This window comes from Capnocytophaga leadbetteri (assembly GCF_003054025.1).
Classification (GTDB): Bacteria; Bacteroidota; Bacteroidia; order Flavobacteriales; family Flavobacteriaceae; genus Capnocytophaga; species Capnocytophaga leadbetteri.
Map to the genome: position 1 here is coordinate 115344 of NZ_QBKG01000001.1, position 57671 is coordinate 173014.

Annotated in this window: 58 protein-coding genes and 2 pseudogenes (2 of these 60 cut by a window edge); 46 read left to right on the plus strand and 14 right to left on the minus strand. The window is 41.7% G+C overall.

Annotated features, from left to right (window positions below; translation table 11 throughout):
* Positions 1–198, minus strand: partial view of a leucine-rich repeat domain-containing protein gene (locus C8P65_RS00620; protein WP_107780460.1) — the 5' portion only. 624 nt of this gene lie to the left of the window's left edge; the window shows 198 of its 822 coding nt (coding positions 1–198); it begins with the start codon at positions 196–198; its stop codon lies off the left edge, out of view.
* A 176-nt stretch (positions 199–374) separates the two neighbouring features.
* A complete protein-coding gene (locus C8P65_RS00625; protein WP_107780462.1) occupies positions 375–2120 on the minus strand; it encodes a thiamine pyrophosphate-dependent enzyme in 1746 nt (581 codons plus the stop codon).
* A 430-nt stretch (positions 2121–2550) separates the two neighbouring features.
* Here C8P65_RS00625 and C8P65_RS00635 point away from each other — a divergent pair, with 430 nt between their 5' ends.
* The 5 genes from C8P65_RS00635 (at position 2551) to C8P65_RS00655 (ending at position 11893) form a co-directional block, all read left to right on the plus strand.
* Complete coding sequence (locus C8P65_RS00635; RefSeq protein ID WP_107780465.1) at positions 2551–4656, plus strand: glycoside hydrolase family 97 protein; 2106 nt, start codon at positions 2551–2553, stop codon at positions 4654–4656.
* A gap of 159 nt (positions 4657–4815) precedes the next feature.
* Entirely contained in the window at positions 4816–7743 is a 2928-nt protein-coding gene (locus tag C8P65_RS00640) for a SusC/RagA family TonB-linked outer membrane protein (protein WP_107780466.1), read from the plus strand.
* An 11-nt stretch (positions 7744–7754) separates the two neighbouring features.
* Positions 7755–9380 carry a RagB/SusD family nutrient uptake outer membrane protein gene (locus tag C8P65_RS00645; RefSeq protein ID WP_107780468.1) on the plus strand — a complete coding sequence of 542 codons (1626 nt, stop codon included), beginning with the start codon at positions 7755–7757 and terminating at the stop codon, positions 9378–9380.
* Positions 9381–9392: 12 nt separating this feature from the next.
* Positions 9393–10415, plus strand: coding sequence for a SusE domain-containing protein (locus C8P65_RS00650; protein WP_107780470.1), 1023 nt, complete (start codon positions 9393–9395; stop codon positions 10413–10415).
* Between the two features lie 65 nt (positions 10416–10480).
* Positions 10481–11893: an alpha-amylase gene (locus C8P65_RS00655; protein ID WP_107780472.1), complete on the plus strand. Its 1413-nt coding sequence runs from the start codon at positions 10481–10483 to the stop codon at positions 11891–11893.
* Here the strand turns inward: C8P65_RS00655 and C8P65_RS00660 are convergent.
* Both C8P65_RS00660 and dinD read right to left on the minus strand, forming a co-directional pair.
* Positions 11866–12231, minus strand: a complete 366-nt coding sequence (locus C8P65_RS00660) for a DUF488 domain-containing protein (RefSeq protein ID WP_107780474.1) — start codon at positions 12229–12231, stop codon at positions 11866–11868. The two genes, C8P65_RS00655 and C8P65_RS00660, sit on opposite strands and share 28 nt — an antisense overlap.
* 31 nt (positions 12232–12262) lie before the next feature.
* The gene (gene dinD / locus C8P65_RS00665; RefSeq protein WP_009390342.1) at positions 12263–13087 is read right to left on the minus strand and encodes a DNA damage-inducible protein D; all 825 of its coding nucleotides are present in this window, start codon (positions 13085–13087) and stop codon (positions 12263–12265) included.
* A 289-nt stretch (positions 13088–13376) separates the two neighbouring features.
* On the opposite strand from dinD, the gene C8P65_RS00670 reads away from it, so the two are divergent.
* The 6 genes from C8P65_RS00670 to C8P65_RS00695 all read left to right on the plus strand — a co-directional run bounded on the left by C8P65_RS00670 (position 13377) and on the right by C8P65_RS00695 (position 18313).
* Positions 13377–13940 (plus strand): hypothetical protein, encoded by a 564-nt coding sequence (locus tag C8P65_RS00670; protein WP_107781130.1) that lies wholly within the window; start codon positions 13377–13379, stop codon positions 13938–13940.
* Between the two features lie 107 nt (positions 13941–14047).
* On the plus strand, positions 14048–15136 hold the full coding sequence (locus tag C8P65_RS00675) for a WG repeat-containing protein (RefSeq protein ID WP_107780476.1): 1089 nt from the start codon (positions 14048–14050) through the stop codon (positions 15134–15136).
* An 11-nt stretch (positions 15137–15147) separates the two neighbouring features.
* Entirely contained in the window at positions 15148–15582 is a 435-nt protein-coding gene (dut, locus tag C8P65_RS00680; RefSeq protein WP_107780478.1) for a dUTP diphosphatase, read from the plus strand.
* 38 nt (positions 15583–15620) lie between these two features.
* Positions 15621–16247, plus strand: coding sequence for a putative polyvalent protein kinase domain-containing protein (locus C8P65_RS00685; RefSeq protein ID WP_107780480.1), 627 nt, complete (start codon positions 15621–15623; stop codon positions 16245–16247).
* Between the two features lie 12 nt (positions 16248–16259).
* Positions 16260–17039, plus strand: a complete 780-nt coding sequence (lolB1, locus tag C8P65_RS00690; RefSeq protein ID WP_107780482.1) for a lipoprotein insertase outer membrane protein LolB1 — start codon at positions 16260–16262, stop codon at positions 17037–17039.
* On the plus strand, positions 17039–18313 hold the full coding sequence (locus tag C8P65_RS00695) for a murein hydrolase activator EnvC family protein (RefSeq protein WP_107780484.1): 1275 nt from the start codon (positions 17039–17041) through the stop codon (positions 18311–18313). Before lolB1 ends, C8P65_RS00695 begins: the two co-directional genes overlap by 1 nt.
* A gap of 16 nt (positions 18314–18329) precedes the next feature.
* On the opposite strand, the gene C8P65_RS00700 is transcribed toward C8P65_RS00695, so the two are convergent.
* From C8P65_RS00700 to C8P65_RS00715, 4 genes are read right to left on the minus strand one after another with little or no spacing between them, the layout of a single operon-like run.
* The gene (locus C8P65_RS00700) at positions 18330–18926 is read right to left on the minus strand and encodes a ribonuclease HII (protein WP_107780486.1); all 597 of its coding nucleotides are present in this window, start codon (positions 18924–18926) and stop codon (positions 18330–18332) included.
* A gap of 21 nt (positions 18927–18947) precedes the next feature.
* Positions 18948–20156: a beta-ketoacyl-[acyl-carrier-protein] synthase family protein gene (locus C8P65_RS00705; RefSeq protein WP_107780488.1), complete on the minus strand. Its 1209-nt coding sequence runs from the start codon at positions 20154–20156 to the stop codon at positions 18948–18950.
* Positions 20156–20413: a phosphopantetheine-binding protein gene (locus tag C8P65_RS00710; protein WP_107780490.1), complete on the minus strand. Its 258-nt coding sequence runs from the start codon at positions 20411–20413 to the stop codon at positions 20156–20158. Before C8P65_RS00710 ends, C8P65_RS00705 begins: the two co-directional genes overlap by 1 nt.
* 57 nt (positions 20414–20470) lie before the next feature.
* Entirely contained in the window at positions 20471–21016 is a 546-nt protein-coding gene (locus tag C8P65_RS00715) for a 3-oxoacyl-ACP synthase (protein WP_107780492.1), read from the minus strand.
* A gap of 89 nt (positions 21017–21105) precedes the next feature.
* On the opposite strand from C8P65_RS00715, the gene C8P65_RS00720 reads away from it, so the two are divergent.
* The 6 genes from C8P65_RS00720 to C8P65_RS00745 all read left to right on the plus strand — a co-directional run bounded on the left by C8P65_RS00720 (position 21106) and on the right by C8P65_RS00745 (position 29748).
* Positions 21106–24108 carry a tetratricopeptide repeat protein gene (locus C8P65_RS00720; RefSeq protein WP_107780494.1) on the plus strand — a complete coding sequence of 1001 codons (3003 nt, stop codon included), beginning with the start codon at positions 21106–21108 and terminating at the stop codon, positions 24106–24108.
* Positions 24109–24116: 8 nt separating this feature from the next.
* Positions 24117–25850, plus strand: coding sequence for a TonB-dependent receptor (locus C8P65_RS00725; RefSeq protein WP_107780496.1), 1734 nt, complete (start codon positions 24117–24119; stop codon positions 25848–25850).
* Positions 25851–25917: 67 nt separating this feature from the next.
* Positions 25918–26829: a 1,4-dihydroxy-2-naphthoate octaprenyltransferase gene (menA, locus tag C8P65_RS00730; RefSeq protein ID WP_107780498.1), complete on the plus strand. Its 912-nt coding sequence runs from the start codon at positions 25918–25920 to the stop codon at positions 26827–26829.
* An 86-nt stretch (positions 26830–26915) separates the two neighbouring features.
* Positions 26916–27599 (plus strand): metal-dependent hydrolase, encoded by a 684-nt coding sequence (locus C8P65_RS00735; RefSeq protein ID WP_107780500.1) that lies wholly within the window; start codon positions 26916–26918, stop codon positions 27597–27599.
* A 188-nt stretch (positions 27600–27787) separates the two neighbouring features.
* A complete protein-coding gene (locus tag C8P65_RS00740) occupies positions 27788–28957 on the plus strand; it encodes a toxin-antitoxin system YwqK family antitoxin (protein ID WP_107780502.1) in 1170 nt (389 codons plus the stop codon).
* Between the two features lie 17 nt (positions 28958–28974).
* Positions 28975–29748, plus strand: coding sequence for a superoxide dismutase (locus tag C8P65_RS00745; protein ID WP_107780504.1), 774 nt, complete (start codon positions 28975–28977; stop codon positions 29746–29748).
* A gap of 153 nt (positions 29749–29901) precedes the next feature.
* Here C8P65_RS00745 and C8P65_RS00750 read toward each other — a convergent pair whose 3' ends face one another.
* The 6 genes and pseudogenes from C8P65_RS00750 to C8P65_RS00780 all read right to left on the minus strand — a co-directional run bounded on the left by C8P65_RS00750 (position 29902) and on the right by C8P65_RS00780 (position 35320).
* Complete coding sequence (locus tag C8P65_RS00750; RefSeq protein ID WP_107780506.1) at positions 29902–31689, minus strand: chloride channel protein; 1788 nt, start codon at positions 31687–31689, stop codon at positions 29902–29904.
* Positions 31690–32059: 370 nt separating this feature from the next.
* Entirely contained in the window at positions 32060–32668 is a 609-nt protein-coding gene (locus C8P65_RS00755) for a hypothetical protein (RefSeq protein ID WP_107780508.1), read from the minus strand.
* Positions 32669–33168: 500 nt separating this feature from the next.
* Entirely contained in the window at positions 33169–33408 is a 240-nt protein-coding gene (locus C8P65_RS00765; protein ID WP_107780512.1) for a hypothetical protein, read from the minus strand.
* Positions 33371–33841, minus strand: a pseudogene (locus C8P65_RS00770) (RHS repeat-associated core domain-containing protein); the annotation flags it as partial. The pseudogene C8P65_RS00770 and the gene C8P65_RS00765, both read right to left, overlap by 38 nt.
* 236 nt (positions 33842–34077) lie before the next feature.
* Entirely contained in the window at positions 34078–34461 is a 384-nt protein-coding gene (locus C8P65_RS00775; protein ID WP_107780513.1) for a hypothetical protein, read from the minus strand.
* Positions 34462–34603: 142 nt separating this feature from the next.
* Positions 34604–35320, minus strand: a complete 717-nt coding sequence (locus C8P65_RS00780) for a YjaG family protein (protein ID WP_245887261.1) — start codon at positions 35318–35320, stop codon at positions 34604–34606.
* Positions 35321–35595: 275 nt separating this feature from the next.
* Between C8P65_RS00780 and accD the strand changes: the two genes are divergently transcribed.
* The 29 genes and pseudogenes from accD to C8P65_RS00925 form a co-directional block, all read left to right on the plus strand.
* Positions 35596–36450: an acetyl-CoA carboxylase, carboxyltransferase subunit beta gene (gene accD / locus C8P65_RS00790; RefSeq protein WP_009391577.1), complete on the plus strand. Its 855-nt coding sequence runs from the start codon at positions 35596–35598 to the stop codon at positions 36448–36450.
* Between the two features lie 72 nt (positions 36451–36522).
* The gene (locus tag C8P65_RS00795; protein ID WP_107780519.1) at positions 36523–36972 is read left to right on the plus strand and encodes a DUF6934 family protein; all 450 of its coding nucleotides are present in this window, start codon (positions 36523–36525) and stop codon (positions 36970–36972) included.
* Positions 36973–36974: 2 nt separating this feature from the next.
* Complete coding sequence (locus C8P65_RS00800) at positions 36975–37169, plus strand: hypothetical protein (RefSeq protein WP_107780521.1); 195 nt, start codon at positions 36975–36977, stop codon at positions 37167–37169.
* Positions 37170–37233: 64 nt separating this feature from the next.
* Positions 37234–38259 (plus strand): diphosphomevalonate decarboxylase, encoded by a 1026-nt coding sequence (locus C8P65_RS00805; protein ID WP_107780523.1) that lies wholly within the window; start codon positions 37234–37236, stop codon positions 38257–38259.
* Between the two features lie 18 nt (positions 38260–38277).
* A complete protein-coding gene (locus tag C8P65_RS00810; RefSeq protein ID WP_107780525.1) occupies positions 38278–39087 on the plus strand; it encodes an SDR family oxidoreductase in 810 nt (269 codons plus the stop codon).
* Between the two features lie 13 nt (positions 39088–39100).
* Complete coding sequence (gene fsa / locus C8P65_RS00815) at positions 39101–39754, plus strand: fructose-6-phosphate aldolase (RefSeq protein ID WP_107780527.1); 654 nt, start codon at positions 39101–39103, stop codon at positions 39752–39754.
* 56 nt (positions 39755–39810) lie between these two features.
* Entirely contained in the window at positions 39811–40035 is a 225-nt protein-coding gene (locus C8P65_RS00820; RefSeq protein WP_107780529.1) for a hypothetical protein, read from the plus strand.
* A gap of 71 nt (positions 40036–40106) precedes the next feature.
* On the plus strand, positions 40107–40913 hold the full coding sequence (locus C8P65_RS00825) for a hypothetical protein (protein WP_107780531.1): 807 nt from the start codon (positions 40107–40109) through the stop codon (positions 40911–40913).
* Positions 40910–41752 carry a DNA adenine methylase gene (locus tag C8P65_RS00830; RefSeq protein ID WP_107780533.1) on the plus strand — a complete coding sequence of 281 codons (843 nt, stop codon included), beginning with the start codon at positions 40910–40912 and terminating at the stop codon, positions 41750–41752. Before C8P65_RS00825 ends, C8P65_RS00830 begins: the two co-directional genes overlap by 4 nt.
* Positions 41753–41767: 15 nt before the next feature.
* A pseudogene (locus tag C8P65_RS00835) lies at positions 41768–42505 on the plus strand (hypothetical protein).
* 58 nt (positions 42506–42563) lie between these two features.
* The gene (locus tag C8P65_RS00840; protein WP_107780535.1) at positions 42564–43235 is read left to right on the plus strand and encodes an SMI1/KNR4 family protein; all 672 of its coding nucleotides are present in this window, start codon (positions 42564–42566) and stop codon (positions 43233–43235) included.
* A 10-nt stretch (positions 43236–43245) separates the two neighbouring features.
* Positions 43246–43692: a hypothetical protein gene (locus tag C8P65_RS00845; RefSeq protein ID WP_107780537.1), complete on the plus strand. Its 447-nt coding sequence runs from the start codon at positions 43246–43248 to the stop codon at positions 43690–43692.
* Positions 43693–43762: 70 nt separating this feature from the next.
* The gene (locus C8P65_RS00850) at positions 43763–44341 is read left to right on the plus strand and encodes an ATPase (RefSeq protein WP_107780539.1); all 579 of its coding nucleotides are present in this window, start codon (positions 43763–43765) and stop codon (positions 44339–44341) included.
* Complete coding sequence (locus tag C8P65_RS12020) at positions 44331–44483, plus strand: hypothetical protein (RefSeq protein ID WP_009391589.1); 153 nt, start codon at positions 44331–44333, stop codon at positions 44481–44483. The genes C8P65_RS00850 and C8P65_RS12020 overlap by 11 nt, the downstream gene beginning before the upstream one ends.
* Positions 44484–44511: 28 nt before the next feature.
* A complete protein-coding gene (locus tag C8P65_RS00855) occupies positions 44512–44748 on the plus strand; it encodes a bacteriocin immunity protein (RefSeq protein WP_009391591.1) in 237 nt (78 codons plus the stop codon).
* Between the two features lie 172 nt (positions 44749–44920).
* Positions 44921–45751, plus strand: a complete 831-nt coding sequence (locus C8P65_RS00860) for a 1,4-dihydroxy-2-naphthoyl-CoA synthase (RefSeq protein ID WP_095913617.1) — start codon at positions 44921–44923, stop codon at positions 45749–45751.
* Positions 45739–46161, plus strand: a complete 423-nt coding sequence (locus C8P65_RS00865; RefSeq protein ID WP_107780541.1) for an LNS2 domain-containing protein — start codon at positions 45739–45741, stop codon at positions 46159–46161. Before C8P65_RS00860 ends, C8P65_RS00865 begins: the two co-directional genes overlap by 13 nt.
* Positions 46162–46241: 80 nt before the next feature.
* On the plus strand, positions 46242–47021 hold the full coding sequence (locus C8P65_RS00870) for a (Fe-S)-binding protein (RefSeq protein WP_107780543.1): 780 nt from the start codon (positions 46242–46244) through the stop codon (positions 47019–47021).
* 24 nt (positions 47022–47045) lie between these two features.
* Complete coding sequence (locus C8P65_RS00875) at positions 47046–49511, plus strand: zinc-dependent metalloprotease (protein WP_107780545.1); 2466 nt, start codon at positions 47046–47048, stop codon at positions 49509–49511.
* Positions 49511–50707 (plus strand): Bcr/CflA family multidrug efflux MFS transporter, encoded by a 1197-nt coding sequence (locus C8P65_RS00880; protein ID WP_107780547.1) that lies wholly within the window; start codon positions 49511–49513, stop codon positions 50705–50707. Before C8P65_RS00875 ends, C8P65_RS00880 begins: the two co-directional genes overlap by 1 nt.
* A 7-nt stretch (positions 50708–50714) precedes the next feature.
* Entirely contained in the window at positions 50715–51821 is a 1107-nt protein-coding gene (locus C8P65_RS00885) for a beta-ketoacyl synthase N-terminal-like domain-containing protein (protein ID WP_107780549.1), read from the plus strand.
* Between the two features lie 284 nt (positions 51822–52105).
* Positions 52106–53155, plus strand: coding sequence for a DUF2971 domain-containing protein (locus C8P65_RS00890; protein ID WP_107780550.1), 1050 nt, complete (start codon positions 52106–52108; stop codon positions 53153–53155).
* 339 nt (positions 53156–53494) lie between these two features.
* Positions 53495–54058 carry a hypothetical protein gene (locus C8P65_RS00895; RefSeq protein ID WP_107780552.1) on the plus strand — a complete coding sequence of 188 codons (564 nt, stop codon included), beginning with the start codon at positions 53495–53497 and terminating at the stop codon, positions 54056–54058.
* 67 nt (positions 54059–54125) lie between these two features.
* Complete coding sequence (locus C8P65_RS00900) at positions 54126–54398, plus strand: cell wall anchor protein (protein WP_095913601.1); 273 nt, start codon at positions 54126–54128, stop codon at positions 54396–54398.
* A gap of 7 nt (positions 54399–54405) precedes the next feature.
* The gene (locus C8P65_RS00905; RefSeq protein WP_095913599.1) at positions 54406–54924 is read left to right on the plus strand and encodes a glycoside hydrolase family 73 protein; all 519 of its coding nucleotides are present in this window, start codon (positions 54406–54408) and stop codon (positions 54922–54924) included.
* Between the two features lie 45 nt (positions 54925–54969).
* Positions 54970–55428, plus strand: a complete 459-nt coding sequence (locus tag C8P65_RS00910; RefSeq protein ID WP_146162904.1) for a hypothetical protein — start codon at positions 54970–54972, stop codon at positions 55426–55428.
* Positions 55429–55513: 85 nt separating this feature from the next.
* The gene (locus tag C8P65_RS00915; protein WP_107780554.1) at positions 55514–56443 is read left to right on the plus strand and encodes a cation diffusion facilitator family transporter; all 930 of its coding nucleotides are present in this window, start codon (positions 55514–55516) and stop codon (positions 56441–56443) included.
* Between the two features lie 12 nt (positions 56444–56455).
* Entirely contained in the window at positions 56456–57112 is a 657-nt protein-coding gene (locus C8P65_RS00920; protein ID WP_107780556.1) for a carbonic anhydrase, read from the plus strand.
* Between the two features lie 44 nt (positions 57113–57156).
* Positions 57157–57671, plus strand: the 5' portion of a protein-coding gene (locus C8P65_RS00925) for an SPFH domain-containing protein (protein ID WP_009391631.1). Its footprint extends 397 nt past the window's final position; only the first 515 of its 912 coding nucleotides appear in the window; it begins with the start codon at positions 57157–57159; its stop codon lies off the right edge, out of view.

Sequence of the window (57671 nt, forward strand, 5' to 3'; positions counted from 1 at the left end):
TCTTTGCAGCTTGCTGTCAGCTTGCATATCAAGAGTAGTAGTGCTGCTGTTTGTCCATTTCACTAAAGTAAGTCCATCACTATTCAACTGATAATCGCTGGCAGGCACATCGTTTTTATGGTCATTGTCATCGCTTTTACTACAACTTGCAAAAGCCAAAACAGCTAAAGAAGCTGCTAAAAAAATGCTTTTTTTCATATTGATTTATTTTTTTGAATTAATATTTGCGACAAAAATACAGCTTATTTCTTATTCAATAAGTTAAACAAAAGTTAAATTTGTATCTCAATTCAATGTACAAAGGTGCGGGCTATTCATAAAAAAATCGAACAGCTATAAACTGTTCGATTTTTTTATGTTTTAATCAGCTGGGATTAAAAAATGTCTTTGATGTGCTTCATACTATTAGCAATACTGTCTTTAGCTTCAGCAAAATCACCTTGACCTATTTTCTTGATGATGTTGGTGGCAAAGCCTTTCATCTGTTCAAAAGTGATGTGCGGAGGCATCGCTAAGGTATCGCGATTGGTATAAATATTCACCAAAGTAGGACCATCGTGCTCAAAAGCCGCTTTTACAGTAGCCTCGAGGTCTTCAGTTTTGGTCACTTCATAGCCTTTGATGTTCATCAGCTCGGCAAGTTTATCGAAAGGAGGGTTTACCATATTGGTTTGCCAATCGAGGTAGCCCGATACTTCCATCTCTAACTTCACCATTGCAAGCGAACGGTTGTTAAACACGAATATTTTCACCGGATACTGATACTGCATTAGGGTAGCCAAGTCGCCTAAGAGCATAGAAAGACCACCGTCACCACACATTGCTACCACTTGTCTGCCTTTAGCCGAGGCAGCAGCCCCGATAGCCATCGGTAAGGCGTTTGCCATAGAACCGTGGTTGAACGAACCGGTTAGGTAGCGCTTGCCTGTCCCTTTGATAAAGCGTGCCGCCCATACCACATTCATACCCGTATCAACGGTGAAAATAGCATCGTTGGCAGCGTATTTATCCAAAAGCTTAGCAGCGTATTCAGGGTCTATTTGTTTCTCTTCGGTTTTCTTTTGGGTGTAATCGTCTAATGATTTTTCAAGATCTAAATATTCTTTGTGAATATCTTTTAAGAATCCGTCATCGGTGCGTGTGCTTAGCTTAGGCAAAATGGCAGTGATGCTGTCTTTTATATCGCCTGCGAAGCCGTAATCTACTTTGGCACGGCGACCGATAATATCGGGGCGTTCGTCTATTTGTATGATAGTGCTTTTCTTAGGCAGGAACTCAGCGTAAGGGAAGTCGGTGCCCAACATTACTAGCACATCGGCTTTAGCACAAGCGTCATAGCCTGAACTGTGTCCAAGTAGGCCGTTCATACCTGCAATATAAGGACTGTCGGTGCGGTCGAAGAATATTTTGCCGCGGAAAGAGGCTACTATAGGAGCTTTAAGGGTTTCGGCAAGCTGCTCTACTTCTTTCACCGCGTGCTGACAACCGTGTCCGCAATAAAGGGCAATCTTCTTGTTTTTGCTATCGTTAAGCACAGCCGCAAGTTTGTCGAGCTCTTCGTCAGAGGGGCGAACTACCGGTTTAGCCAAGAACGTTTGGGTAGCCGTAGGCACCTCTTCAAGGTCAGCCCCTGCTACATCACCAGGGAGCCCCAATACCGCCACGCCTTTCTCGTTAATAGCGGTTTGAATGGCGCGTTGCATCATCGTAGTGAACTGCTTAGGGGTGTTGGCTACGTATACGTATTTGCTACAGTCTTGAAAAAGCAAGAAAGGATTGGTTTCTTGAAACCAGTGGGTACCGAATTTATGGGTAGCGCAGGTGCTGGCGATAGCAATCACAGGGTTGCCAGCGCGGTTAGCGTCGTAGAGGCCGTTGATAAGATGTACGTGTCCGGGACCTGAACTACCCATACAGCAACCGATGCCGTTGAGTTCGGCGTCCATAGAAGCCGCGTAAGCTGCTGATTCTTCGTGGCGTACGTGTATCCATTCTAAACGCCCATCGCGGCGAATAGCGTCATTTACGGGGTTTAGGCTGTCGCCTGTTATGGCGTATACGCGTTTTACGCCTGCTTGTACTAACATTTCGACCAATTGGTCAGATACATTTTTGCTCATATTTTTTATTTTGTTTGTCTTCAGTTCTGAAGAAATTCTATGCAAAAGTAGTAAATAAATATCAATTGACAAGAGATAATACTATCTTTCTATAGAAAATTTTTCTGCCTATACTTACCCTATACAAACGATATACAAACAATATAGGAAGAGCGAACGAAAGTCGGCGAGCTGGCGCAGCCGAGTATGTGACGAAGAATTACCCAAGTATAAACGTCTAATGGCAAGTCTGAAAATAGAATGCTTTTCTGTTTTCTCCCCTACTAACCACTAGCGCCTAATGTCTAAATCCTTGATAATCTGAATTGTTAATAACTTTGTCTTAAAAAAAAACTTAAGAAAAATTTGCAGGTTACGAGAATATTCGTAACTTTGAGCCCTTTTGCAATCATTTTGCGACTTTTTTGAAACGAATAAATAATTAAAAGAAATGAGAAAGATAATTTTGTTAATGAGCATTTTGGCTATGCATTGGGCAGCGGCACAACAGCAAACGTCTCCCGATGGCAATGTAGTACTCTCATTTTCATTGAAAGCTGACGGTACGCCTACCTATAAGATGACGTACAAAGGCAAACCAGTGATTAATGAAAGTACCTTAGGGTTTACTCTTAAAAAAGAGGAACCGCTAACGAACCACTTCAAAGTAGTAAGCGATAGCAAATCTACTTTTAAAGAAACTTGGAAACCTGTATGGGGCGAAGAAAAAGAAATCCTCAACCATTACAATGAGTTGCTCGTACAACTAAAACAAGATAAGACTAACCGCCTGATGAATATCCGCTTCCGCGTGTATAATGAGGGGGTAGGTTTCCGCTATGAGTTCCCTACTCAGAAAGAACTCACTTATTTTGTGATAGCTGAAGAGAATACCCAATTCGCAATGACAGGCGACCATACCGCTTGGTGGATACCTGGCGACTACGACACCCAAGAGTATGACTATAACGAGAGCAAACTCTCTGAAATTCGCGGACTTATGAAGCAGTCGATGACCGATAATGTGTCGCAATACGTTTTCTCGCCTACTGGCGTACAGACTGCCCTAATGATGAAAACCAAAGACGGCTTGTACATCAATCTTCACGAAGCTGCTTTGGTAGATTATGCGCTGATGAACCTCAATTTAGACGACAAAAACTTCATCTTCCAATCGTGGCTAACTCCCGATGCTAAAGGCGATAAGGGTTACCTCTATACCCCTACTAAAACCCCTTGGCGTACCGTAATGGTGAGCGATGATGCGCGCAATATATTAGCTTCACGCCTTATCCTCAACCTCAATGACCCTTGCGCTCTTGCTGATACTTCGTGGATTAAACCTGTAAAATACATAGGCGTTTGGTGGGAGATGATTACCGGCAAAAGTTCTTGGGCATATACTGACGACCTGCCCACTATCAAACTCGATGAGGTAGATTATACTAAGGTGAAACCTAACGGCACTCACGCTGCTAATAACGATAAGGTGCGCCACTATATAGACTTTGCAGCGAAACACGGCTTCGACCAAGTGCTTGTAGAAGGCTGGAACGTAGGTTGGGAAGACTGGTTCGGTCATCGCAAGGATTATGTGTTCGACTTCGTAACCCCTTATCCTGACTTCGATATTAAAGCGCTTAATGATTACGCTCACGCTAAAGGTGTAAAACTGATGATGCACCACGAAACTTCAGGTTCTACACGCAACTATGAGCGCCATATGAAAGCCGCTTACGAGTTGATGAACAAATACGGCTATAACTCTGTGAAGAGTGGTTATGTGGGCGACATACTTCCTATAGGCGAGCACCACTACAGCCAAGCTACTATCAACCACTACCTATATGCTATAAAAGAAGCTGCTAAGCACAAAATAATGGTTAATGCGCACGAAGCAGTACGCCCTACCGGTCTGTGCCGTACTTATCCTAACCTAATAGGCAATGAGTCAGCGCGCGGTACTGAGTACGAGGCTTTTGGTGGCAACAAACCTTTCCACACTACTATTTTGCCTTTCACCCGCCTACAAGGAGGGCCTATGGACTATACCCCTGGTATCTTCGAAACCGAGGTGAAGAACGTAAATCCTAATAACACCAGTCAGGTGCGCAGTACGTTGGCTAAACAATTAGCGTTGTATGTTACTATGTACAGTCCGCTACAAATGGCAGCTGACCTACCAGAGAACTATGAAAGATTTGCTGATGCTTTCCAATTCATCAAAGATGTACCCGTAGATTGGCAAGAGAGCGTATATCTTGAGGCAGAACCAGGACGTTATATCACCGTAGCGCGCAAAGACAAACACAGCGACAATTGGTACGTAGGTAATACTTCTAACGAAAACGGACATACCTCAGAGCTCTTGCTTAACTTCTTAGACAAGAACAAGAAGTATGAAGCGACCATCTATGCCGATGCTAAGAATGCAGATTGGCAAACCAACCCTAAAGCTTACACTATTACCAAACAAAAAGTAAATGCTAAAACCAAGCTGAAACTTACAGCAGCTAAAGGTGGTGGCTACGCTATCAGCATTAAAGAAATTAAATAATCCCCTCCCTAGCCCTCCCCCAAGGGGAGGGAAAGGTTCGGGAAGTATATAATTAAATTCCTCCGTTTTTTTGAAAAGGGAAAATCTTTTTGGATTGACCCCTCTCCTTGGGAGAGGGGAACAGGGAGAGGAATTTTCAAATTTTCAAATTTTATTTGTATGAAAGTAAAAATGAACAAACTACTTTATGCAGTAGTATTTTTCTTGTGTGTGAGCTTTGGCTACGCACAGCAAATCACTGTGAAAGGAACAGTGAAAGACAACACAGGCTTACCTATACCAGGGGCTAGTGTGCTTGTGAAAGGTACCTCGCACGGGGCAGCTGCCGATTTTGACGGTAATTTTGAACTTACTGCCAATAAAGGCGCTGTACTTGTAGTCTCTACCGTTGGGTACAAAACACAAGAAGTAACCGTAAAAGGCGCTACCCTCAATGTAGTACTTCAAGAAGATGTACAACAATTGGGCGATGTGGTAGTTATCGGTTATGGGGTAGTGAAGAAAAAAGACCTCACCGGTTCGGTAAACTTAGTAACCGATAAAGAGTTTAACAAAGCACCTGCTGTCAATGCCGACCAACTTATTCAGGGTAAAATAGCAGGGGTACAAATGACCTCATCAGGTGGTGCACCAGGCGAAGGACAAACTATCCGCGTGCGTGGTAACGGCTCTTTGTCATTGACATCAAACCCTCTTATAGTAGTAGATGGCGTGCCAATGAACGATGGAGGCGTAGGCGGTTCTCGTAGTATCTTCAACTCTATCAACCCAGAAGATATTGAGAGTATGAGCGTGCTTAAAGACGCTTCTTCAACTGCTATCTACGGTTCGCGCGCTGCCAATGGGGTAATTATGATTACTACCAAAAAAGGAAAAGCTAACCAAGATATGAAGATTAGCTTCAACACTAGTATCGCTATTCAAGATACTAATAAGTATGTAGATGTAATGAGTGCAGAGCAATTCCGCCAAACCGTAAAAGGGCTTAATAACCCTGCTGCCGAAGCACTCTTAGGCAATGCCGATACTAACTGGCAAAAAGAAATTTACCAAGTAGCCCCAATGAGCAACAGTACTTTGGTGCTTTCAGGAGCTTATAAAACGCTTCCTTATCGTGTGTCTGTAGGGCACTCTTATGCTGATGGTATCTTGCGTACTGATAACTTCAAACGTACTAATGCTAAAATTAGTTTAAACCCTACTTTCTTTGATAGAGCTTTGAAGTTAGAATTAAACGCTAATGGTACTTATATGCAAAACCGTTTTGCTGATAAGGGGGCTATAGGTACAGCAGTAGGCTACGACCCTACCCAATCAGTATTCGGAGGGCCTGCTAAGTATGGCAACTATCACACTTGGGTAGACCCTAATAACGGCAACCGTTATAACTTAGCCCCTACTAACCCTAAAGCATTGCTTGACCTTACTGAAGATACTTCAAAAGTATACCGCTTTATAGGAAACGTAAAAGCCGACTATACTTTGCCTTTCTTTAAAGATATTACTGCCAGTGTGAACTTTGGTTTAGACTATAGCAAAGGTGAAGGCGATAAGATAACCGACCGCCATATGCCTACTGCTACTTCAGGCTTTGACGGAGCTAAAACTTCGTATACTAATAAGGCTATTAACAAACTCTTTGATGCCTACGTAAACTATATGAAAGAGATTAAAGAAACTCATAGTATAGGGCTAATGTTAGGGCATTCTTATCAATCATTCGAGTTTGACGATAATTCTACTGATTACTCTTACTTTATCAACCCAGGAGATAACAAAGAGGTGCCTAACATCAACAAGAGTAGAAACGTATTGATGTCTTTCTTTGGTCGTGCTAACTATAGCTACAAAGAGCGTTACCTCCTTACCGCTACCCTTCGTGCTGATGCTTCATCTAAGCTAAACCCAGACGACCGTTGGGGCTACTTCCCTTCAGTAGCGTTGGCTTGGAATGTTAGCAATGAAAAATTCTTAAAAGAAAACAAAACCCTTAACGAATTAAAATTGCGTTTGGGTTATGGTGAAGTAGGTAACGTAAATGGTTTGGGCGACTATCTTTTCCTTACTAACTACACTCGTAGCCAAGATGGAGCCTCTTACCAATTTGGCGATGCTTTCTATCAAACTTACCGCCCAGGGGTAACTAACAAAAAGCTACGTTGGGAAATTGGTAATACCCTTAACGCTGGTATCGACTTTGGTTTGTGGAACAACCTTATCACCGGTACCCTCGATGTATATCGCAAACAGACTAAAGACCTGATAGCCGAAACTACTATCGACCCTTTCACTAACTTCAAAAACCGTGTGAATGCTAACGTGGGCGATATGGAAAACAAAGGGGTAGAATTTGGTGTAACCGTTACTCCTATACGCGATACTGAAAAGAATATCCGTTGGAGCTTCAACTATAACATCGCTTATAACGATAACAAAATCACTCGTATGCCAGACGACCAGCCTACTGGTGGTATAGAAGGAGGTACTAACAACCGTGTACAACTACACCGTCAGGGCGAGACCCCTTATGCATTCTTCGTATACCAACAAGTATATGATGCACAAGGCAAACCAGTAGAAAATACTTTTGTTGATAGAAACGGCAATGGCAAAATAGATGAAGGCGACCGCTACTTGTACAAATCGCCATTTGCCCCTGTAACTATGGGCTTTGGTACAGACCTTAGCTATAAAAATTGGGATTTAAACATCACTACCCGTGCTAACATAGGCAACTATGTGTACAACAATACCCAATCGCGCTTAGACCAACGCTCTGAAATTACTTCTAATAGTGGTTTCTTGCGCAACATCAAAGCTAATAGTATTTTCCAACGCCATAATGACCAAGCGTGGAATAGTGATTACTATCTAGAAAACGCTTCGTTCTTCAAGTTAGACAACATCACTTTAGGTTATACTTTCCCTAAAACTGATAAAAGGTATATTCGCCTTTATGGTACTGTACAAAACGTTTGGACAATTACTAAATACAGTGGTTTAGACCCAGAAGTATTCGGCGGTATCGACAATAACTTTTATCCACGCCCACAAACCTATTTGGTAGGGTTGAATATTAACTTTTAATCGATAGAAATATGAACAAATATATCAAACATAGTATTTTAGGGCTTACAATGGCACTTTCGCTTAGTGCTTGTATGAAGGACTTAGACCAAGAGCCTATTGACCCTGATAGCTTTACTGAAAAAGACGTATTTAAAAACGCTACTGAAGCCAAAAGCGCTTTAGCTAAAATTTATGCCTCATTATCCCTTACTGGGCAAAAAGGTCCAGCAGGCGATGGCGATATAGCGGGTGCCGATGAGGGATCTACCGGATATACCCGCGTGCAGTTCTACCTACAGGTAGCTAGCACCGATGAGGCTATTATCCGTTGGAGTGATGCTGGTGTGCCTGATTTCCATAATATGAGTTGGACACCCTCTAACACTTTTACCAATGCTTATTACAACCGTTTAGGGCAACAGATAGCTTTTGCTAACTCGTTTATCGACAATGCACAAGCGTTGGCTTCAGACCCCGAAGTAGCTTATTACATAGCCGAAGCGCGCTTCATTCGTGCTTATGCCTATTATAACGTAATAGACGCTTATGGCAAGGCTCCTTTGATAACCTCATCAAAGGCTGATTTGAAGCCTACCCAAAACTCTCGTGCCGAACTCTTTAACTTCGTAGAAAGCGAACTAAAAGATTTAGAAACCAAGCTAAAAGCAGCTCGTGCTAATGAGTACGGACGTGTAGATGCAGTAGCGGCACAAGCACTACTTGCCCGCTTGTACCTCAATGCTAAAGTGTATATAGGAGTAGACAAATATACTGACTGTATCACTTATGCTAAAAAGGTAATCGCTTCTTCTTACCGTTTAAACACTACCGATGCTAATGGCAATGGTACTGCTTATGACGAGTTGTTCCTTGCGGATAACAACAAAAACGGAGCGCAAAACGAGTTTATATTCTTAGCCAGTTTTGATGGGCTTAACACTAAAACCTACGGAGGTACCGCTTTCATTATGCACGCCGCTACTGGTGGTAATATGAATGCTACTGCTTTAGGGCTTAATGGTGGTTGGGGTGGTATCACTGTTACCAAAGAATTTGTTAATAAGTTTGAAGCCTCTACTCGCAATGGTAATAATGAACCTACTGCTTGGAATGACAAACGCGCTATGTTCCACACTGACGGACAAACCTTTGAAAGTACTGATTACGTAAAAGACTTTACTAAAGGAGGTTATGCTGTTACTAAGTTTAAAAACATCACCTCTACGGGAGCAGCTGGTAAAGACCCTGCTAAAGATTTTCCTGATACAGACTTACCGCTTATCCGTTTAGCTGAAGTGTATCTTACTTATGCCGAAGCGGTACTACGTGGGGGTGCAGGAGGCGACAGAGCAACCGCTTTAGGTTATGTTAACGAATTGCGTACTCGTGGCTATGGTAGCACAGCGGGCAACATAGCCGATGCCGATCTTACCTTAGATTTCATCTTAGACGAGCGTGCTCGCGAACTCTATTGGGAAGGCTTGCGCCGTACCGACCTTATCCGTTATGGCAAGTTTACTAACGCTTCTTACCTTTGGTCTTTCAAAGGTGGAGCCGCTTCAGGGGTGGCAGTGCCCGACTATAGAAACTTGTATCCGATACCAAGCGATGCGCGTGCCGCCAATGAAAACCTTAGTCAGAATACAGGATATTAAAAAGAGAATACTATGAAAAATATACTTAAAACGGCAGCTATCTGTGCAAGTCTTGTATGGTTAGTAGGCTGCGAAAAAGACGAAGAAAAGGCGATAATGAACGCCAATGCACGAGTAGAATCAAACATATCGGCTTCTACTTTAGTGCTTGATAAAACCCAATCGAATACTACTGCCCTAACAGTCTCTTGGGAAACTAAGGATTTGGGCGTACAATTAGCTCCTGCCTATACGGTAGAACTAGAGAATATTGCCACTGGCAAAAACAAACCTCTTTCGGCTGAAAAATCACCTTTTACCCTTACGGTTAAAGAGCTGAATGAGTATTTGGTAGGCTTAGGGCTTAAAACCGGCGTAGCAACCGATGTAAGAGTGTTAGTAAGAGCTGCCCTCAGCGACCAACGCAGTCTTGTATCGACAAAAACCTTGAAAGTAACCCCTTACTTCGATGAAATCAAACCAAGCGAATGGGGTGTAGTAGGTAGTGCTACTCCTAATGGTTGGAATGGTCCTGATATCAAAATGTGGAACTCTACTGACGGCAATTTAGTAGCTTATGCTACTTTATCAGCTGGCGAAATAAAATTCAGAAAGAACAATGATTGGGGCGTAAACCTCGGAGGTTCTAACGGTATACTTTCGTCAGGAGGGTCTAATATAGCCGTAACAGCAGGTACTTACAAAATCACTATCAACGTAAGCAAAAACACTTATGCTATTGAAACCTATTCTTGGGGAATTATAGGTAGTGGTGCCAGAGGTTGGGGCGATAATGATGATGTAGCAATGACCTACGAAGGTAGTACTAACTCTTGGGTGGTGAAGAATATAGCCCTTGATGGCGAAATAAAATTCCGCTTAAATCACTCTTGGGGTACTAACTTTGGGGCAGATAGTACAGATAATCCGGCTGCTGCTCTTGAGGGAGATATAAAATCTGGTGGTAATAACATAAAAGTACCCGCTGGTACTTACAATGTGTCTTTCTCTTTTGATGCCAATAACAAAGGTACTTACAAAATAGAAAAATTATAATCTTATAAAGGCTGTCCAGATGTGTTCGGACAGCCTTTATTCTATCATTTAAATACGGCAAAAATATGAAATCATACATCTATTTATTAGCAGCCTGCACCTTGCTTAGCTGCAAAAAGGATAAGGGCGAAGATACTCCGCAACTGCAAAATGTAAATCCTATAGACCTTAGCACCATAGACAATGGCAACCGTGTAATGATGCAAACATTCTATTGGGATGTAACCCCATTAGGAGAGTGGTGGAATACGATTACCCCAAAAATTGCCGATTGGAAAGCCAATGGGGTAGACCGCCTTTGGCTGCCCGTAGCTACTAAAGGAGCTTCGGGGGGCTATTCTATGGGGTATGACCCTTCTGATTACTTTGATTTTGGCGAATACAACCAACACGGTTCGGTAAAGACACGCTTTGGTTCGCGTGCCGAGCTTGAAAATCTTATCAGCAAAGCGCACGAAAACGGCTTACAAGTGCTTGCCGATATTGTTATTAACCATTGTAATGGGGGAGGGGAAGAGGTAAACCCGTATAAAAACAACGAGAAAACCAATACGCTATTTGATAAAACACACGGTAATGCCTCAGAAAAGTTTAATCGCAATTACGAGCATTTTCACCCTAATGCTACTGAGGCAGCTGATGAAGGAGGCGATTTCTTTTTAGATCTTGCTCATAAAGTGCCTTACGTGCAAGATTGGTTGTGGAAGAAAGACGAGTCGGTAGCTAAGTATTATAAGAATACGATGAAGTTTGACGGCTGGCGTTTCGACTATGTGAAAGGCTTTGGTGCGTGGGTTATCAGAGATTGGATGAAAGAAGTAGGCGGATTTGCGGTAGGCGAGCTTTGGGATGGCAATGCAGAAACCCTCAAAAACTGGGTAGATGCTTCAGGCATTTCAGCTTTTGATTTTGCTTGTTATTATGCGATAGAACAGGCGTTAGACAGTCAGAAAGATATGCACAAACTGATGACCAGTCAGAATGCTATGTTGCGCACCTTACGTCCTGACAGAGCAGTGACTTTTGTAGGCAACCACGATGTAGATGGACGTAGCGATGTGTCGCCTACTAACACCATAGCACAAGATAAGAAGCTAATGGCGTATGCCTACATACTTACCCATAGTGGCTACCCTTGTATTTTCTACAGCGATTATGAGAATGCTGAGTTTAAGGCTAAAATACAGAAGTTGTTGCTCATTCACCGCAGTTTAGCGGCGGGTGAAGAGAAGTTTCATTTGGCGTCTAATACAGAGTATGTAGTGTCGCGTTTAGGCAAAGATAAGAGTCCGGGGCTTGTATTGTTCTTAAACAACAGCAATGCTCCAGCCCAGCGCACTATTACCACTCATTTTAAGGGTAAAACGCTGATAGACTACACCGGAAATACAGCCGAGCGTTTTGCTACAGATAGCAATGGCAAGATTACCCTAAAAGTACCCGCCAACAGCTATACCGTTTGGTCAGTAGGACAATAATTCTTAACGGCCTGCATAAGCACAGGCAGTGCACTTTTATCAATCACCTTGCTAGCGGTAAGCAGGGTGATTTTTTTGTGCTTTTTGAGTTCGCTGCAGAAAGGAGTAAAAGCCTCGTTATGGGCTAATTCTTCGGTGTAATCTTTTTTGAAAGCCTCGAAATTGCCGTCTTGGTGATAGCGTTGTCGCAAGGCAGTGCTGGGGGCTATCTCTTTAGCCCATAGGTCTAATGCTAAAGCCTCTTTTTTGATGCCACGAGGCCAAAGACGGTCTGCCAATACGCGAAAGCCGTCAGTGTCAGTTTGTGGGTCGTATACCCTTTTGAGAATGATAGTCATATTAGTCGTTAGTTGTTAGAAAGGGAGTGAATTAAATATTTTTTAGTAGTTTCTTTTCTTCTTTATTGAGTTTGCGCTGTACTTTCTTAATATCCTCTGCAGGAGGTAGTTGTTCTGGGGCTATGCCTCTATCAATAAGCATATTTCTTACAGCAGTATTGTTGTCTATATGTTCTTTCTGTATAGGCGACATTCCTTTTAAATCTTTTCCTACAACATTTACACTTGTCATTTCAGCAGCTAAATCTTTGGCTTTTATGCTTATAGTGGGTAGAAAATCGGCTACAGGACGGTTGTCAGGCGCTCCTATTTTGCGTTTGAGTTGTGCAGTGGTAAGGTTAAAAAGGGCTTGGTCGCCTTTGCTGCGAATAATTGCGAACCCTTTGTCGTCTACTCCACGCTCGTAGAGTATCCCTGAAAGTTGTTTTTCAGTTTGAGAGAGCTTTTCTCTTGCTCTTACGCGCTCATATTCTAAAAGGCGTTGTTCCACTATTTCAGCTTTGCGTGTTTGTACTGCAAAATAAGTTTGGGCAAAAGAGATTTCCTCTTTTCTATTATCACCATTTTGTGCAATTAAATAGCATGCATAACGAGTTAACAGGAGGTCATCTACTTGTTTTTCAGCACCTTTAGGCATCGGTATCGTTTTGCTGACGTCAGCAAAATGATAGGCTATATTCTCACCTACACTGCTGCACGATACTTTTGCTTTTTGAATGATAAGTTCAAAGTTACGCCATTGGGCATAGCCTAAAAGTGTTTGCAAATCTCTGGCACTCCAGCATTCAATGCCCTCTACTTCTTGAGCGGCTTCTTCAAATTTCTTGAAGAGCTCTTTTATTTCTTCTGCTTTCATTGGTTGAATAATTTAAAGGTTTTTATTTAATAGCAAAGGTACTACTTTTTTTTGAGATAAAGAACAATAAATAGCCTCTTTTTTCTGACAGTTCTGTAGTACACTGATACAAGGTTGTAACACGATGCGACAACTTTTTGCGGGGTTTTGTTTTTTGCCGCACCTTTGCAGCGTAAAACAAACGAGGGGTGCTCCTTAAAGATACTTATCACCAGAAAAAGTGCACGTTCTGTGCGGTATAGTGTTTCAAGGAGAAGCCCTCAAGTCTAACCTAAAAATTTATAAAAAAATGGCAAAAAGTAGAAACAACATCGTAACCGCAGGTTTGAGCGGAGGAATTGGCAATCAATTAGTATTCAAACAAGTAAATGGAGAAACCATAGTGGCTAAATATCCTAATCGCAAGGGGAGTAGCACACCTAAACAAATCGCTCTTAATAATAAGTTTGCTAAAGCGACTGTATATGCTAAAAACGCTTTGCAAAACGCAGCCCTCAAAAAAGTGTATGCTGACCAAGCGGCTAAACGCCCAGGGGTGAGTGCTTATGCAATGGCTGTAGCCGACTATTTGAAAGCCCCTATAATCGACCATATCGATACTTCAGCTTATACTGGGGTTAGTAGTGGCGAGAAGATAAGTATAGAGGTAGCCGATGCTTCGAAAGTGATGACGGTAAAGGTGAAGATAGTCGCTGCTAACGGCTCGGCTGTAGAAGAGGGTAGCGCTACCCTTAGCGAAGGCAAATGGGTGTATACCACTACCGCTATCAATGCAGCGCTTAGTGGCAGTAAGGTGCTCATAACCGCTACCGACCGCCCTGGCAACGTAACCACTAAAGAGGTAACCCTCTAAAATTAACTAATAAGTCGATTTGTCAGTTAGCTAATTTGCTAATTGACAAATTTGCTAATTGCTAATTATTTTGTACTTTTGCGCCCAATAATAAAAAAGAATTTACTATGGATACCGCACAAGAAATGTGGCGAAATAACTACGAAGAGTCAGCTATGTTTACCTCTGACGATTTGGCAGCAGCCAAACGTAATGGCAAATGGGGTTTTGTAAACCGTAATGGGAAAGAGATTTGTCCGTTTAAGTACGACAAAGTGCTTCCTTTTTTGCTGGGGTCGGCGCTTGTGAAGGTAGGTAACTATTGGGGAGTGATAGATGTTGATGGAAAGGAATTAGTGCCTACGTACTACGATCAGGTGTTTTACTTCTCGAATCACTTGGCTAAAGTGGTAAAAAACGGCAAATCAGGATTCGTAAATAAAAAAGGAGAAGTGGTAATTCCGCTTATTTATGACGATGCGCACCCTTTTATGAAGACGATTACTTCAGCTAAAAGAGACGGCAAAGCAGGTTATATAAACATACGAGGCAAGGAGGTAATTCCTTTTGAATACGAAGAGTCTATGCCTTTTTTTGAAACACTTGGCGCGGTGAAAAAAGACGGCAAGTGGGGCTTTATCACTACTAAAAACGAATGGGCTATAGAGCCTATGTACGATGAGGTGGAGAGCTTTTTGCAAGGAACGGCTAAGGCAATGACCAAAGACTGCTGGGGACTTATAAACGAGAAAAACGAATGGCTTATTCGCCCAGAGTACGAAGATTTAGCGCGCTTTAGCGGGGGTTATGCTGCTGTGATGCGCAATGAGTTATGGGGGTATGTAAATACAGACAATCAGTTGCTTTGTGAGTTGCAATACGATGAAGCTATGGACTTTACCGAAGGTTTTGCAGCCGTGAGCAAGGACGGCAAATGGACGTTTATCAATACAGAAGCCAAAGAAATCGCAACACCTGCTTATGATGAAGTGAGGAGTTTCTGTCACGAGCGTGCTGCTGTATGTCTTGACGGATTATGGGGCTTTATTGATACCAAAGGGAACCAAATCTTAGCACCTTGTTTTGATGAAATTACTGATTTTGAAGAAGGAAAAATTGCCTTTGGAATATTAGATGAGGAAATGTATGTGGTATTGCTAGACGGTAAGGTAATGACTACAGAAGAGTTTAAACAATTCACAACTAATAAAATGTAGTAAAGAAAAAGATGAAAGTAAAAATAAAGAACACATCGGCTAACGAGCTGCCGGCCTATCAGACCGCAGGGGCTGCAGGGGTAGACCTAAGGGCAAATCTGCCTGAGGGGGTTATCCGATTGGCTCCTTTGAAGCGTACGTTAGTGCCTACAGGCTTGTATTTAGAAATACCTGATGGTTATGAGGCGCAGGTGCGTCCGCGCAGTGGATTGGCTATTAAGCACGGTATCACGGTTATCAATGCACCAGGTACTATAGACTGCGATTACAGGGGCGAGGTAAAGGTGCCTATCGTCAATCTCTCTAACGAAACTTTTGAGATAGCACACGGCGATAGGATAGCACAAATGGTCTTTGCCCGATATGAACAAGCCTCTTTTGAAGAAGTAAGCGTACTGAGCGAAACTGAGAGAGGAGCAGGAGGTTTTGGCAGTACTGGCAATTAGTAAATTAGTTGATTTGTTAATGAGAAATTACTAAATTGATGAAGTATGAATTGCAAGATATCATTTGCGGAACGGGCAAAGTTAGCTATGGAGATACTATCAAAGCAGCCGCCAGTTACCTTAGAGGAAGCCAAAGCGCAAGCCGAATGGCTCAAAAGGACAAGCCGCACAAAAGAGAAGAAACAGAGAGACTCTGTAAATGGATAGAGGCTGAAAAACTTTGGTATCCTAAGATTGACTTATCTTTATTTGTATCGGAAGGAGCAGAGCAGAAAGTATATCTCAACGGAGAAAAAGAAGTGCTAAAACTTAGCGATAGTATTTATTACGCTTCATGGTTAGACTACTTTTACAATTTGTTGCTGCATAATTACTTTTTTCCAGATACGGCTTATCAGCTAAAAGGTTTTTACAGAGATAATGGCACACTATATGCAGTAGTCAGACAAGACTATATTAAGGCTGACGCTCCTACTTCATTAGAGAATGTAAGAGCATTTATGGAGATGAATGGTTTTGAGTGCATTAGGAATAATGATTATCGAAATCCTCAGTTAGGCATTATCTTAGAAGATCTTCACGATGAAAATGTACTTACTCGCGATGGGTCTCTATTTTTTATAGATACTGTTTTTTATATAGAAGATTCTTTTTGGAATAAGTAAATTAGCAAATAAATGAAGAAACTACTTATAATATTTACGCTTTTATTTTTCGCCGTAGGTTGTAAGACAAAGCGGGCGGTAGTGGGTACTACTGGTAAGGTTACTGCCGAAAAGCAAGTGCAAGAAATATGGCAACATCACTTGGCATCGTTTCCTGCGTTTAAGACCCTTGTGGGGAGTGTGCAGGTATCTTACAATGATGGAAAAAACAGTCAGTCGTTACCATTGTCATTTCGTATGGAAAAAGACAAGGCTATATGGTTGTCTGCTCCGCTGGGTATAGCTAAAGTGCTTATTACCCCAGAGAAAGCCGCATTTTTCAATCGTTTAGATAGCACTTACTTCAACGGTGATTTTAGCTATATCAGCAGGCTGTTGGGAATAGAAGTAGATTTTGATGCCTTGCAGAATTTGCTGTTAGGCAATGCTTTATATGCCTCTTATTTTGAGAAAGAAAAAGTAGTAAGGCTATTGCCAGAGGAGAATAACCGCTACAATCTGCAAATCATTGATGAGTCGCCTATAGAGGTAATCTATCGTTTTCTGCCTGATACGTATAGGGTAGGGAGTACAGAAGTACTAGAACCTGTTAAGCAGCAAAAGGCAGTGGCTACTTATGAGTATCAACAGGTGGGGGAGGTTTTGCTGCCTCATACGCTGAAAATCGTAGCTACAGAGGGGGCTAATCAGACAGAGATAAGCATAGAATTTAAGGGAATAGAACTCGATAAAAGCATTAACTTTCCGTTTAAAATACCAGAAGGATTTAAAGAGATAACAATTAACAAGTGATGAAGTTTATTTTTAAACTCATATTACTATTTTTGTTCGTACCCTTATTGGGTATAGGGCAAACAAAGCAAAAGGACTTGGAACAGCGCAAGAAGGCACTACTTGAGCAAATCAAGCAGATGTCGGCATTGCGACAACAACAAAGTCAGCAACGGAAGAGTACAATTCAGCAGATAGAAGAAGCGAATGAGAAAATACTTATCCGCACTCGGCTGATACAAATCAATCAGCAGCAAGCAAATCTTCTGTCAAAAGAAATAGCAGATAATGAAGACCAATTGCGCAATCTGAAGAAAGAGCTTATTTATCATAAAGACGAATACGCTAAAATCATTGTACAGTCATACAGGAGCAAGTCAGCACAAAATCGATTACTTTTTTTATTGTCGTCAGAGAGTTTTTCGCAGGCTTACAAGCGACTGTCGTATATGAAGCAGTACGCTAATTACCGTAAGGAGCAGGTGGGCTTTATACAAGCTAAAACTGACAAGATAAAGAGTCTGAATGATATATTAGTGGCACAGCGCAATGAGAAGAACCAAGTGCTTGATGAGCAGCGACGAGAGCAAGCTACCCTACAGCAAGAGAAGAGAGAGTTAGAGCAATTGGCAGCAAGCATACGCGAGGTGGAGCGCAGTTATGAGAGTCAGATACGCGAAAAACAAAAGCAAGCTAATGCTATAGACCGAGAAATACAGCGACTTATACGGTTAGCTATTATCGAGGCTAATAGGCGAGAACAGAAGAACAACGCTAGTGGAGTGAATGCTACAGGTAGCGGTATGGTTACAACTACCCCTCCGTCGGCTGATAATACTGCTGAAGTAACTTTTGTGCTTACTCCTGAATCGAGGAAGGTAGCCGATAGTTTTGAGGCTAATAAGGGCAACCTTATATGGCCTGTAGCAAAAGGGTATAAAGCACAAGGCTTTGGGGTGTATTACGACCCCGTGTATCCTGAGTTGCAACACTATAACAATGGTGTGACAATAGCTACTGAAAAGGGAGCTGAAGCACGCTGTGTGTTTGAAGGAGAGGTGTCGGCTATACAGTCGATACCAGGTAGTAATAAAGTAGTGCAAGTGCGCCACGGCAACTACATTACTATTTATTATAACTTGATAGATGTATATGTGCGAAAAGGAGATAAGGTAAAAGCTAAAGACCCGCTTGGCAAAATCTTCACCAATGCGAACGGGAAGACCGAAATGAAGTTCTTCTTATACAAAAATACCACCCGTCTGAATCCAGAGTTTTGGATACACAAAATGTAGATTATAAGGCTTTGGGCTAAAATAGGCTAAGCTGCTCTACAGGTAATAGCTGAAAGGTTTTGCGATGATGAGGAGTAGCCCCATATTCAGCAATAGCCCTACGATGCTCAGGGGTAGGGTAGCCCTTGTTTTGTTGCCAATGATATTCTGGGAATTGTAGCGCAAGGTCGCTCATATAAGCATCGCGGTAGGTTTTAGCAAGAATAGAAGCTGCAGCTATAGTTTGTATTTTGCCATCACCTTTCACTACACAAGCATAGGGTATCTGAGAATAACGTACAAATTTATTGCCGTCTACTGCTATAAAAGAGGGGACAACAGAGAGTTGTGCTATGGCTCGGTGCATAGCTGTAATAGAGGCGCGCAGAATATTTAGTTCGTCAATTTCGGCAGGTAGTACGTGGCATACTGCATAGGCTACTGCCTCGCGCTCAATAATAGGGCGTAATAGGTCGCGCTGTTTTTCTGTTAGCTGTTTAGAGTCGGTAAGAAGTTCGTTATGAAAGTCAGGAGGCAGTATTACAGCTGCTGCTGTAACAGGACCTGCTAAACAACCTCTTCCAGCCTCGTCAGTACCTGCTTCAGAAGAAGAATGATAAAATAATTGTAGCATAATATTGAACGAGTTAGCTGTTTAGTTGTTAGTAAATCGACTGAATATTAGGGTTGAACAATTGCCTCCAAAACCAAATGAATTAGAAAGCACGTGCTTGATAGGCTTGTGCACCGATTTTGTTTGGGGGTGTATAGATACTTCGCTCATTGGCTTTTCGTAATTCAAATTAGGAAAAACCACACTATTGCGCAGTGCCAGCACACTGAAGACCGCTTCGACAGCTGAAGCAGCGGCCAACGTGTGCCCAGTAAAAGGTTTAGTAGAACTAAAGTCAGGCACTTGCGTTCCAAAAATGCGCTCTAAAGCACGACTTTCAGACAGGTCGTTATTAGGAGTAGCGGTACCGTGGGCGTTGATATAATCTATTTCTGCAGGTTGTAATCCTGATTGCTGTAGCGCCTGTTGCATAGCTAAGTAAGCCCCTTGCCCTTCTGCAGATGAAGCTGTTTGATGAAAAGCATCATTAGCATTGCCCCAGCCAGTGAGTTCAGCTTTAATACGCGCTCCGCGTCTCTTAGCATTTTCTTCAGACTCTAATACTAGAAAAGCAGCGGCTTCGCCCAAATTGAGTCCTTTGCGGTGTTCGTCAAAAGGAGTACAATCAGTATCAGAGAGTATCATCAGGCTATGAAAACCATTGATAGTAAACTTGCACAAAGCATCGGCACCTCCTACGATAAGGCAATCAGCTCTACCTGTGCGTATTAGGTGAGAGGCTGTGATAAGGGCATTGGCTGATGATGAGCAGGCAGTACTAAGACTTGTTACGACACCTTTCAGTCTAAAATAGTCAGCTATTTGGTGCGAAATACTGCCGATATAATGCGTGTTAATATAACGTCTGGAGTGCTCATTGTCTTCATAGCTATACAGATAGCGCTCTGTCATATCCATTCCCCCTACACTCGATGCCATCACTAAGCCTGTACTTGCTAAGTGCAGCGGATTTAGGCGTGCATTAGCAATTGCTTGTTGGGCAGCAACAATGCCTAAAAGAGCGGTGCGAGAGTAGGCATTGACAGCCGGCAGATGTAGTGCTCGAGACAATTCATTATTAGTGTGCTTTATTTCGCCTACTTTGATGTGATATTTATGGGCAGTTTCAAAATTATGTACGCGTGTTAGGCAGGGGCGGCGATGGGTAAGTGCGTAGAGGTGTGCCTCAACAGAGTCGCCTATCGAAGAGAGAATGCCTACACCGGTAATCACCACTTTTTTGTTTGTCATTATTTAGTGCGATGAGCTGTGATATATTGGGCTATAGAAGTTACTGATTGAAAGATTTCTTTTCCTTTTTTAGGGTCGTCTAATCGTATGCCGTAATATTTATCGAGCAACACGATGAGCTCAAGAGCATCAATAGAGTCTAAGCCTAAGCCAGTACCAAAGAGAGGTACGTTTTCATCTATCTCTTCAGGAGTGATATCTTCGAGATTTAAGGCTTCAATAATACGGTTTTTCAATTCTAAAATAAGTGCTTCCATCTAAATAAAAATTATTATTTTGCGGCAAAGGTAGCGAACTATTTGCAAATTAACAAATTAAGTTAGCGTAATCCATTGGTAAATAGCTTCGTACTCTTCGCCTAAAAAATCTACCCAACCAGTGAGTATGTGTTCAGCTACACCTTGAGTCAAAAGAGCTTGGCTATAGGTTTGCAAGAATGGAGCGGCCTGCTGATAGCTGTCGAATACAAAGAAACTGCCTTCGGTATGTAGCTGATGGCGTATGCTGATTTCGCCTAAGCAAATATTGGGTAGGGTATAGACAAATACCGCCGGACTAGGGTAGTACTCCTGCGGATTGGCTATTGTTGTCTGGTGTTTGAGGTCAGTATCAAGGCTGGCAGCGCGATTAGCAAACAGAAGTGCTGTGCGGCTCTTGGCTTCAGCAGAAAGCGGACTCAAAACGGCTTCAGCAGCTAAGAAAGCTAACTTAGAGAGATTATCCATTTTGAAAAACTTAGGATATTCAACCTTTAGGGCTTTGAGTGCTTTCTTGGCAAAGTCGGCAAATGAACTCTCGGGGGCTGCGAAGAACACCGCATCATCAAGCGTAATGGAGTTATTTCTGATAGTACAAATCACTTTTTTTGACTAAATTTTTCTGCAAATATATATAATTATTTAGTTAATTGACAATAATTTCCTATCTTTGCCGATTATAAGCAACATTTATGAAAAAAATAGTTCTTTCAGCAGTAGTTCTGATGGCATACAGTCAGCTGCTATGGTCGCAAGAAAGCAGCGAGGTGCGTGAGCCGATGAGTGAGTTTCAGAAAGCTATTGCTCTCTATAATCGCAAGATGTACCAGCCCGCTCAGAACCTTTTTCGCAAAACGCAAGCCGAGCACCCCGATAAGGCTGTCAAAGCCCAAAGCGAATATTACATCGCTACCATTGCTGCCCTTTTGAACCAAGAGGGAGCAGATGCTTTGGTGAATAACTTCATACTAAATCACCCTGAATCGCCGCTTGGTTCGGCTGCCTATGTACAGATGGCGCATCTTTACTTTCAGCAGGGCAATTATGCCGAATCGCTTGAGTGGTATAATGCTATCGACCCACTTTCGTTAAAAGGAGAGGAGAAAGACCGCTACTATTTTGAGAAGGGGTATGCGCTCTTCAACACCGGCAAACAAAACGAGTCTAAACCTTACTTCGAGGCAATACAGCAGCACAAAGAATACGGAGCAGATGCTAAGTATTACTTGGGCTACATCGCCTATGATACTAACGACTATGCTAAGGCTGAGAGCTACTTTAGGCAAGTAGATACTGAAGACAGCGTTAATAATAACGTGTCGTATTTTCAAGCCAATATGTATTTCAGTCAGGCATTGTACGAAGAGGCGATAGAAGAGGGCGAAAAGCAACTCAAAAAAACAAAAAATGCTCAAGAAGTATCAGAGCTGAACAAAATAATAGGAGAGAGTTACTTCAACCTAAAAAAATACAAAGAGGCTATTCCTTACTTGCAAAACTATAAAGGCAAGAAAGGCAAATTCTCTAATACCGATTATTACTATATAGGCTATGCCCTCTACAAAAACAACGATTATAACGGAGCTATCGCTCAGTTCAATAAGATAATCGACGGCAATGACCAAGTGGCACAAAACGCTTATTACCACTTGGCGGAATGCTACCTAAAGACAGGGCAGAAGCAGCAGGCACTCAACGCTTTCAGAAATGCTTCGCAAATGGATTTTGATGCGCAGATAAAGAAAGACGCTCACCTAAACTACGCTCGCTTAGGTTATGAGATAGGCAATCCTTATGAGAGTGTGCCAAGTGTGCTGCAAGCCTACGCTACGGCTTACCCTAATGACCACAAAGACGAAATCCAAGGGCTCTTAGTCGATTCGTATATCTCATCAGGCAACTATCAGGCGGCTATTAGTCTCTTAGAAAAATCGTCTGATCCAAAAGACCGCGAACTCTACAAGAAAGTAGCTTTCTACAGAGGGGTAGAGCTCTTCAACGAACTGCAATATGCTGATGCGCTCACGTATTTAGACAAAGCCATTGCCGACAATAGTGCCATAGCAGCACGTGCGGCCTATTGGGCGGCTGAGGCAGCATACCAGCTGAAGAATTACCCCAAAGCGGCAACCTATTTTCAGCAGTTTTTTGCCAATCCTTCAGCCTCTAAAACCGATGAATACCCCAAAGCCTTCTACGGATTGGCGTACGCCAACTTCAATCAGCGCCATTATGCTGAAGCGATTGTTAATTTCGAAAAATACCTAAAGCAAAACCCTAAAGATGAGGACTTCAAGCACGATGCTATGTTGCGCCTTGCCGACTCTTATTTCGTAACAGGTAAGTATTGGCCTGCTATGGAGGGCTATAACAAGCTGATAGAAAGCAAATCGGCAGACCAAGATTATGCTGCTTACCAAAAGGCTATCAGCTATGGGTTTGTAGATCGTCCTAATAATAAGATAGAAGATTTAGAGCGCTTCATCAAAAACTATCCAACTTCTAACCTACGCCCTAATGCTCTTTACGAATTGGGCAATACCTACGTAACTCAAGGGGATACCGATAAAGGCTTGCAATACTACCAACAGCTTGCTAAAGACTACAAAGGCAATGCATTAGTGCCCCGTGCTATGTTGCGCGAAGGCTTGGTATATTATAACCGAGGCGAAGACCAAAAGGCACTGAGTCTCTTCAAGGCCATCGCTAAAGATTATCCTAAAACTAGCGAGGCATCACAGGCGGTTTCTTCAGCCAAACTGATATATGTAGATATGGGTCAGGTGAATGAGTACGCTGCTTGGGCAAAGAGTTTGGGCTATGTAGAGGTTACTGACCTCGAGTTAGAAAGTGCTACCTACGAGGCTGCCGAACGCCAGTTGCTGCAAAATAATAACAAAGAAGCTATTGTCGCTTTTGAAAAATACCTCCAACAATTCCCTAACGGAATGCGTCGCACTAATGCCGAGTTTTACTTAGCACAAGCTCTTTATAATACAGACAAAAAAGCCGAAGCCCTTACACATTATGAGAATGTTACCAAAACAGGCTCAAGTGAGTTTGGCGAACCTTCGCTTACTCGTGTGTGTCAGATATTGCTCGATGCAGGCAGCTATTTGAAAGCCAAACCTTACCTCGAAGAACTCGAAAAGACCGCTACTATAGCGCAAAATAAAACTTATGCACAGAGCAACCTGATGCGCGTGTGCTACAATGAGAAGTTGTATGATAAGGCTATAGAGTACGCTAACAAAGTGCTTAGCGAGAAATCAATAGATACCCGTATCAAAAATGATGCTTATATAGTTTTGGCTCGTGCTTACACCCAAGGGGGCAATGAGGCTCAAGCGCGCAAGTACTACCAAGAGGTACAAAAAAACGCTACGGGTAGCCTTGCTGCCGAGGCGATGTATTACGAGGCCTTCTACAAAAACAAAGACAAAGACTACAAAGGCTCTAATGATATAGTGCAACGCATAGCTAAAGACTATGGCGGACATAAAGAATGGGCTGCTAAGAGCTTGATAGTGATGGCTAAAAACTTCAACGGACTAAAAGACGCTTATCAGGCTTCGTATATTTTAGAGAGTGTGGCTAAGAACTTCAAAGAATACCCTGAAGTGGTAGCCGAAGCTAAAAAAGAACTTGCCAGCGTAAAAGCTGAAGCCGCAAAAAGCAATTCATCAGTAAAATGAGATAAAAAATGAACAGATATATTACACTTATAGGTTTATGTATAGCGACTGTACTCCCTGTGATAGGGCAAAGTCGTAAGGATAGCCTCTCTACCAAAGTGGTAGATGTGGTAAAATCGTATGCCCCTACCATAGCCGATGCCAACAAAAAACGCGAAGACGCTAAGCTGAAAGACTCGCTTACAGTCAAGAAAAAAAAGATAGCCTACAGCATCAACTCTGTGCCAGTAGCTTCTACTTTCGTGCCCGAAAAAGGAAAACCTGCGGTGGTAAAACCTAAGGTTATCCGCGAAGATTACACCACTTCATACGTGGGCGGAGGGGTCGGATTACTCAATACGCTCTATGCCGATGCTAATATCACTTACCCGCTGACCGATAAGGGCAGACTCTCTCTGTTAGTCGATCATATTTCGGCTAGTGATGATAATGAGGATATTATCCCAGAGATGAACTATTCACTTACCGATGCCTCTCTGCATTATGACTATCAAGGTCAGGAGATGTTATGGGGGCTAAAAGGTTATTTTGGCAGGAGTTTGCATAATTGGTATGGCATACGCCCTAATGTCTTTACTCGCAACGATTTGCGCGGCAAGGTAGACGATATGCAGCAGATTTACCTCCGCTATGGTGTAGGCGGTTACTTGCAGTGGCAAAACCCTTACTTCAAAGGTTTAGATTTTACTGTAGATGCCCTTAACGACCATTTCAACAGCAAAGAAGTCAATCTAAAAGCGCAACCTACTTTCGAAGTGCCGCTAACCGAAGAACAGTTAGTCCGCGCCCATTTGCTCTTAGATTATTACGAAGGTAGTTTTTCGCGCCAGCATAATACGCTTAATGAGCTCACTAACCGTTGGATGCTCTTTGGGCTAACCCCTTCCTATCAGCTGATGATTGATAACTTAAGTCTAAGGCTCGGGGTGAGTTTGCTGTATGTAGATGCTAACCGCTCCGACCAAGATAAGTTTAAGGCTTATCCTGCTGTAGAGGCTACCTACACCCTAAGCGATGACGCTATCTTAGTTGGTGGCATAAAAGGTACTATGCAGCAAAACACTTTATCAAAGCTCAGCAAAGAGAATCCTTTTGTAGCACCGATGCTCGAGCTTAAACCTACTAACGTACAAGCCGATGCTTTTGTAGGTATTAACGGCAAGGTAACTACCGATTTGCAGTACCGCCTACAGGCAAGCTACCGCCAGAGCAAAGAAAAACCGCTTTTTACTACTTTCACCGAAACCCCTACTATCGCTAGCGAGATACTGCCTTATCAGTATTATAACGCCTTCAAGGTAGTGTATGACGAGGTAAATGATGTAGAGCTATTAGCAACCCTCAGCGGTAAGCTAAAGGATATTGTAAACTTCACTTTCGAAGGGCAATACAACCACTACAAGGCGCGTACACAGATGGATAATACAGCGTGGAATCTACCCAGCGTAAAGGTATCGCTTTATACTGATTTCAGAATATTGCCTACCCTATACGCAGGTATGGACATTTTCTATATCGGCAATCGCTATGATTTAGACTATGTGCTGCCTACTACCATTACCCCAGAGAAAATCACTCTTAATGGCTATTTAGATGTAAATCTCCACGCCGATTATACTTTTAGCAAGCACTGGCAAGTATTCCTAAAGGCTAATAACCTAAGCACTCAGCGCCATACCCTTTGGGCGTATTACCCTTCACAAGGGCTACAAATATACGGCGGGGTTAGATACCTGTTTTAGTGATTTTGATAATTTTTCACATTAGCTAATTTGCTAATATATAATTATTTCGTACTTTTGTGCCTTGATGAATGCAATAACTCTTGTCAAAGCGGCTCGCTTACGCACCTTGCCGCTATCAGTATCGGGTATTATCACAGGTAGTGCTGTAGCCCTACGCGAAAAACCTGAGGCTTTCCGTGGGGATATATTCCTATTAGCGCTCCTCACTACCATACTTTTTCAGATACTCTCTAACTTCGCCAATGATTATGGCGATGGGGTAAAAGGCACCGACAATGAGCACCGTATAGGTCCTGCCCGTGCCTTACAGAGTGGGGCTATCACACGTGAGCAGATGAAGCGAGTCGTGCTTATCACAGCGGCTCTTTCTATACTCTCAGCAATTGCTCTGATAATAGCGGCTTTTGGTAGCGAAAACCTACTTTATACGCTGGTGTTTTTTGTCTTAGGATTGCTTTGTGTAGCAGCGGCTATCAAGTATACCGTAGGTAGTTCGGCCTATGGTTATCGCGGATTGGGCGATGTGTTTGTATTCGTCTTTTTCGGCTTGGTCAGTGTGGTGGGCAGTCAGTTCTTGTATACCCAGCAGATAGATAAGGCAGTATGGCTACCCGCTATAGCTATCGGATTGTTGAGTGTAGCGGTACTCAACCTCAATAATATGCGCGATTACGAAAACGACCGCCGTTCAGGCAAGCATACTCTGGTCGTCAAGATGGGTATTTCATTAGCCAAATACTATCATTATTATTTGGTTGTGATAGCTATGGTAGCGATGCTTGGCTATTCAGTATGGCGCTTACAAATGCGTTGGCAGTTGCTGTACCTTATAGCCTACTTGCCTTTGGTAGTGCATCTATTGTCAGTAAAACGCAATACAGAACTACGACTCTTAGATAAAGAACTCAAAATCGTAGCAATAAGCACTTTCTTGCTCTCGGTCTTATTCTTTATCGGCATCTATACTAATGTCTAACGTCTAGCGACTAACGACTAATAAACTAACGACTAATAAACTAACGACTAACGACTAATAAACTAACGTCTAATTCAATAATAACTATGGAAGTAATTTACTACGGACACGCTTGTGTGGGTATCCGAATAGGCGACACCCACCTTCTTATCGACCCTTTTATCTCTGAAAACCCTTCAGCGAGTCACATCAATGTAAATGATGTACCTGCCGACTACATCCTCATCACTACGGCTCAGCAAGACCATACTTATGATGTAGAGAGCATCGCTAAGCGCACTAATGCCAAAATTATCTCTAATTACGAGATTTCTAACCATTATTTCAATTTAGGCATCGAAAATTCGCACCCTATGGACTTAGGGGGGGCTTATAATTTCCCTTTTGGTTCAATTAAGATGGTACCTGCTTTGCACTCTTCTACTTTCGATGACGGTAGTGCCGGTGGTTGCGCTTGTGGTTTTATCATAAAAACCTTAGACAGAACCGTTTATGTAGCAGGAGCTACAGCATTGCACTTCGATATGCAGCTTATTCCTGTGCGTTATAAAGTAGATTTAGCCGTATTGCCTATAGGTGGCAACTTTACAATGGATGTTGAAGATGCCATTATGGCTTCTGATTTCGTAAAGTGCAACAAAGTGTTAGGCTATCACTACGACACCAATCCACTTATCAAAATTGATGATAAAGACTTAGCTGTACGCAGCTTTAAAGCCAAAGGCAAAGAGTTAATTCTCTTAGGGGTTGGACAAAAAGTATTAGCTTAGTATTAAATAGCAGAAATTTGCTAATTTCCAAATTTGCTAATCGGCTAATTGGCTAATTTTCCCAGTATGTCAAAGAACGAACTGAAAGTCTTAAAACTTTTACGGCGCAAAGTTCTCACCTTTTGGCAAACTGAGCAAATACTTGTTGCGTGATGATACAACCTTGTCAAACAAACAGTCAATAAAAAATGAAAAAACTTTTACTTATTACCGCGCTGCTTATAGCCTCTAACGGTTTAGCTCAGAAATACTTATCGCAATACGATATAGACGAAGAGCGCTTTGGCAACGAACGTATCTTCACCCTAAGCGCTAACGACGAACCCTTAGAGGGTGCCTATAAGGTAGCTATTGGGGGCGGCGATTACTATGAAGCTACCTTCAAAAAAGGTAGAATAGAGGGTGCCAAAAAAACGTATAACGACAAAGGCGAACTTATTGTGGAAGAACACTACAAAAATGGTTTGCCCGAAGGGGCTTTTACCCAATATCGCGAGGGCAAGGTAATACGCCTAACTACCTATAAAGACGGAAAGTTAGACGGCAAGAGCGCCCGCTATACCGATAAAGGCGTGCCCGACTACGAAACTTTTTATAAAGACGGTAAGAAAGAAGGCGAGTGGAAGTACTACGATGACGAAGGCAAGGTTGAGCGCATCGAAACCTACAAAAACGACGAGAAGAATGGTAAGTGGTGGCGCAAAATGGTCAGCAACCACGGCAATTACACCACTACCAAGTACTATACCAATGGCAAACCTTCAGGAAAATGGGTAGAACAGTGGGAAAATGGCTTGCTACGCGAAGAGCGCGACTATAAGGACGAAAAGACCTATACTCAGCGCAATTATCACCTAAACGGCAATCCTAAAAGCGAAGTGTCTTACAAAGACGATAAGCTGCACGGAGCTCGCAAGAACTTCAATGGGGCAGGTGTTTTGCAAGACGAACAAGTATTCGACGCTGATAAGCTCATCGCTCGCAAAATCTACCACTCTAATGGCAGATTAAAAGAGGAAACCAATTATAAAAACGATGAGAAAAACGGTAAGTACACCCTCTATAACGAAAATGGCACTCTTAGCGAAGAAGGCGAATATAAAAACGACTTCAAAGAGGGCGTATGGCGCGAGTACCAAGAGAATAATGTGCTGTACCGCGAACGTACCTATGTAGGAGGCATTCTCAACGGCGCGATGAAAATATATTACCCTAGCAAAAAAGTAAAAGAGGAAGGAATGATGAAGGACAACTACAAGCAGGGTATTTGGAAGCACTACGACCGCACAGGGCGTTTAGCATACGAAGAAGAGTACCAGCAAGGCACAGTAGTAAAACGCAAAGATTTTGACGAATAAAACTCAATTTATTTCATATGAAACTCAAAAACGCAATCACACTTTCTGCCATAGCTTTGGCTACAATGCTTGGCACCACAGACCTTTACGCACAACAGAAGAAAGGTAAAAAATGCAAAAAGACAGAGCAAAGCTGTCAAAAGCCTAATTATGGCAAACCCTCTGAGGTAAAAGCTAACGAAGGCGCTTTCAAAATAAAGCCTTTAGCATACGATTATGACGCTGTGAGCAACTACATCGATGCAGAAACAATGTACATTCACTTCTCAAAACACTATGTAGGGTATTTAAACAACCTCAATAAGGCAGTCGAAGGGAAGCCTGAAGCACAGAAGACTATAGAGCAGCTCCTCAGTACGCTCGATATGAGCAATGCAACCCTAAGAAACAACGCAGGGGGTTACTATAACCACAATTTGTATTTCGAACTTATTTCGCCAAAAGGGGGAGGAACTCCTACCGGAGCCTTAGCAGCTGCTATCGACCGCGACTTTGGTAGTTTCGAGAACTTCAAAAAAGCCTTTAGCGAGGCAGGAGCTAAACGTTTTGGTTCAGGCTGGGCGTGGTTAGTAGTCAATAATGGCAAGCTACAAGTAGTGAGCACTGCCAATCAAGATACCCCATTAATGCCAAACTTAGAGGTATCAGGCACCCCCGTTCTTGCTATGGACGTATGGGAACACGCCTACTACCTAAAATACCAAAACAAACGCGCTGACTATATCACCAACTTCTTCAACGTTATCGATTGGACTAAAGTAGCCCAAAAATACGAAGAAGCCCTAAAATAGTATGATTTTCGTGTATGGGTTCCCCCTTTGAAGGAAGTCCGCGAGCTGGCGCAGCGGAGTATGTGCATAAGGGGGATGTTTACAATATAAAAAAGCTGTTCTTTTGCGGAACAGCTTTTTTTATGATTAATCTTAAAGAGGGTATCAGCCCTATCACTGCGTAAAGTATATCAACTTCCTCCTATAAATGCTCAATAATTTTGATTTAGAGATAAAACCGTAATACCTACCATCAGAATGCACCACCGGCAGGTTCCACGCGCCTGTATGCTGAAACTTATCCATTACCGTACTCATCTTATCCTTACCCGATACTATCGTCGCAGGGGCAGGCTGCATAAGCTCAATAGCCGCAATCTTATCGTAATAATCCGCTTCAAAAATAAGGTGACGTATATTGTCAAGCAGAATTACCCCTTTTAAAACACCCGTTTCGCGCTCTAATACAGGATAAATATTCCTATTCGATACCCGCACCACATCCATCACCACCTCGCGCAGCTTCATATCCGTATAAACAGGCACAAAGTTGTGCTCTACCACCTGCTCAAAGTCCATTAAGGTCAATATCGATTGGTCTTTGTTTTGCGAAATAAGCTCCCCTTTCCTGCCCAGTTCCATAGTGTAGATAGAGTATTTGTTAAAATACTTAGCCACCGAAAACGATACCGCAGCCGTCAGCATCGCCGGTACTAGTAGCGAGTAACCTCCCGTTACTTCAGCGATGAGGAAAACAGCCGTCAGCGGAGCGTGTAGCACCCCCGTCATTAGGGCAGTCATACCCACAAGAGTAAAGTTAGGCAGCGCCGCCTTGTAGCCCAGTATCGGAAATTCGTTGATAATACGCGCAAAGCAATTCCCCATCACGCCCCCCATAAAGAGCATAGGCGAGAAAATACCCCCCACACCACCACCGCCAAAAGTCAGCGAGGTAGCCACTACCTTGGCAAAGGTAAGCCCCGCCAATAGCAGAATGATAATCCACGTGTTTGATAAATCCCACCCAAAAATATTCTTGCTAAGCGATAACTCAGGGTGTCCCTCCTTTAGGTGATTAATAATCTCGTGCCCTTCGCCGTATAACGGAGGCATTATATAGATAAGCAACCCCAAAAGAGCCCCTCCTATCACTATTTTTAGGTACGGAGCAGTTATTTTCTTAAAAAAAGCATTGATTTTCTCATATATAAAAGTAAAATAAGCCGACATTAGTCCCCCCACTATACCCAAAAGAATGTAGAACGGAATTCCTTGCAGCGAAAAGGCACGAGTGATAGTCATCGGTATAAGCACCTCACTGCCAAAGAAGAAATAAGAAGTAAACACCCCGCAGAGCGAAGCGATAAACAGAGGAATAAGCGATGATAGCGTCAGGTCAAGCCCAAACACTTCTATCGCAAATAGAATTGCGGCGATAGGCACTTTAAAGATAGCGGCTAAGGCCGCCGCACAAGCACAAGCCAACAGCAGCATACGGTTCGATTGGTTGATGTGAAAAAAACGACATATATTAGAGCTTATCCCAGCCCCTGTTACTACCATCGGACCTTCTAGCCCTACCGAACCCCCAAAGCCAATAGTAATAGGAGCCACCAACAGACTCCCATACGCCTGAAAGCGCTTCATTACCCCTTTTTGGTGAGCTACGGCATAGAGTATTGAGGGTATACCGTGATTCACATCGTGGCGTATCACATATTTTTTAACCCAATACACCGCTGCAAAGCCGATAGTAGGCAGCACAAAGTAAAAGCCATAAGTTACCGTTTGGGCTAATTGCCCATCTAACAGCCACTGAATAAAGTGAGTAAACGACCGCATCGCAAGGGCAGCCAGCCCTGTGATGATACCAATTACCCCGCTCAGTAGCAGAATAAATTGACGTTCGCTAATGTGCTTCACACGCCATATAAGGAAGCGTTTTAAGAAATGTTGAGTCATTTTTTTGTTACAGATAGTTCAGCTTTTTTAGTTACAGATAGTTTAGTTTTTTAGTTATGGATAGTTCAGCTTTTTTAGTTACAGATAGTTCAGTTTTTTAGTTACGGATAGTTCAGCTTTTTTAGTTACGGATAGTTCAGCTTTTACGAGTGGCAAAAGTACAAATTTATTTTTGATTACCACGCCTCCCCACAATATTTACATTTTCACACCTCCGACCAGTCCCACCAGTCCCACTTGTCTCACTTGTCCCACCTGTCCCACCAGTCTCACTTGTCCCACATCTTTGCCCGTGCGACTCGCACTCCCATCAGTCCCACAATCACCTTTGTATTAATATTTTTAATCATACATCAAAAACATTACCCAATCACTCGAATAGTTTAGAAAAATCTAATTGACTAGAGTCACTAATATTAATAATACTATCTACTTTTTCTATTTGTATTAAAAAAGCATAGCCTTTTCTGAATTTTTCTTCTTTTTCAACTTTTTTATTTCTAAGTCCTATTATTTTTATTTTATATTTCCCATTAGGAATTGTATACTTAGCTGCACTATAAGCGGTATATCTTTCTCCTTCATATGAAAGATAGTAATAGGTCTCTATATTTGTACAATTTTCTAAGTCTTTATATTTCCAGTTTTCTATTTGTTCAAAACTACAAATCCAAAGAGCTTCATCCTTTACTTCCAAAAAAAATGTTTCTTCGGTAGGTATAGAATCCCATTCTTCATCGGTAGTTCTATTATCATTTATAGTAATGAAAATTTGATAATAATATGCACGAATACGCGGGATAGGCACAAAAGCCCCTTTCTTTATAAAATCATAAAATACATTATGATTCTTGTCAAAATAAGTAAGCATCTTTTTAGAACGAATTCTATGTTCCTTACATAGTTCTTGGAATATTTCTGCTGATACAACAGCAATTCCATAACCATTTGAGCTAATAGGTTTATCTAAGTGTATCATATTAGTAATGAAATAAGATGTACTCTAAATTCTTTTTACAGCTACAAGTTGGCACTAATTGAGTAATAAGTTTTTTATAATGTCTTTCTATATTCATAATTAGAATTTTTATTAATAAATGTTTGATAATAATTGTTCCCTTTTGGCACAGGTTTTTCCCACCAGTCCCATACTCGCCTCACATTCCCAGCCCTCCCATTCCTCCCAGCCTTCTCATTCCTCCCAGCCTTCTCATTCCTCCCACCTGTCTCACTCGTCTCACCTGTCCCACTTGTCCCACACTCGCCCCACATTTCCAGCCCTCTCAGCCTTCCCATTCCTCCCACCTGTCCCTCCTGTCCCACCCGTCCCACAATTGCCTTTGTGTTAATGGTTAGCATACTATATTTTTAACAACACATCTGATACATTACCAAATGTCATAGTCGGTACTCCAAACAAGTTCGTCATTCCTCAAAAGGATATAAAAGTAAGAATTCAAAGAACTTTGATTATCTATATCATCGAAGTTTTAACAAAGGGTTTTCTATTTCTTCTTCAGACAAATAAAATGCTTCTCCTTCATTGATAGCAATTAATTTCAAAAGAATCCAATTTTGCCTTTGTGTTAATATATCTTCATACTTCAAATATATTTCAAATGCTTTATCTGAAATATATTCGCCTGTCTTTTTCCCTGCCAAACTTTTTAGTTTATGAATGTCATTTCTTTTGGCATTGTACTTTTTTCTCTTTTCCATTGGACGTTTCTATTGCTTTACCTTCTTGTATATCTTTATAAGTCAGGGGATAATGTGGCAAATCTACAGGTTTTCCATCAATAGCTTTTGGATGAACTCTTACTACCTCTCCGTTATGACCATATGATTCCATCCACATTCTTGTGTTTCTTGTTGGAGATGTTTCTTTTACCATTGAAGCCCCTCTCGTGGGACCAGGTGTTGTACTTGGAACTTCTTTAGAATATTCTCTAATTCTGCCATCAGACAATACTCGTTTTTTAACAACTTTAAATAACCCCAACACATCCACCCACCAGTTGCTATCCTTCACATACCCATATAGCGTAGGATTTCCTCCTGCCAGTCCTATCGGGTCTTGCGAGATATACATTCCGCTTTCAGGTGAGTAGTAGCGATAACGATTATAAGCAAGCTTAGTCTCAAAGTCGTAATACTGCCCTTGCTATAAGAAAAAAGTTCCTTCCCCGTCCTCCCAATTCTAAATTCAGAATTCAAAATTCTCTCCCTGTCCCACCAGTCCCACAATTGCCCTACATTCCCAGCCCTCACAGCCTTCCCATTCCTCTCAGCCCTCCCAGCCCTCCCATTCCTCCCACAATCGCCTTTGTATTAATGTTTAGCATATAATGTTTTACCAATACATCTGATACATTTCCATTACTAATATTATCTTTTAAAAAAATATAAACTATCAATTTCTCCCTCAGAGAAATATAACTCTATATTATTCTGCTTGATAATATTATCATCAATAATACTCCCTATTTTTTCTCCTAATTCATCTTTTGTTTTATCAAATATAAGTAAGTCATCTTCATACTCAAGCAATGTATTTTCTCTATTTTTTAGATTTCTTTCTACCATTATATAATAAAGATTTATATTTTCTTTGAAACAAAATTCTATTTTGAAATATAAAGAATACACTACATACAAACTACTATGCCTAGAAATAAAAAAATCTTGCGATATATTTTTTACAACATCAATATTAAATAGTTTTTTATCTATTGTATCATTAAAAAAATCACTAGTTTTTATCTTATACATAAGCTCTTATTTTTTTCTGAATAGTCTGGTATATCTCTAAAAAAACTGTTTAGTTAGCCCCAACATATACTCGCATCCCACAATCGTCCCCACATTCCCAGCCCTCTCAGCCTTCTCATTCCTCTCACTAGTCCCACTTGTCTCACATCTTTGCCCGAGTGTTAATGGTTAGCATATTATTTTTATTAAAATCCCTTATAGTCTCTAATCTTCTAGTTGAACATATTTCTTCTAATAATGCTTTTTGTGTTTCAATTTCTTCAACAATAATTAAATTATAATTTTCCTCCAATTCATAGCAAATATAAAAACATTGGAAAGGCATATCGCTACAATAGTTAATACTTTTGATGTTTTTATTTATGATGTAATCAAAACCATAGGCAACACATAAAGGAGGTTTTTGAGCCAAGTCCGATATAGTAGTAGCGATTTCTTCCATATCAGGAGTTAGTACATATACGCAATTATCTATTATTTTCTCAATGGTCGAATAGTCTACTTTTATATCATTATTAGCATAGAGAAAACCTTTACACAAAAGATTTTTTAACTCTTTATAATGACTAAAGTCATAAATTTCTGTATGATTATTGCATAAATCATAATATAAGGGCATCATTCGTTCAGCCATTGAGAAAGCAAAAAGGGCTCTCTCTCTATCACTTAAGGATTCTATTTTTTGATATATTATTGCATTATCCATATTTACAACCTTTTTGCCTCTTTCTATTTTTCTTACCACTTCTTTTCCACTCACTTGTCCCACTTGTCTCACCTGTCCCACTTGTCTCACCTGTCCCACTTGTCTCACCTGTCCCACTTGTCTCACCTGTCCCACTTGTCTCACCTGTCCCACCTGTCTCACTCGTCCCACCTGTCCCACTCGTCCCACACGCACATCCCCAAAAAATTTTTCTCTTTACTCTTACACTATACTTACCATATACAAACGATATAGGAAGAGCGAAGGAAGAGCGAAAAATCAGCGAAGTATAAGCATCTAATAAAGGTTTCAAAAGTAGTATGTTTTACTTTTCAGCTATTCTAAAAAAATCGTTGCAAATATACGGTGTAATTGCCAATTAAAAAAAAAATTCTATCTTTGCAGTTCAATAAAAAGATTAATTAACTATGTCTTGGTTTAAAAGAACAGCAAAAGGAATACAAACCTCTACAGAGGAGAAGAAAGATATCCCTAAAGGATTATGGTTTAAATCGCCCAGCGGCAATATAGTAGAGCAAGATGAGTTGGTTACCAACTTCTATGTAAGTCCTGATGACGATTACCACGTGCGCATTGGCAGTAAGGAGTATTTTCAAATACTGTTTGACAATAATGAGTTCAAAGAATTAGATGCCAATATGGTCTCTAAAGACCCTCTTTCGTTTGTAGATACCAAATCTTACGACAAACGTTTAGAAGAAGCCACTAACAAAACGGGGCTCAAAGATGCCGTTCGTACAGCGGTGGGCAATTCTAAGGGGGCGCCTATCGTCATTGGCTGTATGGATTTCGCTTTCATTGGCGGCTCTATGGGTAGTGTAGTGGGCGAAAAAATATGTCGTGCTATCGACTATGCTATCAAGCATAAACTCCCATTCCTTATGATTTCAAAATCAGGCGGAGCGCGTATGATGGAGGCGGCTCTTTCGCTAATGCAGATGGCCAAAACCTCTATTAAGTTAGCTCAGCTCGATGAGGCAAAGTTGCCTTACATATCGCTTTGCACCGACCCTACTACGGGGGGTATTAGTGCTTCCTTTGCGATGCTTGGCGACATCAATATAGCCGAACCAGGGGCGCTTATAGGCTTTGCCGGACCTCGTGTAGTGAAAGACACCACAGGGCAAGACCTCCCAGAGGGCTTCCAAACGGCAGAATTCGTTCTCGAGCACGGCTTTTTAGACTTCATCGTAAACCGCAAACAGCTAAAAGACACCGTCAATCTATACATAGATTTAGTGATGAATAGAAAAATCAGATAGTAGGTGTTAGCCGTTAGTGGTTAGTCGCTAGTGCTCAGACTATAAAAACAACTTATAAGACCAACATAACCAATGAATTTACCGAAGTACGATGTTTTGCCTGATGAAACAAAACATATTTATGAGTTTGTAAGTGAAGGAAAGAAAGGTTGTATATACAAAATGGTAAAGTTTCAGGAAACAAATTTAATAAATGTTTATAATTTAGGTTTCGGAGATGAAAATCCTATTACCGGTGAAATAGATGATAAAATTGTTTCTGATAACGGAGATATGGAAAAGGTATTAGCTACTGTTATCTCCATTATTTATGTTTTTACTGAAGAATTCCCTGATAAATGGGTATATATAACAGGTAGTTCACCTACAAGAACAAGGCTGTATAGGATAATTATTATGAAGTACTTATCTATTGTTGAAAGTGATTTCACACTGCGCTGTTGGCAAAATGGTGAGTGGAAAGATTTTTATCCTAATATCAACTGTCAAGGTTTTGTTTTAAAACGAAAAAACAATAAATAACTATGAGTACAGAAGAGAAAAAAGATTTAAAAACTATTGTAGAGAAAACAACAAGGAAAGTGGTTAAAGTAACACCTCATTATGTACTTTTAGAGCCCGACCCTTCGTTGGATAAATATGCTAATAAGGTACTTTTCCCTGAGAAATTAGCACAAGCTAATGAAGCCTTAAGAATAGCAGGTAACCCTGAATTTTAGCCGTTAGCCCTCTAACACCTAACGACTAATAGCTAGCGTCTAACAACTAACGACTAACGACTAAATGATCACATTCAAAGCACCGAGTAATATAGCCCTTGTAAAGTACTGGGGCAAAAAAGGGGAGCAGTTACCTGCTAATCCCTCTATTAGCTTTACGCTTAGCCATTGCTATACCGAAACTTCTATTGCTTACCAGCGTAGAAGCGCCGCTACTATGGCTACTGACGCCCCCTTTTCTTTTGATTTTAGCTTCGACGGACAGCCAAAGCCGTCTTTTCACCCAAAAATCGAAGCCTTTTTTGCGCGTATTGCTCCTTATTTACCTTTTTTAACGGACTATCATTTCAGCATCCACTCGCACAACTCATTCCCGCACAGCAGCGGTATAGCCTCGTCTGCTAGTGCTATGGCAGCGCTTTCAGTATGCCTGATGCAGTTGGCCAGAGAGTTAGGACATACGTATACTGAAGAAGAGTTTTGGCAAAAAGCCTCTTTTTTGGCGCGTTTAGGGTCGGGTAGTGCCTGCCGCAGTGTCAAAGGCAGTATAGTGGTATGGGGGCAACATCCTTCTATTGCGGGCAGTTCAGACGATTATGGCATTGCCTACCCGCTGCAAGTAGCACCGGTGTTTGCTGATTATCAAGATACTATCCTGCTTATTGATCGTGGACAGAAGCAAGTCAGCAGCACCGTGGGGCACAATTTAATGCACGGACACCCTTTTGCTGAGGCACGTTTTTTGCAAGCCAATAGCAATATCGATCGCCTTATAGGGGCGTTTGCCACAGGCGATATCGATACGTTTATAGAGGTAGTCGAGAGCGAAGCCCTCACCCTCCACGCGATGATGCAGACCAGCATCCCGTATTTCATACTGATGCGTCCCAATACTTTGGAAGTTATTCAGCGCGTATGGCAGTACCGCAAAGACACCAAAGTGCCGCTCTGCTTTACCCTCGATGCCGGTGCCAATGTGCATCTGCTGTACCCCAAAAGCGTAAAAGACGAAGTACAAACGTTTATCAAAAACGAATTAGCACACTTTTGCGAAGAAGGAAAATATATTAATGACCAATTAGCAAATTAGCAAATCGACAAATTAGCAATGAATTGTAAAATAGTTCTTATTACGGGCGCGACTTCCGGTATAGGCAAACAAACAGCTTTGCTGCTCGCCTCTAAGGGCTTTTTGGTGTACGGCACGGCACGCAATGTCGAGGGCAAGAACCTCCCCTTCAGATTGCTCCCTATGGACGTGCGAGAGCCAGCCACTATCAAGCAGGCAGTGCAGCAAATCCTCAGCGAGGTAGGGCGTATCGATATCCTCATCAACAATGCAGGTGTAGGTATCACAGGGGCGGTAGAAGAGCTGCCGGCCGACCAACTGCATAACGTTTTTGCCACCAACCTCTATGGTGCTATGTCTGTAGTGCAAGAGGTTTTGCCTACTATGCGTGCGCAAAAGAATGGACGTATTATCAACATTAGTTCAATAGCGGGCTATATGGGTTTGCCTTTTCGCGGAGCCTATTCAGCCAGCAAAGGGGCTTTACTGCTGATGACCGAAGCCTTGCGTATGGAGGTAAAAGCCTTTGGTATAGAGGTCTGCACCATTTCCCCCGGCGATTATGCTACCGATATAGCCTCTCGCCGTTATCACACTCCCGTAAACGAAAACTCTCCTTATGCTGAGGTGTATGCAAAACAACTCCGCCTGATGAACGAGCACGTAGATAGTGGGGGCGATCCTAAAGAAATGGCCGAAAAGATACTCAAAGTAATCAACACCAAGCACCCCAAAGTGCATTATAAACAAGGCAGTTTCTTACAGAAATTTTCAATAGTCCTCAAACGACTTTTGCCCAGCAAACGCTACGAGCAAATGCTGATGAAACATTATCAATTAATAAATTAAAAACCTAAGTAATATGAAATTCTTTATTGATACAGCAAATTTAGCACAAATTCAAGAAGCCCAAGATTTGGGCGTGTTAGACGGCGTTACCACCAATCCGTCACTAATGGCAAAAGAAGGTATCACCGGCAAAGAGGCGATACTCAAGCATTATACTAACATCTGCACGATTGTAGAGGGCGATGTTTCTGCTGAAGTAATAGCCACCGACTTCGAGGGCATCGTCCGCGAGGGCGAGGAGCTGGCAGCCCTTCACCCACAGATTGTCGTAAAAGTACCGATGATAAAAGACGGCATCAAAGCCATTAAATACTTTACTGATAAAGGCATCCGCACCAACTGCACATTGGTATTTTCAGCAGGTCAGGCGCTTTTGGCAGCCAAAGCAGGCGCTACCTATGTATCGCCTTTCATTGGTCGCCTCGATGACATTTCAGCCGACGGACTCTCACTTATCGAAGAGATACGCCTGATTTACGACAACTATAATTTTGAAACGCAGATATTGGCAGCCTCAGTGCGTCATACGATGCACATTCTCGAATGCGCCAAAATAGGAGCCGATGTCATTACCGCCCCTCTTTCGGCAATCACCGGACTATTAAAACACCCTCTTACCGACAGCGGTTTAGCACAGTTTTTAGCCGACGCTAAAAAAATAGGGTAAAAAACCGATAAGTTTGAGTTTCAATAGTACAAAAAAACATCTAAAGGATAAATTAAATGGAAATTACAGGGAAAATTACGGGAATAGAATATAAAATAGAGCTTTCAAAGGCGCTGAAGAGAGTTGCTATAAAGGATTTTGATATCAATACGACACCTGCTGCCTGTCTTGTAGAGAGTAAAAGGGAACTTTTGCTATTTCCAAATGGGTTTCACCTAAAAGAACCCGCTCTTATCCGTACGAAAGGGTATATAATTCTCTTTCTATCAGTAAGAAAATAACTGTTATTCCTATAGTAAAAGATGAAGGAGCTGTAGGTGATAGGGATTTCTTACAATGGGATACCGTTTCTATGATGTCACTTTTAGATGTTTTTGTTATCTTTGCCTATTATCACAAGGCAAAAGTGAGTTCCTCTTATAAGGGAAAAATCACAAATCAACAGTTGGACAACAATTATATTCTTGAAAAGATAAGAGAAATAGAGCAGTATCATAGTTCAGCATTACATTGGAACCTAAACGAACTGACCCAAAACTTTCATTCTATTATAGATAAGGCAAAAACAGCCTATATTTCCATAGAGCAATCCACAGGAATAGCTTTGCACAATGTGGCAGGATTAGATAGTTTTAAGGATAAAATAGGAACTGATGTTTCTTCGTTTATGGAGTTTTCTCGCCAAAAGGCAAAAGAGGCGCAAAGAAGAGAATCCACAACCCTACAACCTAAAGAGCGTTTAGGAGATTTCTCCAAAGCCAACGTAACCATTACCAATTATCTAGGAGGAAAATACTTTTTTACAGTAGATGAGGTAACTTTTTCAGAGAATACAATCTTTCTAACTGAGTGTAAACACTCAAAAAAAGGCATTTTACCCTCAATGAGCGATATAAAGGACGGTCTGATAAAGATGATTCTATATACCAACCTTAAAGAAGTTGCCATAGATGATGTTCCTGCACAGAGTAAAGCAGTACTTAAACTTACCTCTGAACAATTGAAAGGGAAGAGAATCACTTCAGAAGGTACAGATGAAGAGTTAGATTCCTTTTACCAAGAGAATGCTATACGGGCAATACTCCAAAAAAGAATAGAACTTCTATTTAAAGAAGCCAAAGAAAATAATTTTATAGTAAGCATAGAAGGGTCAATATGATAAAAAGTCCTTTAAGATACCCAGGTGGTAAGAGTAGAGCGATAGGAACCATCTCTCAAATCCTCCCCTCTTTTGATGAGTTTCGGGAGCCTTTTGTTGGGGGAGGGTCGGTATTCGTCTATTTGAAACAGCTTTTTCCTAAAAAAAAGTTTTGGGTGAATGATTTGTACTTTGAATTGTTCAAGTTTTGGGAAATGTCCCAAAAGAACACAGCAGGATTGATACAGAAAATACAAGAGTGGCGTACCTCTTATCCTGTGGGGAAGGACTTGTATCAGTTCCTTAATACTCATTTAGATAGCTTTGATGATATAGAACGCGCTACCGCATTCTTTATTTATAACCGAATTACCTTTTCAGGAACGAGCTTAAGTGGAGGATATAGCGAAGCTGCCTTCAGAGGAAGATTCACTGAGAGCAGTATCCAGCGATTAAGCGAGTTTGCCACCCTTGTACATCACAACACACAGATAACCAACTTGGATTATCAGGAAGTAGTGGAGAAGAAAGGAAAGAATGTATTCATTTTTTTAGATCCTCCCTATTATTCAGCTACTAAATCGGCTCTTTATGGTAAGAATGGACATCTACATAAAGCTTTTGACCATCAGAAATTTGCCCAAACAATGCAACAATGTAAGCACAAATGGTTGATTACTTATGATGATTCCGAATATATAAGAGAGCTTTTTTCGTTTGCGAATATCACTCCTTGGACACCTACTTATGGAATGAGAAATGTAACAGATAGTTCTGACCAAAAAGGAAAGGAGTTATTTATTTCTAATTATCCTTTAAATAAAACGCAACAAGAAGGACAATTAAAATTTATTTTCTAACAAGAATCTAAAACAATGACAGTAAGAGAAGAAATCCAAGAACTGAACGACCATTTGCAGGTGTTCCCCAAAGCAGAAGACATCTTTGTAAAAGAACAACCGTGGCTCAAAAATCATTTTTTGCCCCTGATGAGTATCGATTTAGCAGAAATCAATCCCGATTGGGCAGGGCAAAAAGTATATATGCTCTGTCCTTTTGAGCCTTACGAGGGTTATATAGGCGATAATACCACTGAGTATCACAACGAATATACCGCACCTAACTGGCTGGCTTTCCGCCTAACTGACGATAATAAGTTTGAGTTCCTCGGGAAGGAAGGATATTTTGAGCGAACCACTATTCACCATTGAGATTTTAATTCCGAAGAAGAGGAAGCCATACAAGAAATGGCTGATAACTATGAGAAAAGCAAAGCAAATGTAGCTAAATATGGTACTTTGGTGAATTTGTGTTATCCTGAATATAATGGGAAACTGAATAAGAAAAACTATTTGGAGATATTGGGGGGAGAGCCTCAGTATGGCAACTGGTGCTCCACTATTGAAGAGGAGGAATATCCGAAGGCTTTTAAGATGCATATAGAAGATGGAGAGGCTGACGATGAAGTGCTGTTTGACATTTCTTACCAAGGGAACCCTTTTTATCTCGTAGCCGAAACAGGGGCTTACGACTGGGTAGGTTCTGGCGGCTATATCATTATGTTTTACGAGCCCGTAAGCCGTATTGTGCTATTCACTTTTGATTTTACATAAGAATAAATGGCTATTCGAAGCTCTTTTTCATAAAGCATAATTTTTTAAATTAGAAATGATGTCCAACATTCTATTACAACAATTAGAAAATGCCCTCCCCGAGGGAATGCAAATTCCAGAGGAACTCCGCAAACTCTATCAGTGGATAGAAAACAACGGCTATTATTCAGAGAATGAAGGCATTCGTTATGGCTATCTCTACCCGCAAGATAAGTTAAGAGAGAGCTGGACTGAGAATGAACGCAAAGGAGGTACCGATATTGCTTTCTCGGTATTAAAACCATCAGATAATGAGGATTTGTTGGAGATTTGTTATCCAAATCATAAGGAAGAAGTAAGGCGCCGTTTGCTTGTCTTTGCGCAGAGTGGTGGCGATGGTTCGGAGTGTGCTCTATGGTTGGATGATGAAGGGCGTACTCAAATAGTGCATATCGGGTCGGGTTCAGGCTCTATGATGACTTGTATATTGGTGAAAAACGCTTTGGATTTCTTGCGTCTATTAGCCATTGGCTATGATGAGATTTGCTGGGACGAAGAATATTCTTCTCCTCCTAATAGTAATAAAGACAATACATTCGTCCACCCTAATACACAATACCAAGAATGGGTACAAAATACCTTTCATACCACTATTCCAAAGATAGGCTTGGAGGTCACAACTCCTCACAGTATGAATGATGAACCCGTTACTGACCTTTTTTTGAAGTGGTTTATTGAAATGACAGAATAATTAAAAAACTATGAACAACGAAGTATTACCTACAACATATTTAGGGAGAGAGCTCCCAAAAGAGTATGTAAACAGTATTGAAAAGGGAGAGTCCTTCCCCGAATGGCTCACAATGTTCCCTCATACAGAATACGAACACAGTACCGAGATTGAAGTATGGAGCAAAGAGTATCTCTTGTCGCATACTTATAGCAAATCTTTCTGCAATTACGCTTTCTTTACTCGTGATGATATTGATTTTTCGATGTTGCAAACCCGTGATGAAGACACTTTAACCCCCGAAGAACTCCAATCAGCCTTTGCTATTGGTTCTGTAAACGAAGGATTTGTGTTTATCAACCTCCACGATGGTTCGCTTTGGATTTGGTATCACGATATGTTTTGTGAGAAGATAGCTGAAAACTTTTCCGACTTCCAAAATCTTCTTACTAAAGAGCCTGTGGATAGAGATGAGTAAATGTAGCACAATAGCTTTGCGGTCAGGAAAATTTGAAGAATATATATAGCTAATATATAAACACAACAGAATGAGCAAGCAACTCTATATCATAGCAGGTTGTAATGGCGCGGGAAAAACCACCGCTTCCTTTACCATTTTGCCCGAAGTACTCGACTGCAAAGAGTTTATCAATGCCGACGAAATCGCTAAGGGGCTATCACCTTTCCAGCCTGAGAGTGTCGCCGTACAAGCAGGGCGAATAATGCTCGCTCGTATGGACGAACTATTGCAAAAAGGAGAAACTTTTGCCTTCGAAACTACTTTGGCTACTAAAAGCTATAAGCAAAAAATAGAATGGGCACAAGCAAATGGCTATGAGGTTACCCTATTGTTCTTTTGGTTGCGCAATGTAGCAATGGCAAAAGAACGTGTCGCTCAGCGCGTTGCTGAAGGAGGGCATAGCATTCCCTTAGAAACCATTGAAAGAAGGTATCATAATGGGATTGCCAATCTCTTTGCTATCTATATAGATATGGTAGATATTTGTTATATATTTGATAATTCAGAGGGAAGAAAGGAACTTATAGCTCAAAAGGAAAGGCATAAAGGTATCATAATTTATAACAACGACAAGTTTAACTTAATGAAAAATAATTATGAAAGATAAAATAACTAAGAAAGAGGGTCTAAAAGATAAACTTTTAAAAGGTTTAGATCTTGCTTATGAGCGAATGATTGTTGAAAAGCGCAAGAAACAACAGAAAATAGTAGTTTGGAAAGAAGGAAAAATCGTTACAATCACACCATAAGAATTAGTAAAGTTATCGAATTAGAATTATGACCCGAGAAGAACTCATACAATTGGGGAACCAAATCATAGAAGAAGACGATGACGATCGCCAAGAGGAACTAATGGAACGCTTCGATCGCAATGTACCTCACCCCGAGGGCAGTTCATTATTCTTCTATCCGGAAAACTACAACGCCCGCACTATGGATATTTCCTCCTACGACCCCACCGTCGAGGAAGTAGTAGACAAATGCTTGGCGTATAAAGCTATCATAATGAGCTAATAGTTGTAATTTATCAGAATCGTCCGCCCCGTTAGATTTGTCTAATAAGTCTGCCCCATTGGACTTGTTTGAAAACCATAGTACCTACAAAATAATTGACAATCTACAAATTGGCTAATTGACAAATTATTACTACCTTTGCCTCCTAAATAACTTTTCATTTTTCACTTATATGAACTGGATAACCGTAAAAGAATACGAAGATATTACGTATAAAAAATGCGACGGGGTGGCGCGTATCGCCTTCAACCGTCCTGAGGTGCGCAATGCTTTTCGCCCTAAAACCACCTCCGAACTCCTCGATGCGTTCAAAGATGCTTATGAGGACATCAATATAGGTGCCGTATTGCTCTCTGCCGAAGGCCCTTCGCCCAAAGACGGGGTGTGGAGCTTTTGCAGTGGGGGCGACCAAAAAGCGCGTGGTCACCAAGGCTATGTGGGCGACGATGGCTATCATCGCCTCAACATCCTCGAGGTGCAACGCCTTATTCGCTTTATGCCTAAGGTGGTAATTGCCGTAGTCCCTGGTTGGGCTGTAGGCGGCGGACACTCATTGCACGTAGTCTGCGACCTTACCCTCGCCAGCAAAGAGCACGCTATCTTTAAGCAAACCGATGCTGATGTAACCAGTTTCGATGCCGGTTATGGCTCTGCCTACCTCGCCAAAATGGTGGGACAGAAGAAAGCCCGCGAAATCTTCTTCTTAGGGCGCAACTATTCCGCTCAAGAGGCTTTCGAGATGGGTATGGTAAATGCGGTTATACCCCACGATGAGCTCGAAGCTACCGCTTTCCAGTGGGCGCAAGAGATAATGGCCAAATCGCCTACTTCTATCAAAATGCTGAAGTTCGCGATGAACCTCACCGATGACGGTATGGTAGGGCAACAAGTGTTCGCTGGTGAAGCCACCCGTTTGGCATATATGACCGATGAGGCAAAAGAAGGGCGCGATGCCTTCCTCCAAAAACGAAAACCTAATTTTGAAAAGAAATGGATACCATAAAATTTACGCTAAAAGAAGATGCTCAAGGCAACAAGAACCCTATATTGCCAGAGGGAGTAAAGAACTACCTCATCGATATTGATGGCACGGTAGGCGAGGACATCCCTAATGAAGAGCCTGAACGTATGGCTACTGCTGAGGTATTCCCCGATGCGCTGGCACAAGTAAACAAATGGTATGACGAAGGTCACGTGATTTACTTTTTCACCTCGCGTACCGAAGAGCATCGCGAGGTTACTGAGCAGTGGCTCAAAAAGCACGGCTTCAAGTATCACGGCATCATCTTTGGCAAACCTCGCGGCGGCAATTATCATTGGATAGACAATCACATCGTAAAAGCCACCCGCTACAAAGGTAAATTCACCGATTTTATCCTCAAAGAACAAACCGTAGAAGTATTCAACGATTAGTCAATGAGTCAATTAGCAAATTAGCAATTGGCAAATCGGCAAATCGGCAAATCGGCAAATCGACAAATCGACAAATTATTATGATTCCAACAATGGCGGAACTCGCAGCACAAGGCGAAACCCCCGAAGTACTCTTTTGGGTAGGTTGTGCTGGTAGTTTTGACGACAGAGCGAAACGTATTATCAAAGCCTTTGCACACCTTTTGCAGAAAGCAGGGGTGCGCTTTGCTGTGCTCGGCACCGAAGAAAGTTGCACAGGAGACCCCGCTAAGCGCGCCGGCAATGAGTTCCTTTTTCAGATGCAGGCAATGATGAATATAGAGGTGCTCAATAGTTATCAGGTCACCAAGATAGTCACTACTTGTCCGCATTGTTTCAACACTATCAAAAACGAATACCCTGCGCTGGGGGGCAATTACGAAGTAATGCACCACACCCAGCTACTCAAAACCCTTATCGATGAGGGACGGCTAACGGTTGAAACTGGCACTTTCAAAGGCAAACGCATCACCTTTCACGACCCCTGCTACTTGGGCAGAGCCAACAAGGTCTATAATGCGCCGCGCGAACTCCTCAGCCGGTTAGAAGTCGATTTGGTAGAGATGAAAAAGTGCAAATCTCGTGCTATGTGCTGCGGTGCGGGTGGGGCACAGATGTTCAAAGAAGCCGAAAAAGGGGATAAGGAGATAAATGTACTCCGCACCGAGCAAGCCCTCGAAGTGCGCCCCGATATTATCGCAACGGCTTGTCCGTTTTGCAATACGATGATGACCGATGGGGTAAAGACAAAAGAGAAAGAAACACAAGTGAAAATATATGATATAGCCGAACTAATGGCAAATGAAAATACTATTCTGTAGAACCTATAAATTATTATTTGAAAAATGAAAAAGAACATTTTTTTGCTCCTCTTAGCAGTTACAACACTGTCTTTTGCGCAGAAAACTACAGCCGTAAGAGACACTATTGCTAAGGATACGACCAAAACAAAAGTGACTGAAAAGACTCCCGAACAAAAACGCGCTGAAGAGTATGCCAAACTCATCAAAAAAGGAGGTATAGAGCGCAACGGACTTTTTACTGTACGAAAAATAGAGGAAAAATGGTATTTCGAAATACCCGATACTCTCTTAAATCGCTATTTGCTATGTGTTACCCGCCTGAAAACGGCTCCTGATAACTTCGGAATGTACGCGGGCGAAAAGGTAAACGAGCAGACTATTTACTTCGAACAACGCACCGACAAAACCCTTTCGCTGCGCGCTTTTGTAAATGTACAACAGGCTGATAGCACCCACAACATCTATACAGCGGTAGCCAACTCGAGTGCTAACCCTATTATCGCGTCTTTCAATGTCATAGGGCGCAATCCTAAGACGAAAAGTCAGCTGATTGATGTTACCGATTTCTTCAAGCAAGATAATAACATTACCAGTTTTTCATCTAGCTTCAAGACCTCGCAGAAGTTAGGCAATGCTGCCCTCGACCGCTCATATGTAGAAGATGTACGCCCTTATCCTATCAACGTAGAAATCAATGCGATGCGCACCTTTTTGGCATCGCCTAGCAATATACCGGCTGCCAATCGTGTAGGAGCGGTAAGCGTGGGGCTAAACGTTTCGATAGTATTACTGCCCAAAGAGCCAATGGCTAAGCGTCTTTTCGACCCTCGTGTAGGCTTTTTTGCTAGCAGATTTGTGAAGTTTGGCGATGACCAGCAGCGCACCGAGGCGGAAGCCTACATACACCGTTTCCGTTTAGAGCCTCGCAAAGAGGATATGAAGAAATACCTAAAAGGGCAATTGGTAGAACCTAAAAAGCAAATCGTTTTTTACATAGACCCTGCTACGCCTAAGCAATGGCAAAAATACCTCATCTTAGGGGTAAACGATTGGAATGTAGCTTTTGAGCAAGCAGGTTTCAAAAACGCTATTGTAGCTAAACCTTGGCCTAACGACCCTTCTATGAGTATGGAAGATGCGCGCTTCTGCGTCATCAGATATTTGCCTTCTGAAATAAGCAATGCCTACGGGCCTAACATAGCCGACCCTCGCAGTGGCGAAATTATAGAGTGCCACGTAGGTTGGTATCACAATGTGATGAAACTCCTACAAGAATGGTATATGATACAAGCCGGAGCGGTAGATAAGCGCGCTCGCACTTTGCCTTTAAATGATGAACTTATGGGCGACCTTATTCGTTTTGTTTCTTCGCACGAAATAGGGCACTGCTTGGGCTTGCGTCATAATATGGGGGCAAGCTATGCCACTCCGGTAGAAAAACTCCGCGACAAGGCGTGGGTAGAAGCGCACGGTCACACCGCTTCTATTATGGACTATGCCCGATTCAACTATGTAGCACAGCCCGAAGATAATATCTCTTCTAAAGGAATTTATCCCCGTGTAGGCGATTACGACAAATGGGCGATAGAGTGGGGCTACCGCTACTATGGTGATAAATATAAAGATGAGTATGCCGAGCAAGAAGCCCTTGCCGATATTACTACTCAGCGTGTAAAAGCAAATCCTCGTTTGTGGTTTGGTGGCGAAGGCAATAACGAAGACCCTCGTGCCCAACGCGAAGACCTGTCCGACAACGTGATGAAAGCCAACACTTACGGACTTAAAAACCTGAAATACGTAGTACAAAATCTACCTCAGTGGACAAAACAGCCTAATGATAAGTACGACTATTTATTAGGAATGCACCAAGCCGCTACCCAGCAGTACCGTCGTTATTTAAACCACGTTCTTAAGTACATAGGCAGCAGATATATAGGTTTTGTAGGCGATAAAGAGATGTATAGAGAAGTGCCTAAAGAGAAAGTAAAAGAAGCAGTTGCTTATATAGACCAGCATTTGTTTACCACGCCGCTTTGGTTGTATCCGCAAGAGATAACCGATAAAATAGGGGTAGATGTTGATGGAAGTATATTAGGATTGCAGAATACTACCTTGGCGTATCTTTTAGCTGAAGGGGTACTCTATCGCGTTGCCAATCAGGCGTTGGTATCGCAAAATCCATATACTGCCGACGAGTACCTAAACGATGTATTCGCTGCGGTGTGGAAGCCTCTCAACGCTTCTGAGGCACGCCAAAACACTTACAGACGCGGGGCACAGCGCGCTTATATAGAGCAATTAGCTAAGCTTATCAACCCAGAGAATAAAACTGATAAAATAGCGCTTAACCAAGTGTCTGATGTGCGTATTTTCGCCTTACAAAATCTCAACAAAGTAGAAAAATACCTACAACAAGCCCTACAAGGCGAAGCCGCTAATAGTATCAACCAACTGCACTACCAACAACTTTTGAAGGATATCAATAACATTAAAGAACCTAAAAAATAGTGCAAGAGCCACGTGCCGACTTTTTGTTTGTACTTATCTTGGGCATCTTGTCAATGCTCACGCCTTTAGCGATAGATATGTACCTACCTGCGTTCCTCAATATAGCGAATGACTTTAGCGTATCGCAGGAGAAAATACAAACTACTTTAGCCCTTTTTACTTTCGGATTTGCCTTTGGGCAGCTCTTCTGGGGGCCATTATCTGATAGTTATGGGCGCAAACCAATTATTCTTATTGGTATAGTAGTGTCGGCATTGGTGTCTTTAGGCATTACCCAAGTGAAGCATATAGAGCATTTCTATGCGTTGCGCTTTGTGCAGGGCTTTTTTGGAGCTTCGCCAGCCGTAGTTACAGGGGCATTGCTACGCGATCTTTTTGCTAAAAATGAGTTTGCGCGGCAGATGTCTATGATAATGATTGTTACGATGATAGCCCCTTTGTTGGCTCCGGTATTGGGCGGTTACCTAACCGATTGGTTTCATTGGCATATTATCTTCTATGTGCTAATGGCATTGGGGTTGATATGTGCCCTATTAGTCTTCTTTAAAATACCCGAAACTCTTCCGCCTGTCAGACGAACGCCTTTAAAGATAGGTAGTATCCTAAAGGTTTTTGGCAGACTGTTGAGCAATAAAAAGGTATTAGGCTATATTTTCTGCAATTCACTTTCGTACTCAGGTATGTTCTGCTTTCTTTCAGCAGGTTCTATTGTCTATACAGGGCTTTTTGGGGTAGCACCTAAGCATTTTGGTTATTTCTTTTTGCTGAATATCCTCGTGATGATGACCGCTACCTCGCTCAATGGTAAATTTGTTACTAAAATAGGCGTAGAAAAATCATTGCGATTGGGGCTCACCATACAGCTGATAGCCGGTGTATGGCTGTTAGTCTGCGGTATTTTTCACTTAGGATTATGGGCTACAGTAGTAGGGGTAGCCACTTATGTGGGACTTGTGTCGGTAGTGTCGAGTAGCGCCAATGCCGCCATATTAGATATGTATCCCGAAGTAGCCGGTACTGCCAACTCGCTTACGGGTATGTTGCGTTTTGGCATCGGCTCGGTAGTGGGGATGCTTCTTGCCCTCTTCACCATTGATACTGAACGCCCAATGGTCTTTGCTATGGCTATTTGTATAGTAGTGGCCGTTATAAGTTACGTAGGGTTGGTAAGAGGCGAGCCGCAAGCGCATAATTAGAAAAAGATTGTTTTTTACAGAGTATAACATAGTGACCCCTTTGGGCTTTGACCTCGTTAGTACTATAGACGCAGTACTACAAGGGCAATCGGGTATTGCAAAACACCCCACTATGGGCAGATGGGCAGCTATTCCCTTATCGAAGATAGACGATGAGGGAATAGCTGCTCAATTTATTACTACCCCTTTCAAAGGGCAGTTTTCGCGCTTAGAGCAATTGCTGCTTTTGGCTGTGCAACCTCTACTACCGCGCATTGCTATCACTTCGCGCACTGCTTTTATCCTCTCTACTACCAAAGGCAATATCAACCATTTATCAGCTGATGCCCCTTTGCCTTATCTCTCTACCTTAGCACACAAAATAGCAACTCAGTTGGGGGTTACCTCTCAGCCTATCGTACTTTCTAATGCCTGTGTATCAGGCGCAATGGCGCTATCGGTAGCTGACCGCTTGCTAAAGGCAGGGGCGTACGACAGTGCAATAATATTGGCAGGCGATGAGATAAGCGACTTTGTACTTTCGGGGTTTCAGTCGTTTCAGGCTATTAGTGCCAGCCCTTGCAAGCCCTACAGTCCGGATAGAGACGGCATCACTTTGGGCGAAGCTACAGCAGTAGCCTATGTAACGCGTGACCCACAAGGGGCTAAGGCGCAACTGTTAGGCAGTGCCTCTATCAATGATGCCGCCCATATATCTGCCCCCTCGCGTACGGGCGAAGGGCTCTACCAGAGCGTACAGCGCGCCCTACAGGAAGCCCAATTGCACCCTGAGCAAATACAGCTTATTAACGCCCACGGTACCGGCACGCGCTATAATGACGAGATGGAGAGTCACGCATTTAGTCGTGCGCAACTGCTTGAGGTACCGCTGAATAGCTATAAAGGTTATTTTGGGCATACCTTAGGCACTGCGGGACTTTTGGAAACTATCGTCACCATTGAGGCAGCTCGCAGAGGGGTGCTGCTAAAGAGCCTCAATTCTTCAGACAATGGCGTGCCTCACCCATTGCATCTTCTAAAAGAACACCGACACCAACAGCTAACATATTTCCTTAAAACTGCCTCGGGCTTTGGCGGTAGCAATACCGCTGTAGTGATTGCTGTTGTTCGGTAATCCTTCGTTACCTACTCGGCTGCACCAGTTCGCCGACTTTCCTTCGCTTATCTTTCGCTCATCCTTCGCTCATCGTATAGTGTAAGTGTATCTAAAGTGAAGGAGAGAAGAAAAATTTCCTTAATTCAAAAAAATGATGTATCTTTGTTTCGTATTAATAAATTAGAAAAAAATAGATATATAGAAGGCTATGCCTCAAAAACGGTCTTACAGCGGAAGAAATAGTTTGTATAGAAAAAAGGTAAGACTAATGAAGTAGAATTAATTTTGTAAAAAGTATAATTATGAATGAATTTGAGTATAAAGGTTTTACTTATTCGTCAGACGATAGTATATTAGGAGATAAAGAGAGTATTAAAGGAAAGAGTAGTGAACCTCCTAAGTTATACAAATATTATTCTTATAATAATTTTTCTATTGATGCTCTAAGAAATCAATATTTGTATGCCTCACACCCCTACCAGTTTAATGATTCTATGGATAGCTCTTGGGCATTATTAGATTTCAATAAAATGACAGAAAACCAATATGATAGAATTTGGTCTCAAATAAAAGGTTCTTCTTTTTACGAGAAAAATATAAAAGGAACGTATTCAAAAGATAAATGGGAAGTGTTTGAGCATACACGTCAAATGTTTTATGCATTTTGGATGAAAAATAGAGGTTTTATTTCCTTAACATCCACACATAATCCTTTGATGTGGGCTCATTATTCTAGTGAAAGAGGTTTTGCAATTGTACTAAATACAGAGTCTTTAAGAAAAAATATTGTAGATAAAAATAAAGATATTTATCATCATTTCTTTGCTCCTATACAATATGTTGAAAAAATTGAGTCAATAGATATGTTTGAAGGTTTTAATTCTCCTCATATACCTTTTTTAATAGCAACTAATGTAAAAAGGTATTCATGGAGCTATGAAAATGAATGGAGGTTGAGAATATACAAAAGACAAATGGATATTCCTCAAAAAAAATTGCTTTTTAATGTTGAAGATGTAAAAGGAGAATATGATAGAAAAGTTTATTATGGGAGAGAACCTTTAGAGGCTATTTTACTAGGTAAGTATTTTTTTTGTGGAGAAAATACAAGAAGTTTTGATGGAAAAAGTCGAATAATAAAATTAAAATGTAAAACAAAAAAAGATATTGATTTTATACGTTTCATCAATTATTTACATTTTAACTTTAATGATAGACTTTATTTAGCAGGAGAACTAAACTATAAAGGTACTTTTGGTAGAGATTTTACAAGAACTCAATTAGAAAGAATAGATTTTAAAACTTTTAGAATTGTAGATTGTCAACAGCTATATCCTTTTGTTGAGTTTTAAAAGCTATAGAAAAAAGTTTGCTCAAATAATAGTTGAAGAATAATCTAACTAATTATTGATTTTATGAAAGTTCTTCATATTTACGCGTATTTAGATAAGCGTTTTTGTAGCTTTTATATTGTATTAAAATAAGTTGTACTCTAAGCAGAGAGACGAAAAACAGGATGTTTTTCGTCTCTCTTTTTTGTGGTTTTGTGGTTGGGTTGTAGTATGATGAGACAGGGTTGTAACACGATGTGACAACTATTTGCGAGGCTTTGCTTTTTGCCGCACCTTTGCAGCGTCAAAACAAACAAAGAGCGCTCTTTAACTAATTGTTCAACTTAAAATATTAAAAAAATGGCAAAAAGTAAAAACAACATCGTAATCGCTGGTTTGAGCGGAAGAGTTGGTAAACAACTCGTATTTAAACAAGTAAATGGTAGAACTATCGTTACTAAATTTCCTAATTACAAGGTGAGTAAGACGCCTAAGCAAGAGGCTCACCACCAAAAGTTTGCTAAAGCAACTGTATATGCCAAAAATGCTTTGGAAAACCCTACTCTTAAAAAAGCATATGCCGATGAGGCTGCTAAACGACCTGGGGTAAGTGCTTACATAATGGCTATAGCTGACTATTTGAAGGCTCCGGTAATAGACCGTATCGATACTTCAGCTTATACAGGCGCTCATAATGGTGAGAAAATAGCTATAGAGGTTGCCGACGCTTCGAAAGTGATGACCGTAAAGGTGAAGATAGTTGCCGCTAACAACTCGGCTATAGAAGAAGGGGCTGCTGCTCTTAGCGAAGGTAAGTGGGTGTACACTACTACCGCTATCAATGCGACGCTTAGCGGTAGCAAAGTACTAGTAATAGCTACAGACCGCCCTAATAACGTAGTAACTAAAGAAATAACCCTTTGAAATTAGTCAATTTGCCGATTTGTTGATTAGCAAATTAGCAAATCGGCAAATTAACAAATTAATAATTATGGACTTACTAAAAGAACACTTTTTCTCCTTTATAGGATTATTGCTCTCAGGCTTTGCGGGTTGGCTTTTCGGCAGACCTAAGCAGCGAGTAGAACTACAGAGCAGCGAACTCGACAACGTAGATAAGGCAATACATATCTACCGCGAAATGATAGATGACCTATCGGCTAAATATGCAAAGGCTATCGCTGACCTTAATGAGGCTAACCAGCGCATTAAAGAACTTGAAAATGCAGTTGAAACGCTTTTGTTGGCAACCAAAAACAAATAATAATAGTATGGAAACAATAGTACAAGATTTTAAACTTAAATACAAAGAGGCAGCACTGGCAGTTGAGGAGCAGACAGGTATCTCTCACCTCTTTATCTTAGCGCAGGCAGCCTTAGAGAGTGGCTGGGGGCAGCACGCACCGAGGAATATGTTTTTTGGAGTAAAAGCCTCGCGCAACAGTAGCGAAGCTGACCGACAGCTATTGCTCACCACCGAGATACTCAGCGCACCTCCTGCTGTAGGGCAGTTCCCTGCCATTATCAGTGTGCGCCTTCGCCCTGACGGTAGGTATGAATGTATAGTGAAAGATTGGTTTAGGGCTTATCCCTCTCCTGAAGCCTGTTTTGCTGACCACGCTCAGTTTTTCTTTAAGAACAAGCGCTATGCTAAGGCTTTAGCGGTTAGGGCAGACCCTTATAAGTTTGCAGTAGCGGTGGCACAAGCTGGCTATGCTACCGACCCTGCTTATGCACAAAAACTTTGCTGCTTGATTAGTCGATTTGCCAATTTGTCGATGAGCCGATGAGTCTAACAGATGAAACAAAAACAATTACAATTAACTATTAGAAAAATGAAAAAGAAACCTAATATTCCGGTTGTCCTATCATTAGTATGTGTGATAGGACTTGTAGGCTGCCGCAGTAGGCGGGTAGTCCGTACTGAGCAACAATATACGGCACAACGTTATGAGGTGCAGCGCGATAGTGTGCAGCAGATAGCGACTGTGGCACAAAGGCAAGCACATCATCAGTGGCAAGGCGCTACTTTAGAGTTTGAATGGCAACCTCCGCGCGATAGTAGCAGCGCAAAAGTCCGCATAAAGCTACAACAGCAGCAAGAGGCGCATCAGCAGGCGGCAACGAACACTTTAGTAGCGCAAAGAGCTGAGCAGAGTAGGGTAGAGGCGTACCAAGTACAGCAATACCAAAAGCAAGAGCAGCGCCAGCAAGGCACAACTTATCAGTATTGGCTTTGGGGTTTAGTGATTGTAGGAGTGCTGATAATGTGCAAAAGGCAAATCGGCAAATAATTGATAAATCAGCAAATAATTTTTTGTTTTTACAAAAAAAGTTCTACCTTTGTAGTCGCAAAAAACTTTAAATGAGCCATCGTTTATGGAAGAAGAACATCACCACCATCACCATCATCACCACCACGAGCATTCAGTAGCTGACCTTCAGCAGCTAAATCGCGCTTTCTACATAGGTATAGGGCTAAACTTACTTTATACGATTATTGAATTTGTGGTAGGTTTTAGCGTCAATTCGTTAGCTCTTATCTCTGATGCCAGTCATAACCTAAGCGATGTAGCCAGTTTAGTTATTTCGCTTATCGGTATGAAGCTCGCCCATAAGGCCGCTACCCAATTGTATACCTACGGCTATAAAAAGGCGTCGATATTAGCCTCGCTTATCAATGCTGTGCTACTGATGTATATAGTAGTTAAGATTTTTATTGAGGCTTTTGAACGACTTTCTTCGCCGCCCGAAATGGCAGGCTCGGCTATAATGATTACCGCTTTTATAGGTGTAGTTATCAATGCTGTTTCAGCATTTTTGTTTTACAAAGGACAACAGACCGATATCAATATCAAAGGCGCTTTTTTGCACCTGATGCTCGATGCCTTAGTGTCGGTAGGGGTGATTGTTTCAGGAGCGATTATCTACTTCACCGGTTGGAATATAGCTGACCCTATCAGCAGTTTTGTAGTGGCTATCGTGATACTCTTCTCTACTTGGGGTTTGCTGAAAGAAAGCGTAAAACTTATTTTAGACGGCGTGCCTGCCGATGTAGATGGGTCGCATATTAGAGAACAGCTCGAGGCGCACCCCTTAGTAGCTGGGGTACACCACATACACATCTGGGCACTTAGTAGTTCGCAAAACGCCCTTACGGCGCATATAGTGCTGAAAGAATGTTTGCCGCTTAAGGAGGTAATGGAGCTGAAGAAAGAACTGAAGCATACCTTATTGCATCAGCATATCAGTCACGCTACGCTTGAGATTGACGCCCCTGACTGCTGTTGCGAAGATGAGAAGTGCTAAATAAATAACTTTATGGATACGTACAAACAAATATTTGAGAATAACCAGCAATGGGTAAGAAATAGGAAAGCGGCTGATGTGCATTTCTTTGAAAAATTAGCTGCTGACCAAAATCCGGACTATCTGTACATAGGCTGTTCTGACAGTAGGGTAGCCGCTGAAGAGATGATGGGGGTAGGGCCTGGCAAGGTGTTCGTGCACCGCAATATAGCCAATGTAGTTAATACCCTTGATATGAGTTCGACCGCTGTGATACAGTATGCAGTAGAGCACCTGAATGTGAAGCATATAGTGGTATGTGGGCATTACGATTGTGGAGGGGTAAAGGCAGCGATGCAGGCTAAAGACTACGGACTGCTAAACCCTTGGTTGCGGACTATTCGCGATGTGTATCGCTTGCACCAGCAAGAGTTAGATGCTATTACCGATGCAGATAAACGATACCGCCGTTTTGTGGAAATAAATGTGATAGAACAATGTTTCAACGTTACTAAAATGGCTGTAGTGCAAGAGAGTTACCTGCAATACCGCACTCCGTTGGTACACGGTTGGGTATTCGACATTCATTCGGGCGAGCTTATTGACCTAAATATTGATTTTGAAGATTTCATACAGAAGATACAGCGTATTTACGACCTTACAGGGGAAGATTGGTATAAGCACTACTAACCAATTTTTTTAATTAAGAACTAACAATTAATAATTATAAAGAAATGAGTATTACTTTTTACATTTTAGTATTTTTAGCAGTGGTATTTCTGCTTTCTACTTTTTTCACTGTACGTCAGCAGACGGCAGTATCTATTGAGCGATTTGGTAAGTTTGAGAGCATTCGCCATTCGGGCTTGCAGATGAAAATACCTATTATTGATAAGATTGCGGCTCGCATCAGTCTTAAGATTCAACAGTTAGACGTGATAGTGGAAACTAAAACTTTAGACGATGTGTTTGTGAAAATAAAAGTATCGGTGCAGTTTGTGGTTATCAAAGAAAAAGTATATGATGCTATCTATAAACTTGAGTACCCACACGACCAAATCACCAGCTATGTGTTTGACGTAGTGCGTGCTGAGGTGCCTAAGATGAAGCTCGATGATGTGTTTGTGAAGAAAGACGACATCGCTATAGCTGTAAAACGTGAGGTACAAGAGTCGATGGAGACTTATGGTTACGACATCATTAAAACCCTTGTGACAGATATAGACCCTGATGCACAGGTGAAAGCAGC

Bases quoted from the DNA above. Each gene is read 5' to 3' on its own strand.
- C8P65_RS00900 (WP_095913601.1), top strand. From the start codon at position 54,126: ATGGACTTACTAAAAGAACACTTTTTCTCCTTTATAGGATTATTGCTC.
- C8P65_RS00775 (WP_107780513.1), bottom strand. From the start codon at position 34,461: ATGTATAAGATAAAAACTAGTGATTTTTTTAATGATACAATAGATAAA.
- C8P65_RS00735 (WP_107780500.1), top strand. From the start codon at position 26,916: ATGGAAGTAATTTACTACGGACACGCTTGTGTGGGTATCCGAATAGGC.
- C8P65_RS00810 (WP_107780525.1), top strand. From the start codon at position 38,278: ATGAATTGTAAAATAGTTCTTATTACGGGCGCGACTTCCGGTATAGGC.
- C8P65_RS00845 (WP_107780537.1), top strand. From the start codon at position 43,246: ATGAACAACGAAGTATTACCTACAACATATTTAGGGAGAGAGCTCCCA.
- C8P65_RS00850 (WP_107780539.1), top strand. From the start codon at position 43,763: ATGAGCAAGCAACTCTATATCATAGCAGGTTGTAATGGCGCGGGAAAA.
- dut (WP_107780478.1), top strand. From the start codon at position 15,148: ATGAAAGTAAAAATAAAGAACACATCGGCTAACGAGCTGCCGGCCTAT.
- C8P65_RS00740 (WP_107780502.1), top strand. From the start codon at position 27,788: ATGAAAAAACTTTTACTTATTACCGCGCTGCTTATAGCCTCTAACGGT.
- fsa (WP_107780527.1), top strand. From the start codon at position 39,101: ATGAAATTCTTTATTGATACAGCAAATTTAGCACAAATTCAAGAAGCC.
- C8P65_RS00635 (WP_107780465.1), top strand. From the start codon at position 2,551: ATGAGAAAGATAATTTTGTTAATGAGCATTTTGGCTATGCATTGGGCA.
- C8P65_RS00710 (WP_107780490.1), bottom strand. From the start codon at position 20,413: ATGGAAGCACTTATTTTAGAATTGAAAAACCGTATTATTGAAGCCTTA.
- C8P65_RS00650 (WP_107780470.1), top strand. From the start codon at position 9,393: ATGAAAAATATACTTAAAACGGCAGCTATCTGTGCAAGTCTTGTATGG.
- C8P65_RS00895 (WP_107780552.1), top strand. From the start codon at position 53,495: ATGGCAAAAAGTAAAAACAACATCGTAATCGCTGGTTTGAGCGGAAGA.
- C8P65_RS00855 (WP_009391591.1), top strand. From the start codon at position 44,512: ATGACCCGAGAAGAACTCATACAATTGGGGAACCAAATCATAGAAGAA.
- C8P65_RS00725 (WP_107780496.1), top strand. From the start codon at position 24,117: ATGAACAGATATATTACACTTATAGGTTTATGTATAGCGACTGTACTC.
- C8P65_RS00720 (WP_107780494.1), top strand. From the start codon at position 21,106: ATGAAAAAAATAGTTCTTTCAGCAGTAGTTCTGATGGCATACAGTCAG.
- C8P65_RS00765 (WP_107780512.1), bottom strand. From the start codon at position 33,408: ATGGAAAAGAGAAAAAAGTACAATGCCAAAAGAAATGACATTCATAAA.
- C8P65_RS00660 (WP_107780474.1), bottom strand. From the start codon at position 12,231: ATGACTATCATTCTCAAAAGGGTATACGACCCACAAACTGACACTGAC.
- lolB1 (WP_107780482.1), top strand. From the start codon at position 16,260: ATGAAGAAACTACTTATAATATTTACGCTTTTATTTTTCGCCGTAGGT.
- C8P65_RS00675 (WP_107780476.1), top strand. From the start codon at position 14,048: ATGGATACCGCACAAGAAATGTGGCGAAATAACTACGAAGAGTCAGCT.
- C8P65_RS00645 (WP_107780468.1), top strand. From the start codon at position 7,755: ATGAACAAATATATCAAACATAGTATTTTAGGGCTTACAATGGCACTT.
- C8P65_RS00640 (WP_107780466.1), top strand. From the start codon at position 4,816: ATGAAAGTAAAAATGAACAAACTACTTTATGCAGTAGTATTTTTCTTG.
- C8P65_RS00840 (WP_107780535.1), top strand. From the start codon at position 42,564: ATGTCCAACATTCTATTACAACAATTAGAAAATGCCCTCCCCGAGGGA.
- C8P65_RS00695 (WP_107780484.1), top strand. From the start codon at position 17,039: ATGAAGTTTATTTTTAAACTCATATTACTATTTTTGTTCGTACCCTTA.
- C8P65_RS00750 (WP_107780506.1), bottom strand. From the start codon at position 31,689: ATGACTCAACATTTCTTAAAACGCTTCCTTATATGGCGTGTGAAGCAC.
- accD (WP_009391577.1), top strand. From the start codon at position 35,596: ATGTCTTGGTTTAAAAGAACAGCAAAAGGAATACAAACCTCTACAGAG.
- C8P65_RS00865 (WP_107780541.1), top strand. From the start codon at position 45,739: ATGGATACCATAAAATTTACGCTAAAAGAAGATGCTCAAGGCAACAAG.
- C8P65_RS00915 (WP_107780554.1), top strand. From the start codon at position 55,514: ATGGAAGAAGAACATCACCACCATCACCATCATCACCACCACGAGCAT.
- dinD (WP_009390342.1), bottom strand. From the start codon at position 13,087: ATGAAAGCAGAAGAAATAAAAGAGCTCTTCAAGAAATTTGAAGAAGCC.
- C8P65_RS00830 (WP_107780533.1), top strand. From the start codon at position 40,910: ATGATAAAAAGTCCTTTAAGATACCCAGGTGGTAAGAGTAGAGCGATA.
- C8P65_RS00860 (WP_095913617.1), top strand. From the start codon at position 44,921: ATGAACTGGATAACCGTAAAAGAATACGAAGATATTACGTATAAAAAA.
- C8P65_RS00905 (WP_095913599.1), top strand. From the start codon at position 54,406: ATGGAAACAATAGTACAAGATTTTAAACTTAAATACAAAGAGGCAGCA.
- C8P65_RS00920 (WP_107780556.1), top strand. From the start codon at position 56,456: ATGGATACGTACAAACAAATATTTGAGAATAACCAGCAATGGGTAAGA.
- C8P65_RS00700 (WP_107780486.1), bottom strand. From the start codon at position 18,926: ATGCTACAATTATTTTATCATTCTTCTTCTGAAGCAGGTACTGACGAG.
- C8P65_RS12020 (WP_009391589.1), top strand. From the start codon at position 44,331: ATGAAAGATAAAATAACTAAGAAAGAGGGTCTAAAAGATAAACTTTTA.
- C8P65_RS00910 (WP_146162904.1), top strand. From the start codon at position 54,970: ATGAAAAAGAAACCTAATATTCCGGTTGTCCTATCATTAGTATGTGTG.
- C8P65_RS00625 (WP_107780462.1), bottom strand. From the start codon at position 2,120: ATGAGCAAAAATGTATCTGACCAATTGGTCGAAATGTTAGTACAAGCA.
- C8P65_RS00820 (WP_107780529.1), top strand. From the start codon at position 39,811: ATGGAAATTACAGGGAAAATTACGGGAATAGAATATAAAATAGAGCTT.
- C8P65_RS00705 (WP_107780488.1), bottom strand. From the start codon at position 20,156: ATGACAAACAAAAAAGTGGTGATTACCGGTGTAGGCATTCTCTCTTCG.
- C8P65_RS00890 (WP_107780550.1), top strand. From the start codon at position 52,106: ATGAATGAATTTGAGTATAAAGGTTTTACTTATTCGTCAGACGATAGT.
- C8P65_RS00685 (WP_107780480.1), top strand. From the start codon at position 15,621: ATGAAGTATGAATTGCAAGATATCATTTGCGGAACGGGCAAAGTTAGC.
- C8P65_RS00745 (WP_107780504.1), top strand. From the start codon at position 28,975: ATGAAACTCAAAAACGCAATCACACTTTCTGCCATAGCTTTGGCTACA.
- C8P65_RS00795 (WP_107780519.1), top strand. From the start codon at position 36,523: ATGAATTTACCGAAGTACGATGTTTTGCCTGATGAAACAAAACATATT.
- C8P65_RS00825 (WP_107780531.1), top strand. From the start codon at position 40,107: ATGATGTCACTTTTAGATGTTTTTGTTATCTTTGCCTATTATCACAAG.
- C8P65_RS00655 (WP_107780472.1), top strand. From the start codon at position 10,481: ATGAAATCATACATCTATTTATTAGCAGCCTGCACCTTGCTTAGCTGC.
- C8P65_RS00805 (WP_107780523.1), top strand. From the start codon at position 37,234: ATGATCACATTCAAAGCACCGAGTAATATAGCCCTTGTAAAGTACTGG.
- menA (WP_107780498.1), top strand. From the start codon at position 25,918: ATGAATGCAATAACTCTTGTCAAAGCGGCTCGCTTACGCACCTTGCCG.
- C8P65_RS00670 (WP_107781130.1), top strand. From the start codon at position 13,377: ATGGCAAAAAGTAGAAACAACATCGTAACCGCAGGTTTGAGCGGAGGA.
- C8P65_RS00875 (WP_107780545.1), top strand. From the start codon at position 47,046: ATGAAAAAGAACATTTTTTTGCTCCTCTTAGCAGTTACAACACTGTCT.
- C8P65_RS00800 (WP_107780521.1), top strand. From the start codon at position 36,975: ATGAGTACAGAAGAGAAAAAAGATTTAAAAACTATTGTAGAGAAAACA.
- C8P65_RS00755 (WP_107780508.1), bottom strand. From the start codon at position 32,668: ATGATACACTTAGATAAACCTATTAGCTCAAATGGTTATGGAATTGCT.
- C8P65_RS00870 (WP_107780543.1), top strand. From the start codon at position 46,242: ATGATTCCAACAATGGCGGAACTCGCAGCACAAGGCGAAACCCCCGAA.